At 66.5% G+C, this 53,884-nt stretch carries 59 protein-coding genes; 33 read left to right on the forward strand and 26 right to left on the reverse strand.

Annotation, left to right across the window (positions count from 1 at the left end):
* Positions 1-299 precede the first annotated feature (299 nt).
* The 3 genes from HMPREF1868_RS03925 to HMPREF1868_RS03935 all read right to left on the reverse strand — a co-directional run bounded on the left by HMPREF1868_RS03925 (position 300) and on the right by HMPREF1868_RS03935 (position 3,960).
* Positions 300-1,454: an NAD(P)-dependent malic enzyme gene (locus tag HMPREF1868_RS03925; RefSeq protein ID WP_062530628.1), complete on the reverse strand. Its 1,155-nt coding sequence runs from the start codon at positions 1,452-1,454 to the stop codon at positions 300-302.
* Positions 1,455-1,457: 3 nt separating this feature from the next.
* On the reverse strand, positions 1,458-2,843 hold the full coding sequence (gene fumC, locus HMPREF1868_RS03930) for a class II fumarate hydratase (protein ID WP_009278778.1): 1,386 nt from the start codon (positions 2,841-2,843) through the stop codon (positions 1,458-1,460).
* A 112-nt stretch (positions 2,844-2,955) separates the two neighbouring features.
* The gene (locus HMPREF1868_RS03935; protein WP_062530630.1) at positions 2,956-3,960 is read right to left on the reverse strand and encodes an alpha/beta hydrolase fold domain-containing protein; all 1,005 of its coding nucleotides are present in this window, start codon (positions 3,958-3,960) and stop codon (positions 2,956-2,958) included.
* Between the two features lie 423 nt (positions 3,961-4,383).
* Here HMPREF1868_RS03935 and HMPREF1868_RS03940 point away from each other — a divergent pair, with 423 nt between their 5' ends.
* Positions 4,384-5,109 carry a B3/B4 domain-containing protein gene (locus HMPREF1868_RS03940; protein ID WP_009278780.1) on the forward strand — a complete coding sequence of 242 codons (726 nt, stop codon included), beginning with the start codon at positions 4,384-4,386 and terminating at the stop codon, positions 5,107-5,109.
* Positions 5,110-5,267: 158 nt separating this feature from the next.
* On the opposite strand, the gene HMPREF1868_RS03945 is transcribed toward HMPREF1868_RS03940, so the two are convergent.
* From HMPREF1868_RS03945 to HMPREF1868_RS03960, 4 genes are all read right to left on the reverse strand, one after another.
* On the reverse strand, positions 5,268-5,846 hold the full coding sequence (locus tag HMPREF1868_RS03945) for a methylated-DNA--[protein]-cysteine S-methyltransferase (protein ID WP_231782253.1): 579 nt from the start codon (positions 5,844-5,846) through the stop codon (positions 5,268-5,270).
* Complete coding sequence (locus tag HMPREF1868_RS03950; RefSeq protein WP_062530632.1) at positions 5,837-6,649, reverse strand: alpha/beta fold hydrolase; 813 nt, start codon at positions 6,647-6,649, stop codon at positions 5,837-5,839. The genes HMPREF1868_RS03945 and HMPREF1868_RS03950 overlap by 10 nt, the downstream gene beginning before the upstream one ends.
* 78 nt (positions 6,650-6,727) lie before the next feature.
* Entirely contained in the window at positions 6,728-7,267 is a 540-nt protein-coding gene (locus HMPREF1868_RS03955) for a flavin reductase family protein (RefSeq protein WP_062530634.1), read from the reverse strand.
* Between the two features lie 150 nt (positions 7,268-7,417).
* On the reverse strand, positions 7,418-7,912 hold the full coding sequence (locus HMPREF1868_RS03960; protein WP_062530636.1) for a methyltransferase family protein: 495 nt from the start codon (positions 7,910-7,912) through the stop codon (positions 7,418-7,420).
* Between the two features lie 146 nt (positions 7,913-8,058).
* Between HMPREF1868_RS03960 and HMPREF1868_RS03965 the strand changes: the two genes are divergently transcribed.
* Positions 8,059-8,535: a pyridoxamine 5'-phosphate oxidase family protein gene (locus tag HMPREF1868_RS03965; RefSeq protein WP_009278785.1), complete on the forward strand. Its 477-nt coding sequence runs from the start codon at positions 8,059-8,061 to the stop codon at positions 8,533-8,535.
* On the opposite strand, the gene HMPREF1868_RS03970 is transcribed toward HMPREF1868_RS03965, so the two are convergent.
* Positions 8,532-9,011 carry a GAF domain-containing protein gene (locus tag HMPREF1868_RS03970; protein WP_062530637.1) on the reverse strand — a complete coding sequence of 160 codons (480 nt, stop codon included), beginning with the start codon at positions 9,009-9,011 and terminating at the stop codon, positions 8,532-8,534. The genes HMPREF1868_RS03965 and HMPREF1868_RS03970 overlap by 4 nt on opposite strands.
* A gap of 157 nt (positions 9,012-9,168) precedes the next feature.
* Between HMPREF1868_RS03970 and asnS the strand changes: the two genes are divergently transcribed.
* Entirely contained in the window at positions 9,169-10,575 is a 1,407-nt protein-coding gene (gene asnS, locus HMPREF1868_RS03975; protein WP_062530639.1) for an asparagine--tRNA ligase, read from the forward strand.
* A gap of 134 nt (positions 10,576-10,709) precedes the next feature.
* Here the strand turns inward: asnS and HMPREF1868_RS03980 are convergent, their stop codons facing one another.
* Together HMPREF1868_RS03980 and HMPREF1868_RS03985 are read right to left on the reverse strand one after the other, a co-directional pair.
* On the reverse strand, positions 10,710-10,988 hold the full coding sequence (locus HMPREF1868_RS03980; RefSeq protein WP_009278788.1) for a type II toxin-antitoxin system YafQ family toxin: 279 nt from the start codon (positions 10,986-10,988) through the stop codon (positions 10,710-10,712).
* 2 nt (positions 10,989-10,990) lie between these two features.
* Positions 10,991-11,278, reverse strand: coding sequence for a type II toxin-antitoxin system RelB/DinJ family antitoxin (locus tag HMPREF1868_RS03985; protein WP_009278789.1), 288 nt, complete (start codon positions 11,276-11,278; stop codon positions 10,991-10,993).
* A 373-nt stretch (positions 11,279-11,651) separates the two neighbouring features.
* Here HMPREF1868_RS03985 and HMPREF1868_RS03990 point away from each other — a divergent pair, with 373 nt between their 5' ends.
* From HMPREF1868_RS03990 to HMPREF1868_RS04015, 6 genes are all read left to right on the forward strand, one after another.
* Positions 11,652-13,259, forward strand: coding sequence for an ABC transporter substrate-binding protein (locus HMPREF1868_RS03990; protein WP_062530641.1), 1,608 nt, complete (start codon positions 11,652-11,654; stop codon positions 13,257-13,259).
* Between the two features lie 174 nt (positions 13,260-13,433).
* Positions 13,434-14,450, forward strand: a complete 1,017-nt coding sequence (locus tag HMPREF1868_RS03995) for an ABC transporter permease (protein WP_062530643.1) — start codon at positions 13,434-13,436, stop codon at positions 14,448-14,450.
* A 5-nt stretch (positions 14,451-14,455) separates the two neighbouring features.
* Complete coding sequence (gene nikC, locus HMPREF1868_RS04000) at positions 14,456-15,385, forward strand: nickel transporter permease (protein ID WP_231782261.1); 930 nt, start codon at positions 14,456-14,458, stop codon at positions 15,383-15,385.
* 1 nt (position 15,386) lies between these two features.
* Entirely contained in the window at positions 15,387-16,367 is a 981-nt protein-coding gene (locus HMPREF1868_RS04005) for an ABC transporter ATP-binding protein (protein ID WP_062530645.1), read from the forward strand.
* Positions 16,368-16,370: 3 nt separating this feature from the next.
* Positions 16,371-17,537, forward strand: a complete 1,167-nt coding sequence (locus tag HMPREF1868_RS04010; protein WP_062530647.1) for an ABC transporter ATP-binding protein — start codon at positions 16,371-16,373, stop codon at positions 17,535-17,537.
* A gap of 734 nt (positions 17,538-18,271) precedes the next feature.
* On the forward strand, positions 18,272-18,751 hold the full coding sequence (locus tag HMPREF1868_RS04015) for a YaiI/YqxD family protein (protein ID WP_062530649.1): 480 nt from the start codon (positions 18,272-18,274) through the stop codon (positions 18,749-18,751).
* Positions 18,752-18,766: 15 nt separating this feature from the next.
* Here the strand turns inward: HMPREF1868_RS04015 and HMPREF1868_RS04020 are convergent, their stop codons facing one another.
* Both HMPREF1868_RS04020 and HMPREF1868_RS04025 read right to left on the reverse strand, forming a co-directional pair.
* On the reverse strand, positions 18,767-19,489 hold the full coding sequence (locus tag HMPREF1868_RS04020) for a HipA domain-containing protein (protein WP_082719518.1): 723 nt from the start codon (positions 19,487-19,489) through the stop codon (positions 18,767-18,769).
* Positions 19,490-19,553: 64 nt separating this feature from the next.
* On the reverse strand, positions 19,554-19,775 hold the full coding sequence (locus HMPREF1868_RS04025) for a helix-turn-helix transcriptional regulator (RefSeq protein WP_009278797.1): 222 nt from the start codon (positions 19,773-19,775) through the stop codon (positions 19,554-19,556).
* 302 nt (positions 19,776-20,077) lie between these two features.
* On the opposite strand from HMPREF1868_RS04025, the gene HMPREF1868_RS04030 reads away from it, so the two are divergent.
* Positions 20,078-20,338 carry an autorepressor SdpR family transcription factor gene (locus HMPREF1868_RS04030; RefSeq protein WP_009278798.1) on the forward strand — a complete coding sequence of 87 codons (261 nt, stop codon included), beginning with the start codon at positions 20,078-20,080 and terminating at the stop codon, positions 20,336-20,338.
* Positions 20,339-20,344: 6 nt separating this feature from the next.
* Positions 20,345-21,022, forward strand: coding sequence for an SdpI family protein (locus HMPREF1868_RS04035; RefSeq protein ID WP_062530652.1), 678 nt, complete (start codon positions 20,345-20,347; stop codon positions 21,020-21,022).
* A gap of 205 nt (positions 21,023-21,227) precedes the next feature.
* Here HMPREF1868_RS04035 and HMPREF1868_RS04040 read toward each other — a convergent pair whose 3' ends face one another.
* Positions 21,228-21,593: a YbaN family protein gene (locus tag HMPREF1868_RS04040; protein ID WP_062530654.1), complete on the reverse strand. Its 366-nt coding sequence runs from the start codon at positions 21,591-21,593 to the stop codon at positions 21,228-21,230.
* Between the two features lie 415 nt (positions 21,594-22,008).
* Here HMPREF1868_RS04040 and HMPREF1868_RS04045 point away from each other — a divergent pair, with 415 nt between their 5' ends.
* From HMPREF1868_RS04045 to HMPREF1868_RS04060, 4 genes are all read left to right on the forward strand, one after another.
* On the forward strand, positions 22,009-22,407 hold the full coding sequence (locus HMPREF1868_RS04045; protein WP_062530656.1) for a hypothetical protein: 399 nt from the start codon (positions 22,009-22,011) through the stop codon (positions 22,405-22,407).
* Positions 22,407-22,901, forward strand: coding sequence for a type II toxin-antitoxin system VapC family toxin (locus tag HMPREF1868_RS04050; RefSeq protein ID WP_062530658.1), 495 nt, complete (start codon positions 22,407-22,409; stop codon positions 22,899-22,901). Before HMPREF1868_RS04045 ends, HMPREF1868_RS04050 begins: the two co-directional genes overlap by 1 nt.
* A 155-nt stretch (positions 22,902-23,056) precedes the next feature.
* Positions 23,057-23,284 (forward strand): hypothetical protein, encoded by a 228-nt coding sequence (locus HMPREF1868_RS04055; RefSeq protein ID WP_062530660.1) that lies wholly within the window; start codon positions 23,057-23,059, stop codon positions 23,282-23,284.
* A 169-nt stretch (positions 23,285-23,453) separates the two neighbouring features.
* The gene (locus HMPREF1868_RS04060; protein ID WP_062530662.1) at positions 23,454-24,548 is read left to right on the forward strand and encodes a glycerol dehydrogenase; all 1,095 of its coding nucleotides are present in this window, start codon (positions 23,454-23,456) and stop codon (positions 24,546-24,548) included.
* A 100-nt stretch (positions 24,549-24,648) separates the two neighbouring features.
* On the opposite strand, the gene HMPREF1868_RS04065 is transcribed toward HMPREF1868_RS04060, so the two are convergent.
* The 5 genes from HMPREF1868_RS04065 to HMPREF1868_RS04085 are packed head-to-tail and all read right to left on the reverse strand — an operon-like array spanning position 24,649 to position 31,120.
* Positions 24,649-26,403, reverse strand: coding sequence for an ABC transporter ATP-binding protein (locus HMPREF1868_RS04065; protein ID WP_062530663.1), 1,755 nt, complete (start codon positions 26,401-26,403; stop codon positions 24,649-24,651).
* Entirely contained in the window at positions 26,396-28,204 is a 1,809-nt protein-coding gene (locus HMPREF1868_RS04070) for an ABC transporter ATP-binding protein (RefSeq protein WP_062530665.1), read from the reverse strand. The genes HMPREF1868_RS04065 and HMPREF1868_RS04070 overlap by 8 nt, the downstream gene beginning before the upstream one ends.
* A gap of 2 nt (positions 28,205-28,206) precedes the next feature.
* The gene (locus HMPREF1868_RS04075; RefSeq protein ID WP_062530667.1) at positions 28,207-28,833 is read right to left on the reverse strand and encodes an MptD family putative ECF transporter S component; all 627 of its coding nucleotides are present in this window, start codon (positions 28,831-28,833) and stop codon (positions 28,207-28,209) included.
* Positions 28,834-28,859: 26 nt separating this feature from the next.
* Positions 28,860-30,401, reverse strand: coding sequence for an ABC transporter ATP-binding protein (locus tag HMPREF1868_RS04080; protein ID WP_062530669.1), 1,542 nt, complete (start codon positions 30,399-30,401; stop codon positions 28,860-28,862).
* On the reverse strand, positions 30,398-31,120 hold the full coding sequence (locus HMPREF1868_RS04085) for an energy-coupling factor transporter transmembrane component T family protein (RefSeq protein WP_062530672.1): 723 nt from the start codon (positions 31,118-31,120) through the stop codon (positions 30,398-30,400). The genes HMPREF1868_RS04080 and HMPREF1868_RS04085 overlap by 4 nt, the downstream gene beginning before the upstream one ends.
* 185 nt (positions 31,121-31,305) lie before the next feature.
* Between HMPREF1868_RS04085 and HMPREF1868_RS04090 the strand changes: the two genes are divergently transcribed.
* Both HMPREF1868_RS04090 and HMPREF1868_RS04095 read left to right on the forward strand, forming a co-directional pair.
* Positions 31,306-32,319 (forward strand): helix-turn-helix transcriptional regulator, encoded by a 1,014-nt coding sequence (locus HMPREF1868_RS04090; protein WP_062530676.1) that lies wholly within the window; start codon positions 31,306-31,308, stop codon positions 32,317-32,319.
* Between the two features lie 125 nt (positions 32,320-32,444).
* Positions 32,445-33,002: a GNAT family N-acetyltransferase gene (locus tag HMPREF1868_RS04095; protein ID WP_197414943.1), complete on the forward strand. Its 558-nt coding sequence runs from the start codon at positions 32,445-32,447 to the stop codon at positions 33,000-33,002.
* A gap of 92 nt (positions 33,003-33,094) precedes the next feature.
* Here the strand turns inward: HMPREF1868_RS04095 and HMPREF1868_RS04100 are convergent, their stop codons facing one another.
* The 4 genes from HMPREF1868_RS04100 to HMPREF1868_RS04115 all read right to left on the reverse strand — a co-directional run bounded on the left by HMPREF1868_RS04100 (position 33,095) and on the right by HMPREF1868_RS04115 (position 35,879).
* Entirely contained in the window at positions 33,095-33,436 is a 342-nt protein-coding gene (locus tag HMPREF1868_RS04100) for a YxeA family protein (RefSeq protein ID WP_062530677.1), read from the reverse strand.
* A gap of 61 nt (positions 33,437-33,497) precedes the next feature.
* Positions 33,498-34,232, reverse strand: coding sequence for an ABC transporter permease (locus tag HMPREF1868_RS04105; protein WP_062530679.1), 735 nt, complete (start codon positions 34,230-34,232; stop codon positions 33,498-33,500).
* Between the two features lies 1 nt (position 34,233).
* Positions 34,234-34,980, reverse strand: coding sequence for an ABC transporter permease (locus HMPREF1868_RS04110; protein WP_062530681.1), 747 nt, complete (start codon positions 34,978-34,980; stop codon positions 34,234-34,236).
* Complete coding sequence (locus HMPREF1868_RS04115; protein WP_062530683.1) at positions 34,980-35,879, reverse strand: ABC transporter ATP-binding protein; 900 nt, start codon at positions 35,877-35,879, stop codon at positions 34,980-34,982. Before HMPREF1868_RS04115 ends, HMPREF1868_RS04110 begins: the two co-directional genes overlap by 1 nt.
* Positions 35,880-36,114: 235 nt before the next feature.
* On the opposite strand from HMPREF1868_RS04115, the gene HMPREF1868_RS04120 reads away from it, so the two are divergent.
* From HMPREF1868_RS04120 to HMPREF1868_RS04140, 5 genes are all read left to right on the forward strand, one after another.
* Positions 36,115-36,822, forward strand: coding sequence for a response regulator transcription factor (locus tag HMPREF1868_RS04120; protein ID WP_009278816.1), 708 nt, complete (start codon positions 36,115-36,117; stop codon positions 36,820-36,822).
* The gene (locus HMPREF1868_RS04125; RefSeq protein ID WP_062530685.1) at positions 36,819-38,084 is read left to right on the forward strand and encodes a sensor histidine kinase; all 1,266 of its coding nucleotides are present in this window, start codon (positions 36,819-36,821) and stop codon (positions 38,082-38,084) included. Before HMPREF1868_RS04120 ends, HMPREF1868_RS04125 begins: the two co-directional genes overlap by 4 nt.
* Before the next feature lie 180 nt (positions 38,085-38,264).
* Positions 38,265-39,473: an MFS transporter gene (locus HMPREF1868_RS04130; RefSeq protein WP_062530687.1), complete on the forward strand. Its 1,209-nt coding sequence runs from the start codon at positions 38,265-38,267 to the stop codon at positions 39,471-39,473.
* A 26-nt stretch (positions 39,474-39,499) separates the two neighbouring features.
* Positions 39,500-40,171 (forward strand): transglutaminase-like domain-containing protein, encoded by a 672-nt coding sequence (locus HMPREF1868_RS04135; RefSeq protein ID WP_062530689.1) that lies wholly within the window; start codon positions 39,500-39,502, stop codon positions 40,169-40,171.
* Positions 40,172-40,377: 206 nt separating this feature from the next.
* Positions 40,378-41,193 carry a class I SAM-dependent methyltransferase gene (locus HMPREF1868_RS04140; RefSeq protein ID WP_062530691.1) on the forward strand — a complete coding sequence of 272 codons (816 nt, stop codon included), beginning with the start codon at positions 40,378-40,380 and terminating at the stop codon, positions 41,191-41,193.
* 159 nt (positions 41,194-41,352) lie between these two features.
* Here HMPREF1868_RS04140 and HMPREF1868_RS04145 read toward each other — a convergent pair whose 3' ends face one another.
* The 4 genes from HMPREF1868_RS04145 to HMPREF1868_RS04160 form a co-directional block, all read right to left on the reverse strand.
* Complete coding sequence (locus HMPREF1868_RS04145; RefSeq protein WP_062530693.1) at positions 41,353-41,865, reverse strand: GNAT family N-acetyltransferase; 513 nt, start codon at positions 41,863-41,865, stop codon at positions 41,353-41,355.
* A gap of 532 nt (positions 41,866-42,397) precedes the next feature.
* Entirely contained in the window at positions 42,398-43,876 is a 1,479-nt protein-coding gene (locus HMPREF1868_RS04150; protein WP_062530695.1) for an ABC transporter ATP-binding protein, read from the reverse strand.
* On the reverse strand, positions 43,873-44,577 hold the full coding sequence (locus HMPREF1868_RS04155) for an energy-coupling factor transporter transmembrane component T (RefSeq protein ID WP_062530697.1): 705 nt from the start codon (positions 44,575-44,577) through the stop codon (positions 43,873-43,875). Before HMPREF1868_RS04155 ends, HMPREF1868_RS04150 begins: the two co-directional genes overlap by 4 nt.
* Positions 44,578-45,192 carry an MptD family putative ECF transporter S component gene (locus HMPREF1868_RS04160; RefSeq protein ID WP_156439409.1) on the reverse strand — a complete coding sequence of 205 codons (615 nt, stop codon included), beginning with the start codon at positions 45,190-45,192 and terminating at the stop codon, positions 44,578-44,580. It lies immediately after the preceding gene.
* A gap of 148 nt (positions 45,193-45,340) precedes the next feature.
* Between HMPREF1868_RS04160 and HMPREF1868_RS04165 the strand changes: the two genes are divergently transcribed.
* The 11 genes from HMPREF1868_RS04165 to HMPREF1868_RS04215 all read left to right on the forward strand — a co-directional run bounded on the left by HMPREF1868_RS04165 (position 45,341) and on the right by HMPREF1868_RS04215 (position 53,696).
* Positions 45,341-46,330 carry an AraC family transcriptional regulator gene (locus tag HMPREF1868_RS04165; RefSeq protein WP_062530701.1) on the forward strand — a complete coding sequence of 330 codons (990 nt, stop codon included), beginning with the start codon at positions 45,341-45,343 and terminating at the stop codon, positions 46,328-46,330.
* A gap of 192 nt (positions 46,331-46,522) precedes the next feature.
* Positions 46,523-46,945 (forward strand): TOBE domain-containing protein, encoded by a 423-nt coding sequence (locus tag HMPREF1868_RS04170; protein ID WP_062530703.1) that lies wholly within the window; start codon positions 46,523-46,525, stop codon positions 46,943-46,945.
* A 192-nt stretch (positions 46,946-47,137) separates the two neighbouring features.
* Positions 47,138-47,743: a type IV toxin-antitoxin system AbiEi family antitoxin domain-containing protein gene (locus HMPREF1868_RS04175; protein ID WP_062530705.1), complete on the forward strand. Its 606-nt coding sequence runs from the start codon at positions 47,138-47,140 to the stop codon at positions 47,741-47,743.
* A gap of 3 nt (positions 47,744-47,746) precedes the next feature.
* On the forward strand, positions 47,747-47,980 hold the full coding sequence (locus HMPREF1868_RS04180) for a nucleotidyl transferase AbiEii/AbiGii toxin family protein (RefSeq protein WP_062530707.1): 234 nt from the start codon (positions 47,747-47,749) through the stop codon (positions 47,978-47,980).
* Positions 47,981-48,046: 66 nt separating this feature from the next.
* The gene (locus HMPREF1868_RS04185) at positions 48,047-48,760 is read left to right on the forward strand and encodes a lantibiotic protection ABC transporter ATP-binding protein (RefSeq protein ID WP_062530708.1); all 714 of its coding nucleotides are present in this window, start codon (positions 48,047-48,049) and stop codon (positions 48,758-48,760) included.
* Complete coding sequence (locus HMPREF1868_RS04190; protein ID WP_197414944.1) at positions 48,757-49,593, forward strand: lantibiotic immunity ABC transporter MutE/EpiE family permease subunit; 837 nt, start codon at positions 48,757-48,759, stop codon at positions 49,591-49,593. The genes HMPREF1868_RS04185 and HMPREF1868_RS04190 overlap by 4 nt, the downstream gene beginning before the upstream one ends.
* Positions 49,590-50,429, forward strand: a complete 840-nt coding sequence (locus HMPREF1868_RS04195; protein ID WP_062530710.1) for an ABC transporter permease — start codon at positions 49,590-49,592, stop codon at positions 50,427-50,429. Before HMPREF1868_RS04190 ends, HMPREF1868_RS04195 begins: the two co-directional genes overlap by 4 nt.
* A gap of 12 nt (positions 50,430-50,441) precedes the next feature.
* Positions 50,442-50,855, forward strand: a complete 414-nt coding sequence (locus HMPREF1868_RS04200) for a hypothetical protein (protein WP_156439410.1) — start codon at positions 50,442-50,444, stop codon at positions 50,853-50,855.
* A 99-nt stretch (positions 50,856-50,954) separates the two neighbouring features.
* Positions 50,955-51,617 (forward strand): response regulator transcription factor, encoded by a 663-nt coding sequence (locus HMPREF1868_RS04205; RefSeq protein WP_062530714.1) that lies wholly within the window; start codon positions 50,955-50,957, stop codon positions 51,615-51,617.
* Positions 51,605-53,107 carry a sensor histidine kinase gene (locus HMPREF1868_RS04210; protein WP_062530716.1) on the forward strand — a complete coding sequence of 501 codons (1,503 nt, stop codon included), beginning with the start codon at positions 51,605-51,607 and terminating at the stop codon, positions 53,105-53,107. The genes HMPREF1868_RS04205 and HMPREF1868_RS04210 overlap by 13 nt, the downstream gene beginning before the upstream one ends.
* Positions 53,108-53,225: 118 nt before the next feature.
* Positions 53,226-53,696 (forward strand): GNAT family N-acetyltransferase, encoded by a 471-nt coding sequence (locus HMPREF1868_RS04215; RefSeq protein WP_062530718.1) that lies wholly within the window; start codon positions 53,226-53,228, stop codon positions 53,694-53,696.
* Positions 53,697-53,884 lie beyond the last annotated feature (188 nt).

Below are 53,884 nucleotides of genomic sequence, written 5' to 3' on the forward strand. Positions count from 1 at the left end.
ACCCCAGCCGGCTAACCCCCGGCTCGTCCTAGCTGTTGTGCACCATGACGTTGTTTACGCCGACGACGAGTGGCATAGACGGGAGGCCTCGGCGACCCGCTGTCCCGACTCGACGTGCTCGACCAGAGTCCGTCGCACCCTCGGGGCCGGCCTTGCGCTGGGATGCCGCGACACGGGAGGCCCCTTCCTCGCCGCAGGCCTCGACAGCCCACTGCTTGGCGGGAGCCTCCCTATTTGTCGCTACCGGGGCGCAAACTTTGTCGGTACCGAGGCGTAAACAACCCCTTGGCACCAAACGGCTAGGACCTCGCGCGCTCGGCGACCGCGGCGGCGACCACGTCTGCCACGCGCCTGTCCAGCGCGCTGGGGATGATGAACTCCGCGCTGAGCTCCTCGTCCGTCACCAGGCCGGCGATGGCGTGCACCGCGGCGACCTCCATCTCCTCCGTGATCCTGGGCGCGCGGGCAGCGAGGGCGCCCTTGAAGATGCCGGGGAAGACCAGCACGTTGTTGATCTGGTTGGGGAAGTCGGACCTGCCGGTTGCCACGACCCTCGCACCTCCCGCAAGCGCCTCGGCGGGCATGATCTCGGGCGTGGGGTTGGCGCAGGCGAAGACGATGCCCTCGTTCATGGTCGCGACCATCTGGCTCGTGAGGAGCCCTGGCTGCGACACGCCGATGAAGGCGTCTGCCCCGCGCAGGACGTCCGCGAGCGATCCGGACTCGCGTGCGCGATTGGAGATGCGGGCGACCTCATCCTTGGCGGGGTTGAGCCCGTCGCGCCCCTCGTAGATGGCACCCTGGCGGTCGCAGAGTATGACGTCGCCGAAGCCCATGTGGATGAGAAGGGTGGCGATGGCGATGCCCGCCGCCCCCGCGCCGCTCATGACGATCCTGAGCTCGCCCATGCGCTTGCCCGTCAGGCGCACGGCGTTGAGTAAGCCTGCGGCCGTGACGATGGCGGTTCCGTGCTGGTCGTCGTGAAAAACGGGGATGTCGCAGAGCTCCTGGAGCCTGCGCTCGATCTGGAAGCAGCGCGGCGCGGCGATGTCCTCGAGGTTGATGCCACCGAAGCTCTTGCTGATGAGCTGCACCGTGCGGACGAACTCGTCCACGTCGTGCGTGTCTACGCAGAGGGGGATGGCGTCGACGTCGCCGAACTCCTTGAAGAGCAGGCATTTGCCCTCCATCACGGGCATGCCTGCGGCGGGACCGATGTCCCCCAGGCCCAGGACGGCCGTGCCGTCGGTGATGACGGCCACCAGGTTGCCGCGGCGCGTGAGCTCCCAGCTCCTCTGGTAGTCCCTCTGGATCTGGCGACAGGGCTCTGCCACGCCCGGCGTGTACAGGAGCGCGAGGTCCTCCGCCGTCCGCGCCTCGGCGCGCGCGATGACCTCGATCTTGCCGTGAAGCTCCTCATGCAGCCTCAGACTGCGCTCGCTCGTCTCGTTCATCTGCTAGACCATCTCCTCTGGCTTGAACACCCGGTCGAACTCCTCCGCGCTGAGGAAGCCCAGCGCCACGCAGGCCTCGCGCAGGCTCGTCCCCTCCTCGTACGCCTTGTGCGCCACCTGTGCGGCCCGCTCGTAGCCGATGTGCGGGTTGAGGCAGGTGACGAGCATCAGCGAGTCGTGGAGGTTGCGCTCCATGCGCTCGCGGTTGGCCTTGAGGCCGCTCAGGCAGTGCTCGTCGAAGGACGCCATCGCGTCCGAGAGCAGCCGCACGCTCTGCAGGAAGTCGTGGGCGATCACGGGCATGAAGACGTTGAGCTCGAAGTTGCCCTGGCTCGCGGCGAAGCCGATTGCGGCGTCGTTGCCCATGACCTGCACGGCGACCATGGTGAGCGCCTCGCACTGGGTGGGGTTGACCTTGCCCGGCATGATGGAGCTGCCGGGCTCGTTGGCCGGGATGCTTATCTCGCCCAGGCCCAGCCGCGGGCCCGAGGCCAGCCAGCGCACGTCGTTGGCCAGCTTCATGAGGTTCGCCGCCAGCGCCTTGACGGCGCCATGCGAGAAGACCACGGCGTCCTTGGCGGTGAGCGCGTGGAACTTGTTGGGGTCGGTCTGGAAGGGCTCGCCGGTGAGCTCGGCGAGCCTGGCCGCCACGAGCCTGTCGAAGCCCGCCGGTGCGTTGAGACCCGTGCCGACGGCGGTCCCGCCCAGGGCGAGGCGGCGCAGGCCCGGGAGGCTCGCGCGCAGCTCCTCGACGGCGGACTCCACGAGCCCGCGCCAGCCAAATATCTCCTGGCTGAAGGCTATGGGCACGGCGTCCTGAAGGTGGGTGCGGCCGCACTTGACGATGCCCTCGTTCTGGCGCTCGAGCCGCGCGAGGGTCGCCACCAGGCGCTCGGCGGCGGGGATGAGGCGCTGCGTCACGGCCAGGTCGGCCGCCACGTGCAGGGCGGTGGGGAAGGTGTCGTTGGAGCTCTGGCTGCGGTTGACGGAGTCGTTGGGGTGCAGCGGGACCGAGAGGGCGAGGCCCCTCTCGCCTGCGATCTGGTTGCCGCGTCGGGCGAGGACCTCGTTGAGGTTCATGTTGGTCTGGGTGCCGGACCCCGTCTGCCAGACCTTGAGTGGGAAGGCGTCCGCGTGACGGCCCTCGAGCAGCTCGTCGCAGGCGGCCTCGATCGCGGTGGCGGCGCTGGGCTCGAGGCAGCCAAGCTCGACGTTGGCCTGGGCCGCCGCCTTCTTGACCAGCGCGAAGGCATGGATGAGCTCGGGAGGCATGGTCTCGGTCCCGATGCGGAAGTTCTGGTACGAGCGCTGTGTCTGGGCGCCCCAGAGCGCGTCCGTGGGAACCCGCACCTCTCCCATGGAGTCGTGCTCGATGCGATATCCGTCCACGTTCCTCCCTCTGCCCGTCTTGCTTGTCCGTTGTCGCGTGCTGGCGGCCTGCCCCACGGAGCGGCGCCTCGCCGTGCGTCCGCCCCCCTCGCCGTGCCCGTTCGTGTCGGTGCTAGTCCATCGAAACGGCCGAGACGATCTCTTCCAACGCCCGGTTTGCCTCGGGGATGGGATACAGCGGGTAGTTCGCGTTGAGGCCCGAGCCCACATGGAGCTCGGAGTGGATGCCCGCCGCGTTGACGCGCTGGTGGAAGAGGACTGCGTCCGGGTGGAAGAGCTCCCTCGTGCCCGTGAAGACCATCACGTTGCGAAGCATGCGCACGCCGCCGTTGATGGGGCTCACGCGCGGGTCGTTGATGTCCAGTCCCTTGGCCCAGGTGTGGGCGATGCGCCGCAGGCCCTGGAGGGCGAACATGGGGTCTGCCGCCTCATAGGCGGCGACGTCGGGGTTGGCCAGGCTGGCGTCCACCCAGGGCGAGATGAGCACGAGCCGCTCCGGCTGGGGCAGCCCGAGCTCGGGGAGCAGCTGGCAGAAGGAGGCGGCGATGCCCGCGCCGGAGGCGTCCCCCATGAGGGTCACCGAGTCAGCGCCGTACTTCTCGACCATGGAGCGGTAGAGCCCCTCGATGGCGGCGAAGGCCTCGTTGTGGCCGTGGACGGGCGCAAGCGGGTAGATGGGCGCCACGACCTCGGCGCGCGTGCGGCGGGCCAGGCTGTCGAGGAAGCGCCAGTGATAGATGGTGGGCTGGTTCACGAAGCACGTGCCATGCAGGTAGACGACCGCGCGGTCGTTGAGGTTGCGGCGGTTGAGGACGAAGGTCTGCATGCCCTCGAAGTCGCTGTCCTCCACCGAGACGCGCAGCCCCACGAGGGGTGGCAGGGAGTAGCGCTGCTCGTTGCTCTCGGCGTGGGCGAGTATGTAGTTGTCCCAGGCTATGGGGTCTGCCATGCGGTTCTTGTCGGAGGTCACGCGGTTGTAGACCTCTGAGGCGGTGGCGATGTTGGACCTGCGATAGTAGAGGTGCGAGACCGCCGAGTAGGCGGCGAACAGCGCGACGGGCGTTGCTGCCGCGACGGCAAGGGCCTTGGTCGCCGTGCCGCTGAGTTGCTTGGACATGCTGCCTCCTGCCTTGCCCGGTAAGTGGGCCTCGGCCTTCGCCTGCGCGGGTGGGGCCGCGTCGCCCCGCCCGGGGCGCGGGCCTGCCCTGGGCACCATTCTAGTGCCGGCACCCGCCTTGGTGTCCGCGCCAGCCTGGGTCCTGCGACCAATATGCAGCTTTTGGGCCTGGGAGGACCCTTCCTTGCGTCACGTCCGTGAGGGGTGGCCGTCCTAGCAGGCGCTTACCCCTCTCAACTTGTTGCGCCTATTCATTCTCTATCGCTTAATTTTGCATATGTATGGCATATTATCTGTGAATAGATGGTTAGGCGAGAGAAAATATTCCTACTTAGGAGGGTGTCATGCAGCACTCGTGCTAGGATGCCCGCAGTGGCAAGACATCAGGTGCGCCACCGCCCGGCCGCGCAGAAGGAGGGACGCATGAAGAAGTTCGTCGCCGAGGACTCGTTCTGGGAGCTCTTCCCCGAAGCATCCATCGGTATCGTTGCCGTGGACGGCATCCTGCCCACCGACCAGGTGAGCGAGGAGGCGGCGAAGAAGGCAGCGCGCCTGCTCGACCGCGCCAACCTCAAGGCAAGCGACTGGCTCACCAGCAACACCATCAGCGAGAACGAGGTCGTGGCCGTGTGGCGCGACGCCTACCGCAGGTTCAAGACCAAGAAAGGCGCCCGTTGCTCGGTCGAGAACCTGCTCAAGCGCGTGCTGAAGGACAACCCCGTTGGCCACATCAATCCCTCCGTCGACCTCTCCAACGCCATCTCGCTCAAGTACGCGCTGCCCATCGGCGCCGAGAACATAGACGCCCTCGAGGGTACCTTCCGCCTGGCCGTGACCGAGGGCGGCGACGAGTACCTGCCCATCGGCGAGGACGAGTCGGACCCCACGCTGCCGGGCGAGCTTGCCTACATCGATGATGCGGGCGCCGTGTGCCGCTGCTGGAACTGGCGTGACGGCCAGCGCACCGAGGTGACGGACCAGACCCCGCACTGCGTCTTCATCATGGAGAACCTGCAGCCGGAGCGCGCGGGCGACCTGAGGGCCGCCATCGACGAGCTTGCCCAGCAGCTGGAGGAGCTCCTGGGCGCAACGGTCCAGAACAAGGGCATCGTCACCCGAGACAACCCGGAGTTCGTGCTCGAGGCATAGGGCCTGATCAGGGGGCTGGGCGAGAATGGCGGGGTGGACGCGCGAATGTCGTCCGCCCCGCCTGTCTGTGCGCGCGTGCTATGGTCGCGCCGCCTGGCATCGCCTTTCGAGCCCTCTCAGGAGCCCCCTCGGTGGCTGCTCTGGGCCGTCTGTCCGTCTCACGTCGCGGGGACCTTGAGCCGGCTCAGGTCGACGCCCTCGTGCTCGAGCAGCCACGTCTTGCGCCAGATGCCGCCCGCGTAGCCGGTGAGGCTGCCCGTCGAGCCGACCACCCTGTGGCAGGGTACGATGACGCTTATGGGGTTGTGGCCGACTGCCGCGCCCACTGCCCGGGCTGAGACCCTCGTCCCGTCGTCCCTCCCGGCAGCGATCGCTCGTGCGACGTCGCCGTAGGTGGTCAGCGTCCCGCATGGTATGACCTCGAGCTCGCGCCAGACCTCCTCCTGGAACGGGGTCCCTCTCAGGGCCAAGGGAGGCAGCGTGGGGGAAGGGGCGCCGTCGAAGTACGCATCGAGCCAGTCACAAGCGGCGGAGATGCCCGGTGCGCGCCGGGCCTGCGGGCCTCGTACGACGTCCCTCTCGCCCAGATGCTCCCCTGGATGTCCCAGCCGCACGTCGAGCTTGTCTTGGAAATATCTCTGTCCCTCGAACCAGAGGCCGCACAGGCGCTCGCCGTCGCTTGCGAGCACGACTGTCCCGATGGGCGACTCGTATTCGAGCAGGTATGTCAACGACATGGCCCTCTCCTTCCCTGTGCGATCTTCTCCGACAGCAAACGGGCGTACTCGTCGGGCTTGACGCACTGGAGGCCGCAGTGGTTGTAGCCCTCTGCGTCAATGAACTCCGCATCCGGGTACGTACTTTGGACCCTCTTGCGCGATGCGCGTGCCGACTCCTTGCTGCCCCAGACGAACACGCTACGGCGCACCACGTCGGGCGGCAGCTCAGGCAGCCTGCACTCGCAGAAGGTCCTGCACTCGTTGGTCAGCGTGGCGTCCGAGACGAACGTGCACACCTCCGCACAGTTGCCGAGAATCTCCCGGTACATCGGTGCGTCATCTCCCAGGAAGTGCCTGAGCACGCTGCCCCCCAGCACCTTGTCGACGTCGATCTTCCATGGCGTGCCGTCCGGCCTCCTCCTCCCGATTCCCAGCACGCGGCGGAACAGCCGTCGCATGAGGGTCTCGACCGGCCTTGGCAGGTCGAAGAAGGGTCCGCCGTCGTAGAACCAGACGTCGGCAGAGACCGAGCCCTCCCGAGCGACGTCAAGCACGTTGATCGCGCCCATCGAGGTCCCGTGCGCCATGGCAAGGTGGTCGATGCCTCGTCCGTGCAGCCACGAGACCATGCCTTCGGTCGATGCCTCCTTCGAGAGGTAGTCCCCTCCGCCCTTCACGTGCCCGTCGAGGGTCACGGTGACGACGTGGAAGCGGTCGCACAGCCGACGAGCGATGGGCAGCTCCGAATCGCCCGTGCAGAACGAACCGGGCACCATGAGTATCGTCGGTGCCTTGGGGTCTCCCAGTTCGTCGAACCTCACGTGACTCTCCCCTCGGGACCTGCCGGCAGCTGCGGACTGGGCGTGGTGCCCGTGGCGTGCCCCCTCGTCGTCCCAGTGCTACTCCAGGACATAGCTGTCGACTATCTCGCCGTAGTAGATCTCGTGGTAGTAGCAGCTCCCGCTCGCATCGACGTCGGTGACGTCTGCGGGGTAGAAGCGCTCGCGCGTAGCCTCGGACACGGCGTCCCTGTCCATCATCTGCCTATAGACGACCTCGCACTCCAGGGTGATAGGCGCCTCGGCGATCGCGGGGACGTCCACCTTGCCCCCATTCGCGAGCGTGAGCCCGAGCAGCGCTGCCTTGTCCACATGACGGCCGCTCTTGGTGCCGGCGACGGCGAAGATGCGCTTGCCCAGGCGGTCGAGGGGGACGTTGATGGTGAACTGGGGGTTCTTCTCGAGCAGGGCATGGGTGTGGCGGCTCGTGCGGACGAAGGCGGTGAAGGTGGGCTTGCCCCAGAGGGTTCCGATGAGCCCCCAGCCTATGACCATCGTGTCCACTTCGCCCTCGGCCTTGGTGGTGAGCAGGATGCCATGGGCGTTGGCCTTCGTGATGGCGCTCGCGTATTCGTAGGGGTCGATGTGGCGCTTCTCCATGATGGCTCCAATCGCCGGGCTGTGGCCCCGCGACCCTCGTGGGGCGGGGTGGTCGTTCCTTGGGAGGAGTGTACGCCTCGAACGTTGCGAGTCCGCATGCGTTTTGCGGCAGCTGGCGGGGCGGCGGAGTCGCCGCGCCGCGACCCTGGGCTACGCCCTGCGACGAGGGGGCCAGGGCACGACCCTGTTAACCCGCCTGCAGTAGTCCAGGTACGTGCTGCCGTGCAGCTCGGCAAGCCAGCGCTCCTCCGTGCGCCGCATGAGCAGGGTCAGCGCGAGCCAGTGGATGGGTGTCAGGACGAGGAGCCAGAGGTTCCCGGCGACGAGGATCGCGCCGAGGCAGGCGATGAGGAAGGCGGAGTAGATGGGATTTCTCACCCAGGCGTAGACGCCCGTGGTCACGAGCTCGTTTCTCTCCGCGTGGGCGTCGATCTTGGACACGACGGCTCCCATGACCCATACGGCCACGGCAAGCGCTGCGAGGATGGCACCCGCGACTACGAGCGGCAGCTCGAGTTCGAGGACGCTTGCGCGTGGCAGCATGCCGATCCTGGTCGCCGCGATTCCCGCAGCCGTCGTCAGGAGGATGCACGCCACGTATGCCGGCCCCACCCCGAACAGGGGCAGGTGGTCCCTCTCGCCCATGTGTCTCCCTTGCCCGCTTACCACTAATTAGCTTTGGCTAACTGTTTTCTGACGACATCGTAGCACGGGCCGTCGGGGTATACCTTTTGGCAGACTGACTATCATGCAAATGGGCACGACTGCGCACGGCAAGAGGGGAGAGCGCCATGGAGTTCAAGATGGTACGTGCGAAGAGGGAGCTGGGCCGCGAGGAGGCACTCGCGCTCTTCGCGTCCGCGTCGAACGCGGTGCTCTCGACCGTGGACCCCGACGGCGAGCCCTATGGCGTGCCCATCAGCTTCGCGCTCGAGGGCGGCCGCATCTACCTGCACGGCTCCATGAAGGGCGGCCATCGCCTGACCAACCTGGGCGCAGGCTGCAGGGCATGCATCACCGTGGTCGCCCAGGACGACGTCCAGCCTGCGGAGTTCACCACGAGGTACGCCTCCGCCATGGCGTTCGGGCGTCTGCGTCCCGCCGCGGACGACGACGAGAAGCGCGCGGGGCTCATGGCCCTGCTGCGCAAGTACGCGCCCGGCCACATGGAGGCGGGCATCCGCTACATCGCCGCGGCGCTGCCCAAGACCTCGGTGACCGTGCTCGAGATCGAGCGCGTGAGCGGCAAGAGCAACGTGCGCGGCTAGCGCGCGCAGCTTTCCAGCGCCTGCGCGAGCAGCTCGAGTCCGCGGGTGTCCTCGGGAAGGAAGCGGCCGCGCATCGGGCTGTCTATGTCGAGCACGCCGACGACCCGGCCGTCCGCGTGCAGCGGCACGACGACCTCGGACGCGCTCGCGCTGTCGCAGGCGATGTGACCCGGGAAGGCGTGGACGTCCTCCACGAGCTGGAGCTCGTCCGTCGCGGCGGCGGTCCCGCAGACTCCCCGGCCCAACTCGATGTGCACGCAGGCGACCTTCCCCTGGAAGGGCCCCAGGACGAGCCTGCCCTCACCTTCCGGGATGAGGTAGAAGCCCGCCCAGTTGACGTCGGGCAGCGCCTCGTAGATGAGCGCCGACGCGTTGGAGAGCAGCGGCATCCAGCGCGGGTCCTCCTCCGCGAGGGCCCTGACCTGCTCGGCGAGTAGCCCGTAGTCGGGTCGCTCCGCGTGGCTCACGTGTTCCATGGTGGTCCTCCGTCCTGATGGGCCTTTGTCGTGGCGGCCCGTGCCCCGCGTGCGTGCGGCTCCACTTGCGATACAGTCAATGGGTTGACGCGTCCGGCGCCTCTCCCACAGGCGTCCGTCACCAAGCTACTTATCGCACAACCCAAGGGGGAAGCTCGTGAGGCGCACAAAGATCGCAACGCTCTACGCAGACATGGACCGCCTGGGCGGCCAGGAGCTGACGGTCGCCGGGTGGGTCCGCTCCATCCGCGACATGAAGAACTTCGGCTTTGTGACCCTCAACGACGGCAGCTGCTTCAAGGACCTGCAGGTCGTCCTCAACCGCGAGTCCCTGGGCGAGCGCTACGACGAGCTCGTGGGCCAGAACGTCGGCTCCGCCCTCGTCGTGCGCGGCACGCTGAGCCTGACGCCCGACCGCCCCCAGCCCTTCGAGCTCCAGGCCTCCGAGGTCGTGGTGGAGGGCCCCTCCGCCCCCGACTATCCCATGCAGAAGAAGCGCCAGACCCGCGAGTACCTGCGCACCCAGCAGCATCTGCGCAGCCGCACCAACCTCTTCCGGGCAATCTTCCGCGTGCGCAGCGTGGCGGCCTACGCCATCCACAGCTTCTTTCAGGAGAACGGCTTCGTCTACGTCAACACGCCCATCATCACCGCGAGCGACGCCGAGGGTGCGGGGGAGATGTTCCGCGTCACCACCCTGGACCCCAAGAACCCGCCCTTGCTCGAGGATGGCAGCGTCGACTGGAGCCAGGACTTCTTCGGCAAGATGACCAGCCTCACCGTCTCGGGCCAGCTCCAGGCCGAGAGCTTCGCCCTGAGCTTCGGCGACGTCTACACCTTTGGTCCCACCTTCCGCGCCGAGAACTCCAACACCCGCCGCCACGCCGCCGAGTTCTGGATGGTCGAGCCCGAGATGGCCTTCTGCGACCTCGACCAGGACATGGACGTGGCCGAGCAGATGCTCAAGTACGTGATCAACTACGTGCGACAGACCTGCCCCGACGAGCTGGACATGTTCAACCGCTTCGTGGACAAGGGCCTGCTCGAGCGCCTCGAGCACGTGGCCACGAGCGACTTCGCGCGCGTGAGCTACACCGACGCGATCAAGATCCTGGAGGATGCCCAGGCCGCCGGCACGAAGTTCGAGTATCCCGTGAGCTGGGGCGCCGACCTCCAGACCGAGCACGAGCGCTACCTCACCGAGCAGCACTTCAAGAGGCCGACCTTCGTGACCGACTATCCCGCCGCGATCAAGGCCTTCTACATGCGCATCAACGACGATGGCAGGACCGTGGCCGCTGCGGACTGCCTGGTTCCCGGCATCGGCGAGATCATCGGCGGATCCCAGCGAGAGGAGCGCCTCGACGTGCTCGAGAGCCGCATCCGCGAGCTGGGCATGGACCCCGAGCAGTACCGCTACTACTGCGACCTGCGCCGCTATGGCGGCTGCCACCACTCCGGCTTCGGCTTGGGCTTCGAGCGCCTGGTCATGTACCTCACCGGCGTGGACAACATCCGCGACGTCCTGCCGCACCCCCGCACGGTGGGCAACGCGGAGTTCTAAGGCTCCCGTCCCCCACGCGCGAATAGACCGGCATTCGAGCGGCCCCGCCCTGCGGCAACGTGGACGGGGCCGCTCGACCATTTGGACGGGGGCCTTCGCCCCGCCCTTGCCATGCAAGGCAGGGGCCGGGCGTTTCAGAGGCCGAAGAGCTCGGCGTGCGATCCGGTGCGAACGGCGGTCAGTATGAGGCGCGTATCGTCGATGCGATAGACGAGCAGCCAGTCCGGGCCTATGTGGCACTCACGGTGCCCGCCAAGCCTGCCGGCGAGGGCGTGGTCACGAAAGCGCTCCCCAAGCACCTCTCCCTTGCGCAGGAGGGTGATCACCTCGCCGAGCCTCTCTAGGTCCGCGCCTTGCCTGCGTCTGCGACGAACGTCCTTCTTGAACTGGGAGGTATAGGCCAGGCTCAGCACGGCTACTCTCCGTCGTCGAAGATGGAGGCCCACATCTCCTCGTTTGACTCGAACGGGCCCGTGACGCGTCCCTGCTCGGCGTCTTCCATCGCCCTGAGCGTGGTGCGGGGAAGGCCGTAGGGGTTGGAGGGGTCGAAGGGGAATCCTCCCCTGCGGTTGAAGGCCGAGACGAACATCCTGAGCGCGTTGCTGGGGGAGGTCCCGATGGAGTCGCATATCTGGGTGAAGAGCGTCTTCTCGTCAGACGTGACCTTGGTGGAGAGTGCCGCATTGGCCAAAGTTCCTGCCATATTCCTCACTCCTTATAAGCCAATGTCATCTATTAGATTCGATTGTACTCCACACAAAGGCATTTATCGATATCTGAAGAAAATGGTTAGGATTGGAGTTCACAACGCCACGACCCATCGTCCCTCTCGCCGGAGGCCGCCCTGCACTGACGAGGGGCCGTGCGTCGGTGGCAGCCGCAAAAAGGACGCAAAGTGTCCAACTGGTTACGTATCAAGAAACTTTTCTTCTCAAAATCGCCATTTTAATCACTCCCTTGCATTTCTGATGCAAACATACGCACAGGCCGCTACGCCGCAGCCACAGCCGCGAGGGGCGGCGGCTCGGTGGGCCAAGACGCCATATCAGGCTTTGTGCATCAGAGAGGGAGTACACATGGCTAGCACCAAGGCACAGATCTCCAGAAGGAACTTCGTCAAGGCCATGGCGGCCGTCAGCGCGGGCAGCGCCTTCGCCCTCGCCGGCTGCGGCAGCCAGCGCGCCGGCGGCTCCTCCAAGTCCGCCGACGGCGACTTCACCATCACCTTCGCCCAGGCCTCCGACCCCCGCGGCCTCGACCCGGCCATGGTCGACGACGGCGAGTCCGCCATGGTCATGGTCCAGGTCTACGAGAACCTCCTGCAGTACGAGGACGACTCCTGCGCCGTCAAGCCAGGTCTCGCCGAGTCCTACGAGGTCTCTGACGACGGCCTCACCTACACCTTCAAGATCCGCACCGGCGTGAAGTACCACGACGGCACTGACTTCAACGCCGCTGCGGCCAAGGCCTCCATCGAGCGCCAGCTCGAGCCCCAGCGTACCGAGGACATGCCCTACGCCGCCTTCACCTTTGGCTCCGAGGCCGACGGCAACGGCATCGCCTCCATCGACGCCCCCGACGACACCACCCTCGTCATCAAGCTGCGCGCCGCCTCCACCGCCTTCCTGGCCAACCTCGCCATGTGCATGGCCTCGCCCATCGTGAGCCCCACCGCCGCCGAGGGCGGCAAGCTCAACGAGAGCCCCGTCGGCACCGGTCCCTACAAGTTCGTGAGCTGGACCAAGAACTCCGACATCAAGCTCGAGCGCAACGAGGACTACTGGGACAAGGACAACGCCGGCAAGGCCAAGAACATCGTCTTCCGCTTCATCGCCGAGAGCGCCTCGCGCGTCACCGCCCTGGCCAACGGCGAGGCCGACATCATCAGCGGCATCGACGAGGCCGTGGTGAGCCAGGTCGAGAACAACGGCGACAAGGTCTACAAGACCGACGGTATGAACATCAACTACCTCGCCTTCAACACCCAGAGCGAGACCTTCAAGACCGCCGACGCCCGCAAGGCCTTCGCCAAGGCAGTCAACGTCCAGGAGCTCGTGGACAGCCTCTACAACGGCTACGCCACCTACGCCAACTCCGTCATGCCCCTGTGGATGGCCCCCTACGACTCCGACATCCAGCAGACCCAATACGACCCAGACGCGGCCAAGTCCGAGCTCGCCGCCCTGGGCATCACCAAGGTCAAGTGCATCACCTACTCGGTGTCGCGTCCCTACAACGGCAAGGGAGGCACCGCGCTCGCAGAGTCCGTCCAGGGCTACCTGAGCAAGGTCGGCGTCGACATGACCATCGACCAGTTCGACTGGACCTCCTACAAGGACGCCGTCCAGGCGGGCAACTACGACGTCTGCTTCTATGGCTGGAACGGCGACAACGGCGACCCCGACAACTTCATGAACCTCCTCTCGGTCGACGACACCGCCATGAACGTCGCACGCTACTCCAACGACGAGTACAAGGCGCTCATCGCCAAGGGCCTCTCGACTCCGGCGGGCTCCGAGCGTGACGACGTCTACCACCAGTGCGAGCAGATCGTGGCCGAGGACCAGGTCTGGCTGCCCATCTCGCACTCTCAGAACCTCCTGGGCCACAAGGCCAACGTCGAGGGCTACGTCTACCACCCGACGGCGGTCGTGTTCCTGAGGAACTGCACCAAGTCTGCCTAGCCCTGGACGGGGGAGAGACGCCCCCATCCAAGGCCGAGGGACATCCCGAGGCAACGCTGCGACTCGGGCCGGACGCGAGCCCGGTCCGAGTCGCGCTTCTGGTGGCGCGCGGAGGGGCGCATGTCGCCGGACCCGACAAGAGCGAACAGATGAGAAGAGAGAGGAGGAAGACACGTGCTGAGATATGTGATCAAGCGCGTCCTGCAGGCGATTCCCGTCCTGTTGGGCCTCTCGATCGTGGTCTTCCTGATCATGCGCGTCTTCTCGGCCGACCCTGCCAGCGTCGTGCTCGGCGAGCATGCCACGCAGGAGCAGATGCAGGCCTGGCGAGAGGTGAACGGGCTTACGGCCCCCATCGTGGTGCAGTACCTCAACTTCCTGGGATCGGCCCTCCGCGGCGACCTGGGGACCTCGTACTACACCCACACCTCCGTCACGACCGAGATCATGAGCCGCTTCCCGGCCACCGTCGAGCTTGCCATCGTCGCCATCATCGTGGCGTCCGTGCTCGGCATCGTGCTCGGCGCGCTCGCGGCGGTCCACAAGGGCTCCTTCGTGGACGGCCTCAGCACCTTCGTGGCGCTGGTGGGCGTCTCGATGCCCATCTTCTGGTCCGGCGTGCTCATGATCATCCTCTTCGCCGGCACCCTGCACGTCCTGCCCTCGGGCGGGCGCATCGACCCGCTTCTGGCGCCGGTGGGCGGCACGGGCCTCTTCATCCTTGACACGCTGCTCTCCGGCGACTTCGAGGCCCTGGGCAACGCCCTGCAGCACATCGTGCTGCCGGCCCTCGCGCTCTCGCTCTACTCGATGGCCATCATCACGCGCATGACGCGCTCCAGCATGCTCGAGACCCTGGGCGAGGACTACGTCCGCACCGCCCGCGCCAAGGGCCTGCCCAAGGGCAGCGTCGACCGCCATCACGCCTTGCGCAACGCCATGCTGCCGGTCACCACCGTCATCGGCCTGCAGTTCGGCAGCCTCCTGGGCGGTGCCCTCCTCACCGAGACCGTCTTCGCCTGGCCCGGCATCGGCAAGTACGTGGTCGACTCCATCCTGAAGTCCGACTTCCCGGTGGTCCAGGGCACCGTGCTTCTCATCGGCGTGATCTTCGTCGTCATCAACCTGATCGTGGACATCGTGTACGCCTACCTTGACCCGCGCATCAAGTACTCGCAGGAAGAGGGGTGATCTTGGTGGAGAAGACACTCGACTCCGGGCAGGAGCCCATGGGGCCCACGAAGGGCGTCGACGCCGCCAGGCCGCAGAAGGCGGAGTCCATCTGGAAGGACGTCTGGTACTCGCTGAGCCACAACGGCCCGGCCATGGCCAGCCTGGTCTTCATCGGCCTCGTCGTGCTCATAGCCGTCGTCACGGCCATCGCCCCCGGCGTGCTCCCGTACGACCCCTACGAGCAGGACCTGACCCAGTCCTTCGCCGCGCCCAGCGCCGCGCACTGGTTTGGCTGCGACCAGCAGGGCCGCGACATCCTGGCCCGCATGATGGTGGGCGCGCAGGTCTCGCTCACCGTCGGCCTCATCTCGGTCGCGCTGTCGCTCGTGGTGGGCGTCACCCTGGGCGCCATCGCCGGCTACAAGGGTGGCAGGGCCGACACGGTGATCATGCGCCTCATGGACATCATGCTCGCCGTGCCCTCGATCCTCCTGGCCATCACCTTCATGGCGGCGCTCGGCAAGGGCATCGACAAGGCGGTCATCGCCATCGGCCTGGTGTCCATCCCCGAGTACGCGCGCATCGTGCGCAGCCAGGTCCTCGCGGTCAAGGCAAACGACTACGTCAGCGCCGCCCGCGTCATAGGCGACTCCGACGCCAAGATCATCTTCCGTCACATCCTGCCCAACGTGGCTCCCTCGATCATCGTCCGTGCCACCTTGGGCATCTCGGGCGCCATCCTCGACGCCGCCGCCCTGGGCTTCCTGGGGCTCGGCGTCCAGCCACCCCAGGCCGAGTGGGGCGACATGCTGGGCCGCGGCCGCGACTACATCTTCCAGGCTCCCCACGTCATGATCTTCCCGGGCCTCGCCATCACCCTCACCGTCCTCGCGTTCAACCTGCTGGGAGACGGCATCCGCGACGCCTTCGACCCCAAGAGCAGGAGGCGCTAGCATGGCACTTCTCGAAGTGAGGGACCTCGTCACCGAGTTCCCCACCCGCAAGGGCACCGTCCGTGCCGTGGACGGCGTGAGCTTCTCCATAGACCGCGGAGAGATACTGGCCGTGGTGGGCGAGTCCGGCTCCGGCAAGAGCGTGACCTCCCTCAGTATCATGGGGCTCCTGCAGAAGCCGGGACACGTGGCCTCCGGCAGCATCAGCTTCGACGGCACCGACCTCCTGTCACTCAGCGACAAGGAGATGGAGCAGGTCCGAGGCCAGAGGATCTCGATGATCTTCCAGGAGCCCATGACCTCGCTCAATCCCGTCTACCGCGTGGGCGACCAGATCGTCGAGGCCATCCAGACGCACACGCCCATGAAGAAGGACCAGGCCTGGGAGCGTGCGGTCGAGATGCTGCGCGTGGTGGGCATCCCCTCTCCCGCGGACCGCGCTCGCGACTACCCGCACCAGATGTCGGGCGGCATGCGCCAGCGCGTCATGATCGCCATGGCGCTGGCCTGCAACCCCCAGCTGCTCATCGCCGACGAGCCCACCACGGCCCTCGACGTGACCATCCAGGCGCAGATCCTTGACCTCATCTACCAGCTGCGCGACGAGTTCGACATGGCCGTGCTCTTCATCACCCACGACCTGGGAGTCGTCTCGGAGGTGGCCGACCGCGTGGTGGTCATGTACTGCGGCGAGGTGGTCGAGGAGGCGGAGAAGGTCGCGTTGTTTGAGAGGCCCCTGCACCCCTACACGCTGGGCCTCCTGAACTCGATTCCGCGCCTCGAGGACGACGACTCCAAGCGCCTCTACACCATCAAGGGCACCGTGCCCAACCCGCTGGACATGCCCTCGGGCTGCCCGTTCTCGGACCGCTGCGACCGCTGCATGGAGCGCTGCCGTCGCGAGCGCCCCGAGCTCAGGCCCTACCCCGGCGACCCCAGCCGCAGCGTCCGCTGCTTCCTGTACGAAGAGGGGGAGGAGTAGCCCATGGCAGACCCCAAGAGCGATTCCACGCGCGACGACGTGCTGGTCGAGGTGAAGAACCTCTCCAAGAGCTTCGTAGCCGAGACCAACTTCTTCGGGCGTCCCACCTCCTACGTGCGCGCGGTCGAGGACGTGTCGTTCAAGATCCACCGCGGCGAGGCCTTCGGCCTGGTGGGCGAGTCGGGCTGCGGCAAGACCACCATCGGCAAGATGCTGGTGGGCCTGCTCAAGCCCTCCGGCGGCAGAATCTACTTCGAGGGCGAGGACATCACCGACGCCAGCAAGCAGCGCCGTCGCGAGCTCTGCCGCGACATCCAGCTGATCTTCCAGGACCCCTACGCCTCGCTCAACCCGCGCATGACCGTCGAGCAGATCGTGAGCGAGCCCATCGTCACCAACGGCATCCTGCCCGCGGAGGCCATCGACGCCCGCGTGGACGAGCTGCTCGAGCGCGTGGGCATCCGGCCCGACCTGAAGCGTCGCTACCCCCACGAGTTCAGCGGCGGGCAGCGCCAGCGCGTGGGCATCGCGCGCGCCCTGGCCGTGAATCCCAAGCTCATCGTCTGCGACGAGCCCGTGAGCGCCCTCGACGTGTCCATCCAGGCGCAGGTGCTCAACCTCCTGGACGACCTCAAGGAGGACCTGGGACTCACCTACCTCTTCATCGCGCACGGCCTCAACGTGGTCAAGCACGTATCCGACCGTGTGGGCGTGATGTACCTGGGCAAGCTCATGGAGGTCGCCCAGAAGAACGACCTCTACCACGATCCGCTCTGCCCCTACACGCAGGCGCTTCTCTCGGCCATTCCGTCGCCCGACCCGCATCTCTCTCGCAAGCGCATCATCCTGCAGGGAGACGTGCCCAGCCCCATCGACCCGCCGGCGGGCTGCCGCTTCGCGAGCCGCTGCTTCGCAAAGGTGGGTGCCTGCGACGTGGCCGCGCCGGAGCTTCGCGAGGTCGTTGCGGGGCACCGCTGCGCCTGCCACCGCTACGACAACATGCCCGAGGCCGACGTGCGCAGGACCGCGCGCAAGATCCAGTACGAGGCGGCGCGCCCCACCTACGGCATGGGCGGCGCGGATGCCAACGCCGACCCGGTCTCGTTCGACCCGGACACTCCGGAGGAGGCGGCCGCCAAGGGAGAGAAGCTCCCGGAGAGGTGGCTGTAGGTCGCTGCCGGGACGCCCTTGGCCGGAGTGTGGCTGGGTGACGAGGTGATTAGTGCGGGCGGGCTGGCGATGTGCCGGCCCGCCCGTTTTGTGCGTGGGCGCGTGCGGCTGGTGGCGACGTCGGGCGCGTGCGTGCGGCTGCCGACAGCGCCCGGCGCGTCTCTCTCGCCCGCGACAACGTCCAATACGCGCGTTATTTCGCCGAAAGCGTCCAACGCGTCTAATGGTCTGACGTTTTCCCAGTTGGCGCGCCACGTCCAGACGCGTTTGGCGTTCTCACGTGTCACCCAGATGCGTGCGACGTACTGGCGTGTCGTTTAGACGTATTGGACGTTCTTGCTTGTCATTCAGACGCGTTGGACGCACTCGTGTCGACCAGTTACTCCGGCGTGTTCTTTACTCGGGCGAATCGAAGCGTCGTGGCTTTGATGCGGGCGATAAAGAACACGCCGCCGCAGCTCATGTGGGCAAATGCAGCGGTCGGCGTTCTTTTCTCGCCTTGGATGGCGAGATTTCGTCGCTGAGAGCCAGTAGGGAACACGACGCCCGCAAGCAAAGCCAGCAAAGAACGCGCCACCCGCAGGCCGCCGCACCATGCGATGTGCCGCGTTCTTTACTGCTAAGGTTTTCTCTCGTTGGGGAAACTCCCACCAGTAAAGAACGGCCCGACGGCACGCCACCCCGCAACGGCCCGACGGCACGCCCATCCCGCGCGCCCAGGCGAGAGGAGCCGCATGACCACGCTGTACATCGATGCGGACGCGTGTCCCGTGACGGCCGACGCTCTTGCCGTGGCGCGCAGGCGCGGCGTGCCCGTGGTAATCGCCGGCAACAGCACGCAGAACCTGGAGCGACATGTCAGGCGAGACGACCTCCGCGACGTCGCTCACGCCCGTCGCGGCTTCTGGGTGGACGTGCTCGCGGTCTCCGTCGGGGCGGACAGTGCGGACTTCGCCATTACGGAGCGCTTGGAGCCGGGGGACGTTGTGGTGACCCAGGACATCGGCCTGGCGGCGATGGTCCTGGGCAGGGGCGCCGCCGCCATCGGGGTGCGCGGTCGCGTGTTCGACAGGGCGACCATAGACATGGAGCTCTTCATCCGGTACGAGGAGAAGAAGGTCTGCCGTGCGGGTGGCCGCACCAAGGGACCGGCGGCCTTCGCTTCGGAGGACCGTGCGCGCTTCCGCCACAACCTGGAGGGTCTGCTGGAGTAGGAAACCACATCCACGTTATCGTTGCGCGAAGCTCTCTAATGTCGCCTTCCTGGGAAGCATGTCTGCGATCAGATTCTCGGCGTCGTAGGCGAGCGCTTCGAACCCTGTTCGGGCCTGCCTTTCTCCCTCTTCGTCAATGCTTCGAGGAAGTGCATCGCACAGTTCCCTGGCAGTGCGGCGTAGGAGCTCTTCGCTGATGCCAAGCTCGTTCGCCAGTTCCACGAAGTCCTCGGGTATGACCTCGTCGATTATGCCGTGGCGTCCGATTCGCATCCCCATCTGCCTGCTGAAGCGATCGAAGAGCGTGGTCGGAACGATGTCATAGGCCGGAGCGAGCCTTGTCCATGCCCCCTCGTGCATGAGCGAGAGGTTTTTGAGGTGGTTGTCGCAGTTTCCTACCAGATAGTTGAGCAGCATGATGCGGGCAAGGCCCTGTATGTCCCTAAGCGGCTGAGAGGAGTGATTCCGCAGCAGGTGCGCTATGGCGCTCGCACTGCTTGGGTCAAGCTCCGCATACTTTGACCCGGGATAGATTCCCAGCGACTGGGCGAGGTCTTCTTGGTGGAGCCTTCGCACCGCCAGCCTTCCGTCCTCGAGGACCGTTGTCTGTCGATCAAACCGCTCGACGCAGATGGCGAGTCGGCCTCTTCCCAAGGCGATGAGCTCGACCTTGGGTACGATCGGCGAGGTATGGGCGTGAGTATTCGAGTTGTCGCGTGCTGAGGTCGATTTCTCCAACTACCAGGGTGCTCGATCCGCCATGGCGCAGAATCCGGAGCTTATTTCCATGTGTTGGCATGACTTACCCCCTCGTCCGCGCGAACAGGTCGATGCCGAGCATGCGGGCGACTTGGGTCACCTTGTCGAACTCCGAGCTGCCCTTGCCGCGCTCGAGCTTCGAGACGAAGGTGATTCCCACGCCCGAGCCCTCGGCGAGCTCGGCCTGGGTGAAGCCCTGCTCCTTGCGCGTGGACCTTATGAGGGCGCCGAGGTCCCTTGCGTTGGTGACACGCGTCTCTGGCATCGTCGCTCCTCTCGAATGCGCTCGCATCAATTATAACGAAAGCTAATCGATTTTGTGCGTTCGCATCAATTCAAGTGAGAAGGGCTGAATTTAGTGCGTACACATTGATTCTCGTCTGACCAAGCGACGAGGCGCGCAGGAGTTTCAGGACGTCGCAACGCCTTTCGTGCCACTCACGTATCTGTGCCGCTTGCGCCCTCGTGCGACTTGCGTTCCCGCTTGACTTCGGGCCGCGTCGCGTGCATACTCTCGTCCAGTAATTAGTCATTTGGCTAAATATTAAAACGAGGAGGTAGGAGCGGATGGCGGGGGAGGCATTCAAGGCGCTCTCGGACCCGACGCGACGGCGCATCCTCGAGCTCCTGCGCGCGGGGGACCTCAGCGCGGGGCAGATCGCCGAGCAGTTCGACATCTCGAAGCCCTCGATCAGCAACCACCTGGGCATCCTGCGCTCGGCGGGCTTGGTGAGCTCGGAGCGCCAGGGACAGAGCATCGTCTATCACCTCAACATGACCGTGCTGCAAGAGGTCATGGAGTGGTTCTACTCGTTTGGAGAGAGGTAGGTCGCAATGGCGGTCAAGAGGCATTCGCGGCGCTTCATCTATGTGCTGGCTGCGGTCGCGCTCGTCAACTTCGTGGCGCACCTGCTGGTGTATCCCAGCCTTCCGGAGCAGGTCCCCACGCACTGGGGCGCATCCGGCGCGGCCGACGGCTATGGGCCCAGGTACATGGCGCTCGTACTGGCGGCGCTGCCGTTCCTGTTCCTGCTGCTGTTCCGCGTGATACCGTCCATCGACCCACGTCGGGAGGGCTACGAGCGCTCCTGGGGCGTGTGGCGTGGCTTCGTCTGCGGGTTCAGCCTGTACATGATGGCGTTCAGCTGGGTCACCGAGGCGACGGTCTTCGGGCTCATCCCCGAGGGGAGCGGCCTGGTCGGGAGCCTGACCTTCGCGGGGCTGGGCGTCCTGTTCGTGGCCCTGGGCAACTACATGCCGCGCGTGCGCCAGAACTACACCTTCGGTGTGAAGACCCCCTGGGCACTGGCGGACGAGCACAACTGGGACCGCACCCAGCGCATGGGCGGCATCGTCAGCGTGGTGTGGGGCGCGGCGATGCTCGCGTTGGCTCTGTTCGCGGGAGCGCTTGGCGGCGAGCTGCTCGTTGGCCTCTTCGTCGCGCTGATCCTGGGAGGCACGGCCTGGCTGTACCTGTACTCGTACCTGGTGTTCGTGGGGAGGCTGCGGTAGGGGAAGGCAGCGGGTTGAAGCGTTCAGAACTCGCCTGCGGTAGGGGAAGGCGGGCAGGGGAGAGGGTCCTGGTCGCGTTGACTGGCGGCCACGTCGGAACCGAATCGTTCAGAACTCGCCTGAGAGCGCACGATCCTGCAATCTCGGGCGAGTTCTGAACGACGCCCATGCTTGAGACCCTATCCGGAGGAGCTGTGGGGCCCTCCTATTCCTCGGGTAGGCTCTTGACCACTCCCATGAAGTAGACGACGTGCCCCATCCAGACGACGCCCAGGACCACGCGGGCCCAGAGCGAGTGCATCATGACGAAGCCGATGCCCATGAGCAGCGTGACCATCGCCATGACGCGCAGCTTGGCGGCCCGCTTCATGCCCCTCTCCTGCACGTAGCTCCGGAGGTTCTTCTGGTAGAAGCCCGTGCCCACGAACCAGTCGTGCAACCTCTGCGAGCTGCGCGAGAAGCAGTAGAGGGTCACGAGGAAGAACGGTACGCTCGGCAGGATGGGCAGGACGACCCCCAGCGTCCCCAGGGCGAGCGTGACGCATCCGACGGCGATGTAGACGTACCTCATGGGTTCCCCTCTGCGTGTATGCCTTGGCTAACAAAACAGAAGCCTAGTGCAAGCGCGGAAGATTTCCAAACTCGTTTATGCGGTCGACGATGCCGGGCGCTCTGGGTCTGTCCGGGCGTCGCGCGGGCACGGACCGGCGGTTCCCCGGCCTGTTGACATCGCGGGATGCGGTAACTTCGAGGGTAACCAGATAGAGATCACGGTGTAGTCGCGCCGCGATGGGTGAAGTTCGAGCCGCCTGCGCATGCACGTTCGCCGTGGTCACATCCGCGTGGGCATATCCGGCGTGCGACCTTGCGGGCCCTGTTCCTCAGTTGTTCCTGGCTCCTCGATCAGAGCGCCTGCGCTATACATATGCTATCTTTGCTATACGAGCATTTGTCACAGTGCGAGGTGAGGTGGGAAGGTGGATGTCATGGTGGTCCAGATGAACACTCGCATTGACGCCTTGCTGAAGGAGCGAGGGGACAAGGTCCTCATGAAGGCTGGTCTCACGCCAACCAAGGCGGTCCGAGGCCTGTGGGAGCTCGCCGTGAGACATGAGGAGGAACCGGAGCTGCTGGCAGAGGTTCTTTCTGGTGCGAGCCTCCTGCCTCCCAAGGCGGAGGGAAGTGCTTCTCCCGGTGTGACTGACCGGCTCGCGGCGCTCCACGAAGGATGGGACATCGTTCGCAATTCGGGCCTCTCTGCCAGGGCGGTTGAGCTCTGCCTCTCTGATGCGACCCCGCTTGAGGAGCTACGCGAACGAGCGGCGCGGGAGCGGCTAGGCCATGCTGCCGGCCCGGATGCGGATGCGCCAAAGGTGTCGGAATAATGCAGCGACCCAGCAGGCTCCTCCTTGACACCAACGTTTGGATTAACAACTACCTGGGCAGTCGTCCTGGTCATGACGCGGCGCGAGACCTCATTACCTTTGCCCTCGAGCGCGAGCTGGAGCTGTACTTCTCCATCTCGTCAGCAGCAGACATCTTCTACCTGCTGAAGACCGAGTTCAAGATTTGCTCTTGCAGGGCGGACGGCGAGCTCACGGAACCTGCGGCGCTCGCGGCAACGAATGCGGCATGGGCGTGCGTCAGGAACATGCGTCAGCTCGCGATGCCGGTAGGGCTCGACGCATCTGACTGCTGGTATGCAGACAAGCTGCAGGTGGTGCACCCTGATTTCGAGGATGACCTCATCATGGCCGCAGCTCGGCGCATTCACGCGAGCTACCTCGTCACAGAGGACAAGGCGCTGATCCAGAACGCGGTGGTGCCCTGCGCCAGCCCGGACCGACTGCTTTCCCTGCTTCAGGCGCTGGAGGCATAGCCTCGGCAAAGCCTGCATGACGGCAGAGCAGTCCAATCCGTCCAAGCGCTCGGGCTTTGACGTGAACTTGCCGGAGGGCATTTGTTGACGCGAGGCTTTGGGCGAGAATGGATGCCCACAGGCAAGCGAGAGGACTGGCCCCAGGGAGGACGCGCATGAACATGCCGCAGAAGATGTTCCACGACTTTGTGATGGGCATGGTCAAGGACGAGAGGCGCGACGATGCCGAGCGCCTGATGGAGGAGGGCTTCGCCCGCCAGGACGCGGGAACCTTCGACGCGACCTACCTCGCCTCCGTGACGCCGACCTACCTGGACGTCGTGAAGGACGACCAGGTGGAGAAGGTCAGGGCGGCAATCGCGAGCTACGCCGCACGCCTCTAGGGGACTTCGCCAGGCAGACGAGGTCCCCTTGTCCAAGCCAGTGAATAAATCCGGGGCATAAAGTTGCCGAACGCGGCAAGTTGCCCGCAATTGTTGCCCTAACATGTATTGCTGCCGGCTCCGGACGGCGTCGGCGACATCATCCGCCATGACTGAATCGAGGATTGTCATGAAGCGTCTGCGTGCGATGCGTGAGCCTCTGAAGTACGTCCAGGGCAAGGGTGCCCTCCTGAAGTTCCAGGAGGAGATGGGCTACATGGGCAAGCGCTGGCTGTTCGTGTGCTCCAACAGCGGCTACAAGGCCTGCCACGACAAGATCGAGCAGAGCTTCGGCGACGCCGACGACTACCGTCGCTACGAGGTCTTCGGCGGCATCTCCAGCAAGGGTGAGATCGCCAAGATGCAGGCGATCGTCGAGGCGGACAACATCGACGCCGTGGTCGCCGTCGGCGGCGGCTCCGCGGTCGACACCGCCAAGGCGACCGCCTACTACTCCGGCAAGAAGGTCGTCATCATCCCGACCGTCGCCGCGACCGACGCGCCCTGTACCGGCCTCTCCGTCATCTACAACGACGACGGCAGCTTCGACAAGTACCTCTTCTATCCCGAGAACCCCGCTGCGGTCATGGTCGACACCCAGGTCATCGCCGACGCTCCCGTGCGCTTCCTCGTGGCGGGCATGGGTGACGCCCTGGGCACCTACTTCGAGGGCCGCGCGTCCATCCGCACCGAGTCTCCGAGCCTCGAGGGCACCGGCATCACCCGTGCGGGCATGGCGCTGGCCAAGCTCTGCTACGAGACCCTGCGCGACTACAGCTCCCAGGCCATCGTCGCCTGCCAGAACCACGTGGTCACCCCTGCCTTCGAGAACGTGGTCGAGGCCTGTGTGTACCTCTCCGGCGTGGGCGCCGACAACGTCAACTGCGCCGCGGCCCACTCCTTCTACAACGGCCTGACCTCGCTGGGCGGCCACAGCGCGCCCCACGGCAACTGCGTCGCCTTCGGCACGCTGGTCCAGCTGGTGCTCGAGGGCGTTCCCGAGGAGGAGTTCGTGGACGTCCAGGACTACTGCCTCGAGGTCGGCCTGCCCACGACCCTGGCCGAGCTGGGCGTGACCACCGACGAGCAGATCTGGAAGATCGCCGAGGCGGCCTGCGTGCCGGGCGAGACCATCCACAACCTCGCCGGCGACGTCATCCCCGACGAGCTGCACGACGCCATTGTCGCGACCGACGCGATGGGCAAGGCCCTCAGGGGAGAGTAGCCCCCTGGTCTGGCGGACGCCAGCCTGACGCTCGTGATGCGGGCCCGGACACCCTTGGGTGCCCGGGCCCGTTGCAGGGCGGACGCATGTGCGCAGGCCGTCAGACCAGCTTCCATCGGGCGCTTAGGATGCGCTTGTTCCAGAAGTCCGCATAGGCACCGTCTCGTTCGAGAAGCTCGTCATGAGTCCCCGACTCCTCCACGGTTCCCCGGGCGTTCAGCACGACGATTCGGTCGGCCATCTTGATGGTCTCGAGCTTGTGGGCGACGGCGATCACCGTGGAGGACCTGCGAAGCACCTCGATCGACCGGACGATGTTCGCCTCGTTTTCGGCATCGAGCGCCGACGTCGCCTCGTCAAAGAGGACGATGGGAGCCTGCTTCAGCAGCGCGCGGGCAATCGACACGCGCTGGCGCTCGCCTCCCGAGAGCGCACGGCCGCCCTCGCCGCAGAGGGTGTCCCATCCCTCGGGCAGGCGCTTGACGATCTCGGTCACGCCCGCCAGGTCGGCGACCCTCTCGAGCTCGTCATCGCTCGCGTCCGGCCGCGCCAGAAGGACGTTGTTGCGCAGCGTGTCATTGAACAGGTACACGTCCTGGAAGACGAAGGAGACGTTCTTGAACAGCTCCTCCGTGGTGAGGTCTCGCACGTCGACGCCGCCGACGCGCATGGCGCCGGCTGCCGTGTCATAGAAGCGGGCGATGAGCTTTATGACCGTGGTCTTGCCGCAGCCCGAGGGTCCCACGATGGCGAGCATGCCCGATGGTGGAACCGAGAAGCATACGTCGCGGAGCACCGGCTTGCCCGGCACGTACGAGAACGTGACGTGATCGGCGCTGACGCTCGCGTCGTGGGGGAAGGTGCCGGGGACGGCAGGCGTCGGCATCTCGGGAGCGTCCATGACCTCGTCGATGCCGTCCAAGGTCTGGCGTCGCTCCTCCAAGCCGAAGAGCGCCGCCGAGACGTCCGACACCATGGTAGAGAAGCGCAGGGCAACCCCTATGATGACGACCGCCTCGAGTGGGGTGGCGATGCCGCTCACGCACAGGGAGCTTCCCAGCAGGATCATGGCGAACACCAGCGTCTGCTGTCCCATTCCCGAGACCAGGTTGCCCAGCACGCCCCACCAGAGCCCACGTACGGACTTGCGTTGCGCCTCGACAAAGCTGTCGGCGAGCTCCCTGTAGCCTGGCCCCGCATGGCAGGCGCGCAGCGCACCCTGGCACTGGGCGAACTCGACGATTCGGGAGGCGAGGGCCTCCTCTGCGGGAGTCTCGTCCGCGTAGCAGTTCTCTATGCACTTCTGTCCGAGCTTGAGCAGGATGAAGAGCACGGGAATCGCGATGCTCGCCATGAGGCCGAGCCGCCAGTTCCATGCCCAGGTGCCCAGGCCGAACACCACGCAGGCGCACAGGTTGCGGACGAGCTGGCCGATGAAGTAGGCGACCGCCTGTCCGCTCGACATCATCTCCTGCGTGACGATGCGGCTCAGCCTGCCGGCGCTCGACGCCGAGAACCAGCCCAGGGGCAGGGAGGCGACCTTTGTGCCGATGTGCCTCTGCAGCATGCGCATGTACCCCAGGCCGGCGGTGTATCCGAGCTTGCAGCCCTGGTAGTCGAGGACGCAGGAGAGGGCCGCCAGCGCCGCTAGGACGATCATCCATGCCGCGAAGCCGAGGCCCCACTGCGCCTTCGCCGTCTGGAGGGCCATCGCCGCCGGCATCATCGTGCACAATGCCAGTCCCGTGAAGACGCCTGCCGCAGCGTAGGCCACCGTGCCACGCCTGTTCATGGCGGCATCGGCGTCGGTCATGTACCGGCGGAATCGGCGCAGAAGGCTCCGGTTTCTACTCATGGCAATCCACCTGCCCCTCTTTCGCGCTGGAAGTCGGGGCGAACCCGCCCTGAGCCAGCAGCGCCCGGTAGTGGTCGTTGTCGAGCAGGGTCTCGTGCGTGCCCAAGGCCGCGATCCTGCCTTCTTTCATGACGGCTATCTGATGGGCTCCTACCACGGAGTTCAGGCGATGGGCGATCACCAGGACCGTGCGCCCCTCGACCAGGCCGCCGAGGGCCCGCTGTATCTCGACCTCCGAGTCGGGGTCGGCGAAGGCCGTGGCCTCGTCCATGACCAGGACCGGCGCATCTGCGAGGATCGCGCGTGCGATGGACAGGCGCTGCGCCTCTCCGCCCGAAAGCTCGCAGTCGGTGCCGATGACGCTGTCATAGCCCTTGGGAAGCGACATGACGAAGTCGTCTATCTGGGCGGCCCTGGCAGCGTCCCGTATCTGCTCCAGGCTCGCCTCTGGCCTTGGGAGGGAGACGTTGCGCGCGATGCTCGCATTGAGCAGCATCGCATCCTGCAGCACGAACGATACGTTGCGATACAGCACGTCTGGCGAAAGGGATCGCAGGTCAACGCCGCCGAGCTCTATGGAGCCCTGGGAGGGGTCGTCGAATCGGGCGATCAGCGTCGCCAGCGTCGACTTCCCCGACCCGGAGGGGCCGATGAGCGCGGTCACCGTTCCTGGCTCGAGCGTGAGGTCGACGCCTCTGAGCGCCTGGGTCTCGCCATAGGAGTACGAGACGTCCCTGATGACGACCCGGGGCCTTCCGTCGGGCTCATGGGGATGCTCCGGCTCCTCGAGCGGCGGCGTGTCCATCAGCTCGACCAGCCTGACGGCCGCAGAGCCGGCCAGCTGGTACGACCAGGTGATGTTCGCGACGCTCATCATGGCATTCGGAAGGACCAGGGCGATCAGGGTGCATGCGATGATCTGGGGCAGCGTCGCGAGCCCCATCGCATGGAGCAGCGCCCCTCCTCCCAGGTTCACCAGCAGCAGTACCGGGATGGAGACGAACTCGGCGGCGACGGCACAGCGACCGATCATCGGGGCGCACCATTCCCAGTACGAGTCCGCGAACGCCCGCGCGGCTTCGGCGTAGTTGCGGTAGGACTCACCGCTCTTGCCGAACGCCTTGATGACCTTGATTCCTGAGACGAGCTCCACCATGGTTGCCGAGACGTTTGCGAGGTTGTTGTTCATCTCGGCCGTCTTGGGCCCCATGTCCTTCATGGAGGAGCCGTACAGCACGAAGTAGAACGGGAGGGTTGCGATCCCGACAAGGGCCAGGCGCCAGTTCATGACGAACATGAACGCCAGGAGCACCAGGGGAGTCAGGATGCCGTTGAGCATGTCCACCGGCGCGTGGGCGATCACGGTATGGACGGTCTTGGTGTCGTCTTGGACGGCGTTGCGTATCCTGCCCGATCCCGTCCTGCCAAACCAGGCGAGAGGGACGCGGCTGAGGCGCTCGACGATCTTGCGGCGGATGACGAAGCGCAGCCTCATGTCCGCGAAGTGCGTGATGGTGAGGGACAGCAGGTAGAACGTCAGCCTGAGCACGAAGGCCGTCACCAGCAGCATGACGATGTCGCTCACCTGGTCGGCATCGAGCGGACGCACGCCCTGCTGGGCGGCGATGAACGTCTCGCCCAACCGCACCAGGGCGAGGTAGGGGACGAATGCCAGCAGGGCGGACAGGATCGTGAAGAGCTGGGCGAGGACGGTGCGACCCTTGATGTGCGCCGCCAGCAGCTTGATCGCCGCCCGCCCCGCCCTGTCCTGGTCCCGATGCTCCTGCGAGATGTCGGTCATGGCTACCTCACTCCCAGCTGCCTGAAGTGCTTGGCGAACACCTTGGTGCCGATGAAACCGCCGAGCGTCGCGCAGACGACCGTGGCGATGCACGTGACGACCATTCCGGGGCCGTACATGAAGTCGACCATGTTCCGGGAGAATTCCTCCGCCATGCCCGCCTGGACGCATTGGGCGACATACGCGTCGCCACCGATCATGTAGACCAGGGAGATGTGGCCCAGCCAGAACAGGAGGACGAACGCAGGGAAGGACGCCAGGATCCTGCCCCTGCCACGCGTCTTGGGATTGCCCAGGATGAGCTCCGCGGCAAGGCAGCCAACGAGGATCCCCGCCGGCCCCGTCCAGAACATCCCCATCACGAAGCCGAACGCGGCCATGATCGCGCCCATGGCAATCATGGCGCCGCGCTTGGGCACGCGCTGGACGATGTACATCCATGCCATGCCGGTGATCAGGGACGAGGCCGCATGGGCGCTCCAACAAGTGCGGTAGTCGAAGCTGCACACCATGGCGAAGCCCATCGTTATGAAGAACACCAGAATGCCGAACGCCGCGCAGAACACGAGGTCCTTCGCGGTGAGCCGACCCGTGTCCCTTGCCTGTGTACCAATCGTCCTTTCAGCCATGAGCCATTTCCTTTCTGATAGAAGCCTCAGTGGACCGATGAAAAACCGAGCAGCCTTCTTATGCGCCCGAGTGTTTCCGGATTGAGCGGAATCGGCGTCGACGGACGTCCGCCGTCCAGCGAGACGACGGCGTCGCAGACCGAGCAGAGGAACTCGTAGTCGTGAGTGATCACGCAGATCGGAAGGCCATGGCGCTTGAGCCGGCCGACCTGCCTGGCGATGACGGCCATGTTGCGATAGTCGAGCCCGCTGGTCGGCTCGTCCATGACCAGGGCCCGTGCGCCGTACAGCAGTCCTGCGGCGATCGACACGCGCTGTCCCTGCCCGCCGGACAGGGACAGGGGATGCCGCTGGGCGAGCTCGGCGAGGCCAAAATCCTCCATCAGCGATTCCATGGAGAACGCCTTGGGGGCATCTCGGTCGAAGCCGCGCCTCTGGGCCTCCTCGAGCTCGCGGGCAACCGTGTGCTCGAAGAGCTGGTAGCCCGGCTCCTGCATGACGAGGTAGATCGATCCAGCGCGCCGAGAGGGTCTGAGCGCCGTTCCTGCGAGCTCGACGGTGCCGGCCGCCTCCCTCTGGATGCCGCACAGGCATCGGGCGAGCATCGTCTTTCCCGTGCCGTTCGCCCCGACGAGGCCGATGGCCGTTCCGGCGGGGATGGTCAGGTCGCAGTCGCCTATCACCCTTCTGCGGTGGCGATACGACACGCACAGGCCCCTCGTCTCCAGCGCGACGCGACCTTCTCCCCGTCTGTCGCCGACCGATGTCGCGGAGACCTTCTCGCAAGAAGTGGGGCTCGATGCCCGTGCGTCCATCTCCTCGACTCGCCATGCCCTCAGGCCCCACCCCGACCGGGTCTCCCATGGGAGGGCGCCAAAGTCGGCGGCCGACCATGAGCCGGCAATGGCTCCGTCCCGCATGACCACGACGCGGTCGGCAAGGTCGGAGAGCCACCACAGACGGTGCTCGGACACGATGACGGTCTTGCCCATCGCTTTGAGCCTTGCGAGCGCCTGGCCCAGGAGCTCCATGGAAGGCACGTCGAGCGCCGCGGTCGGCTCGTCCAACACGAAGACGTCGGGATGTGTGGCGTACACGGATGCCAGGACCACCATCTGGCGCTGTCCGCCCGAAAGCTCCTCGACCCGGGAATGCAGCAGGTGCCCTATCCCAAACGTCCTCACGCTCTCGTGCACCCGCTCGGCGATCGTCGCGCGCGGAAGACCCTGGTTCTCGCAGCCAAACGCAAGCTCCGCCTCGACGTCGGAGTTCACGAACTGGCTGCGTGGGTTCTGGAACACCGAGCCCACCGTTGCCGCAAGATCGCTCGTGGTCCATTCGGCGACGGGCTTGTCGTCGATGGCGACGCGCCCCCTCATGGTTCCCTGGTAGACCAGCGGGATTAGTCCGTTCATGGCACGGGTCAACGTCGTCTTTCCACAACCGGATTCGCCCGTGAGCACCACGAGCTCGCCTTCGTGGACCTGCAGGTCGATGTCGCGGAGTGCGTCCGACTCGGCACCGTCGTAGCGGAAGGAGAACCGCTCGAACGAGACGGCGACGCTCATGGGGCAACCACCCCCAGCCTTGCGAGCACCATGGCCGCGAACAGGGCGTACTCGACCACCAGGAGCAGGACGTCGGCCGCCTGTACGCGCAGGACGTAATACGAGCTGCGCCTCCTCGTGGTGTCCGCACCTCGTGCCACCACCGCGTTTCCCAGCTCGTCGGCGATGATTCCCACCCGTCCGATGACGGGAACCATAAGGCGCTCGATGGATCTTGCGGGGTGTGCCGCCACGGCCAGTGGGGAAGAGGCCATCCCGCGGACTCTCATCGCCTCGCCCACCGCCCTGAACTCGCGCGCCAGCGTGGGAACGAAGCGCAGCGCAACGCAGAGCGAGACTATGAGCCTTGAGGGGAAGCCCAGCTTCTGGAGGGCGCAGGCGAGCTCGCCCGAATGCGTGGTCGCGAGGCAGAGCGCCGCGAACGCGGCGACGGGGAATACGCGCTGGAACATGAGAAACATGCTGGCGGGCGAACTGAGCCATCCCCATCCCGTCATACCGGGAAGGTGCGCGAGGACGAAGGCCGACGCGTAGGCGATCGCCCACTTCGATGCGAGGGCGAATTGCCGGCATGCCAGCATGAGGAGAAGGACGACGCCCATCGATGCCACCTGGTACCCAAGATGGGGATACAGGGTGACCTCCACGTTCAGTGGAAGCAGGACGAGCAATGCGACGCGTGGGTCAATGCGATGGTGGCGGACGTTCTCCTCCCGCACGTGCCTTCCCTTTCTCGTTCTGACATGTTAGCCTCATCTAACCGAATATAGACAAGGAAGACACGACGGAGAGACCCCTGGGAAGAGTGGATAACTGCACCGAAAACATCCTGCATCTCACCGAAACGAGATTCGCGACCAAGTGGTACCAGAACCTGTCTCCATCGGGAGATGGTGGCTTCGACATGGACCTCGGGGCCGGGCGGGACGACGAGGCAAACCTGGCCAGGATACATGCGGTGTTCGACCCCATGATCGAGACCATCCACGGCATCCACCAGACGCAGGCCATCCGACGGGGGCTAGTGTCTCCCGGACAGGTCCGTCCCTATGGGAACACCTGGATCATCGACCCCGGGCGTGGCTCGGGGGAGTACTGGTACCACGTCATAGACTCCGACATCATCGTGGTCTCGATGAGCGTCTCGCTCCGCGAGCGGGCGGTCATGGACGGGCACTCCACCGATATGGTCGGGCTCGGCTGCTACATGGAGGACATGCCGATGTTCTTCGTCGAGGGGCTCGAACGGCAGAGTCCGTCACTCGTCGGCTATGTCTGGAAGGGGCATCGCTTCCGGCAGGTCGTCGAGGATGGCGCTCGGTTCAGCTCCTGCTCCATCTCGCTTCTGCCGAGCGCGATTCCCCGGCTCGCCCGCATTCTTCGGGTCACGCCCGCGCAGCTCCTGCATTCCGTGACGCTGCTTGACGGCCGGCGTGACATACCCGCCCTCACCGTGGCGCTCGGCGAGCTGGGAAGCGCACGCCTGTGCAGGCTCATGGAGCCCGCGTACTATCGCGCCAAGGTGATCGAGTGCTTCGCACTGCTCGTGAGCGAGACCTCATGCTGCCCGCGTGGGCCTCAGGCCTCGTCGGCTCCGTCAGAGCAGCTTTGTGCGGCCATCCTGGCCTATGCCAAGTCGAACGTGGCGAAGGACCTGTCGACCCGGTCGCTGAGCCAGGCGTTCCACGTCAGCGAGCCCAGCTTGATCTCGACGCTCAAGAAGGTGACTGGCAGGACGCCACAGGAATGCGTGCGAGAGGTGCGCATGGAACATGCCCGAGGGCTGCTGGCCAACACCAGCCTCAGCGTGCGTCAGGTCGCCCGGTTCGTCGGCTACTCCAACCAGGGAGCCTTCTCGGAGGCGTTCAAGGCGGCCACCGGCTGCACGCCCACCTGCTACCGCAGGGACCGGCGATAGGCTCCGGACCTTGGACGGGCTCCAGGTTCTGGGGAAGTCGTAGCAATGGGGAGCTGGACGCCTGGGGCGCGTCATATGATGTAGTGGTCCATGGAATGCTGGCCGGGACGGACGAGGGGATTCCCATGGAGACGAACAGGCTCGTGCTGCGGCGCTGGGAAGACGGGGATGCCGCGGATCTCTACGAGTGCGCCAGGGACCCCGACGTCGGTCCCATCGCGGGCTGGCCCGCGCATGCGAGCGTCGAGGAGAGCCTGCGGGTGATACGTGGCGTTCTCAGGGTGCCGGAGACCTACGCGACCTGTCTCAAGGACACGGGCCGCGCGATAGGCTCCATCTCGCTGAAGCTCAAGGGCAGCACCGACTTAACGGAACGAGACGACGAGTGCGAGCTGGGCTACTGGATCGGCAAGCCGTACTGGGGACAGGGCCTCATGCCGGAGGCCGTCCGCGAGGTCCTGCGGCACGCCTTCGAGGACCTTGGCATGCGATGCGTGTGGGCTGGCTACTACGATGGGAATGACAGGTCGCGACGCGTGCAGGAGAAGTGCGGCTTCCGGCACCAGCGGACGACCGATGAGATCGACGTTCCGCTCATGCACGAGGTTCGCAAGGGCCACGTGAGCAGGCTCACGAGTGACGAGTGGGCGTCCGACCTCGAGGATGGCTCGGCGCCAGCTTAGGGCCGCCCTTCTCCCGCCGCGGCTTTATCATTCAAAAATCTGCGGATACGTCGAATTAGCTCGGTTCAAAATCTTCTGCGGAGATCGGGAAGTCAGCCCAAGAGGTCGCGTGCCGGCTGCGGCAGCTGCTCCGGCTGGACCTCCTCCCACGAGACCACCTCGCGTACGGGCAGGTAGCCGACCTTGAGGTACGCGCCGTCCCTGAGCCGCTTGCCTGCGGTGAAGCTGAGCAGGCGGTGCGAGCCCGTGGCATCATAGGCGTCGAGCGCGTACTCCCAGAGCTCTCCGCCCTCGTCGCTCTTGTCCTGCGCCACCGCGTCGTCCACCCGGACGTACCAGGTGGAGGCGTTGTCGGTGTTCGCCAGGTAGAAGCTTGCGGCCAAGGCTCCCACCACGAGCAGGCTCGCCACGATGGCCACGATTCTCTTTGTCATTGGTCCGGTCCTTTCTCTGCGTGATTCGTTTTTTTTGGATGCGCTCGCCAATCTCCTGTGCCTATTCCGACACAGCCGCGGCGCGCGAGACCACCCAGGCGCAGGCAGCGGTTGCCGCGGCGGAGAAGAGGACGCTCGCCGCCACGAAGCTCGCGAGCTCGGCGGGCGAGAGGGCGCCGCTCCCGTTGCTGTTCGACGCCAGCTGCATGAGCGCCCAGGGCCACCACAGGCCCCAGCCCTTGGCCGTGAGCAGGAGGCCCATGACGGCGCCGCCGAGCGCCACTCCCACGGGGGCCGCGAAGCTGCGCACGAGCGATGACACGAGCAGCTGCACCGCCACGACCGCCACGCCACCCATCCATGAGAGCAGCAGGTAAACGACGTAGTTGGCAGACGGGAGACCCGCGATTCCCACCGCCTTGCCGCAGGCCACGAACAACGCCCCCGTCACGGCGAGCGCGACGCCCAGCATGCCCGCGCCCACCACGAGCTTCGCGACGACGACGCGCCACGTGGCGACGGGGCTCGCGAGCACCTGATTCCAGTTGCTCCCCGCATGCTCGAGCCCCATGAGCCACGAGCAGCCCGCGCCCACGAGCGCAGGAAGGAAGAAGCAGAGCTCGAAGAGGGTGTGCTGCGCCCAGAGGTTCTCCCAGCCGGGTGTGAGCACCCCCAGGTTCTGCTGGTAGTTGAAGGTGCCTATCGTCGCCGCGATGAGGGGCAGCACCGCGTAGGCGATCCAGATGGGCGCGCGGCGCAGCTTGTCGACCTCCGCGCGCAGGGGTTGCGTCCTCATGCTAGAGCTCCTTTCTCGAGAACCAGGCGGCGGAGACGGCGATTACCGCGGCGCAGATGGCGGCAAGCAGGGCCGCGTCCCCCCAGGCGAAGGGCACGGTGTAGAAGGACGTCACATGCGTGACGCTGTCCCAGTCCATGCGCACGCACGAGAGCAGGCCAAAGTAGCCGCTGGGTACGAGGCGTTGGACGGCGGGTGGGAAGAAGAGGCTGAACAGGCCCGCGAGCGAGAGGGAGAGGCCCAGCGCAAGCGAGGCGAACTGGTTCTCCCAGCGCAGGGCGACTGCCTGCACGACGGCGGCCACCGTGAAGGTGGGGCCAATCTGGCAGGCGGCGAAGGCCGCGAGCCCTGCGATCCCCAGCTGGTCGGCGAAGCCCTTGTACGATGCCAACATGGCAAGTCCTGCGGTCTCCAGCACGACCGTTGCCGTGATGAGCACGAGGCTGCATGCGAGCTTCGCGGCGAAGAGCGAGCCGGGACGCTGCAGGCACAGGAGCTCCTTCAGGGCCTGCGCCTCGTGGTCGGTCTCGCACAGGCGCGACGAGACGACGGCGGCGAACAGGGTCAGGACGATGGCGTTCACGAGAGGAGTCATGTAGAGCAGGGACGCCGTCCCGTCCGGCGCTCCCTGGGCGGCGCGTGCGGCGTCGGTCGCCACCCACATGAGGCAGAGCGCGGCGACGCCCAGGCAGATGAGCCACACGTTCTTGCGCCTGAGCTTCGCGAACTCGAGCGAGAGAGCCCTCATCACAGCCTCCGTCCCTCGGTGAGCGCGAGGAAGAGGTCCTCGATGCTCTCGCTGCGCTCCTCGATCCGCATGACGCCGATGCCGGCGCGCGCGAGCGCGAGGGAGGAGTGTGCCACCGCCTCGTCCCCGGCGAAGGGCGCGAGCAGCCAGCCGTCCTGTGCGCTGGCCCCCAACAGTGCGGCAGCGCGTGCGTCGTCGGTCGTGCGGAAGGCAAGCTGTCGCCGGGCGCGTGCACGCAGCCTCTCGAGGGGGCCCTGCCACACCATCTGGCCCCGGCTGATGATGCCCAGATGGTCGGCCATCTGCTCGACCTCCGCGAGCAGATGGCTCGAGACCAGGACCGTGGTGCCGTGCGTCTGGGGCAGCGCTCGCACGAGCGCGCGCATCTCGTGGATGCCCTCGGGGTCGAGGCCGTTGGTGGGTTCGTCGAGCAGCACGAGCCGGGGGTTGCCGAGCAATGCGGCCGCGAGTCCCAGACGCTGCTTCATGCCCAGCGAGAACTGGCCCGCGAGCTTCTTCCCCGTGTTGGCCAGGCCCACCGTCTCGAGGGCCTCGTCGATCGCGGAGGCGGGGAGTCCCTTGAGCCTGCGGACGACGTCGAGGTTCTCGCGGGCCGTGAGGTGCCTGTAGCAGCTCGGGCTCTCGATGAGCGAGCCCACGTGCGCGAGGACCTCCAGGCGGCTCTTTCTCTCCATGTGCTCGCCCAGCACGTCCACCCTGCCGTCCGTGGGGCGCACGAGGCCCAGGATCATCTTCATGGTGGTGGACTTCCCGGCCCCGTTGGGCCCGAGGAACCCGTACACCGACCCCTCCGGCACCCTGAGCTTGACGTTGTCCACGACGCGCACGCCGCCATACGACTTGGTGAGCCCGCTCGTGGCTATTGCCAGTTCGGCCATCTTCTCTCCCTTCTTGGCTGTGCTCCGCGCGATGCGAGAGCCGCGTCTTTACGTGGGACGGACCCTCTCGTGGGCCCGATTTCCTCCCGCGTCGCAAGACAAAGGCTAGGCGGCGCCGCTTTCGCGCCGCTGTCCCCAAGCTTTCGCGGGCCTTTCGTTTTTGGGCGGGACGGCGGGCATGGCGCGGAGGGGCCCCTCCGCTGGGATAGAATGCGAGAAAACGGGAGGTAGAGACATGCGTGACATCCATGAGGCACGGGTGCTTGTGGTGGAGGACGACCCCACCCTGCGCGAGCAGCTGCTCGCGATGCTCGCGCACGAGGGCTATCGCGACGCGCGCGGCGCGGGAACGGTCGCCGAGGCCCTGCCGACCGCCAGCACCTGGGCGCCCCAGCTGTTCCTGCTCGACGTGATGCTGCCCGACGGCAACGGCTTCGACCTGCTGCGCCGGCTCCGCGAGACGAGCGACGCGCCGGCGCTGTTCCTCTCCGCGCGCGACGAGGACGCCAGCCGCCTGCGGGGCCTGGGGCTGGGGGCCGACGACTACGTGACCAAGCCCTTCCTGCCGGCCGAGCTGCTGCTGCGCCTGGCGGCCGTCCTGCGGCGCAGCTATCGTCTGCAGGACGTGCTGCCCTCGGTCGCGCTGGGGGAGGCGGAGGTGGACCTTGCCACGGGAGAGGTGCGACGCGCCGGCGTCGTGACGGCGACCCTCACGGCCAAGGAGCACGCGCTGGCCAAGCGCCTCTTCGAGAGTCGCGGCGCCATCGTGACGACCGACGAGCTGTGCCGCAGCGTCTACGGCGACGAGTTCGGCTATGCCAACGCCCTCGCGATCCTCGTGCGCCGCCTGCGAGAGAAGGTGGAGGACGACCCCTCCCATCCGCGTTGGGTCGTCACGGTGCGTGGCCTGGGCTATCGCCTCTTGGGTGGGGGCTCGAGGTGAGGGGGCTGGCACACGCACGCGTGCGGGGCGGCCTGGGCATCGTCGCGTCCTGCGTCGTCGGTGCCGCGGCCATCCTGGCGGTCAACGTCCTGATCATGGGCCTCTCCCTCGTCGCGTCCGACTTCGCGGACGCCAAGGGCGTAGGTCCGGAGGCGGAGGAGGTGTCCCGGGCGCTCACGGGGCAGGACGGGAGCTACGCGCTCTCGGCGGACGTCACGCAGGCGCTGCGCGACCACGGCTGCTGGGCCCTGCTCATCGACGCGGGCGGCCAGGTGGCCTGGGGCCTCGACGTCCCGGCGGACGTGCCCGCCTCGTACGCGCTGGCGGACGTCGCGTCCTTCTCGCGCTGGTACCTGAGCGACTACCCCGTGTCCTGCTGGCGGTACGGAGCTGGGCTCGTGGTGGTGGGCGCGCCGAGGTACTCAGTCTGGAAGTACTCCGTGAGCTCGAGCATCAAGTCGCTCGGCGCCACCGCCCTGCTCCTGCCGGTGGTCTTCCTTGCCGACCTCGTCGTGCTCGTCGTGCTCGCGCGCCTGTTTGCCCGCCGGTCGTGGAGGCAGCGCGACAACGCCCGCAACGAGTGGGTGGCGGCGGTCTCGCACGACGTGCGGACGCCCCTCGCGGTGGTCGTCGCGGACGCGAGCGAGCTGGCGGGGAGCCAGCGGCTCGACGGGCCCGACCGGGCACGGGCCGAGCGCATCGTGGCAAAGTCCCGCGAGACGGCGGAGCTGCTCTCTGACCTCAACACGGTGAACCGCCTGCGCTACGCCATGGAGCCGGTCGACGCCCGCGAGGTGCACCTTGCGGCGGTCCTGCGCCTGGTGGTGGCAGGCTTCCTGGACGGGGGAGCGGGTGGCTGCGAGCTGGAGCTGGACGTGTCCCCGGCGGCCGAGGACGCCTGCCTGCGGGGCAGCGAGGCTCTGCTGAGGCGTATGGTGACGAACCTCGTGGGCAACAGCATCCGCCACAACCCGCAGGGCTGCCACGTGAGGGTGTCGCTCGACGTGCGCGGCGGGCTGCTCGGGACGGCGCTCGGACGACGCTGCGTGCTCACCGTGAGCGACGACGGACGCGGCTTTGGCGCAGAGACGCTCTCCACGCTCAGGCACCGCCCGGGAGACGAGCTGCCCGAGCACGGGCTGGGGCTCGTCATCGTGCGGCGCATCGCCGCGGCCCATGGCGGGCGGGCGGGCTTCGCGAACGACGAGCGGGGCGGGTGCAGCTGCACCGTGGAGCTTCCGATCGTCGCACGGCGTGCATGACGGGTGCGGGTGGGAGGGACGGGGGGTGCCGCCGTCGGCCCTGTGAGGCTGCGCCCGGCTGCCGCCAGACGACAATCGGGTCTCACCTGTCAAATTTGGGAATTGCATTCCCAAATTTGACAGCAGTTGTGGACGATATAGGGGAGTGACGGCTGCACAGCTTCGGGGGGAGAGGGGCCCATGCCACCAAAGAAGGCGTACGGACGAACGCTCCTGGCATGCTACCTGGGCTTCGTAACCCAGGCCATCTGCGCCAACTTCGCACCCCTCCTCTACGTGACCTTCCATAGGACGTACGGGCTCGGGCTTTCGCAGCTCGCGCTGATCTCGACCGCCTTCTTCCTCCTGCAGCTGGTGACGGACCTCCTGTGCGCCAAGGTGGTGGACCGGGTGGGGTACCGTCCCTGCGTCATCGCTGCCGAGCTGCTGAGCGGATTGGGGCTCCTGGGACTTGCCGTCGTTCCGGACCTGATGCCGTCTCACCTTATCGGGATCCTGCTCTGCGTCGCGGTCTATGCCGTCGGGTCCGGCCTTACCGAGGTGCTGGCGAGCCCCATCATCGAGGCCTGCCCCTTCGACAACAAGGACATGGTGATGAGCACCCTCCACTCCTTCTACTGCTGGGGGTCCGCAGCGACCGCCCTGGGTTCCACGGCCTTCTTCTCCCTCTTTGGCGTCGAGGGCTGGAGAATCCTGGCGGCGGCCCTGGCGGTCGTCCCGCTGGCCAACGTCTACAACTTCGCGACCTGCCCCATAGAGACTCTGGTCGAGGACGGGGAGGGCATGGGAGTGCGGCAGCTCCTGGGCAACGGGGCCTTCTGGCTCTTCGTCGTGCTCATGGTCTGCGCCGGGGCGTCCGAGATATCGATGGCCCAGTGGGCGTCCGCGTTTGCCGAGTCCGCCCTGGGCGTGTCCAAGACGGTGGGCGACCTCGCGGGTCCCTGCGGCTTCGCCCTCCTGATGGGTCTCTCGCGGGCCCTCTACGGCAGGTTCGGCGAGAAGGTCGACCTGACCATGTTCATGGTTGGTTCCGGGGTCCTGTGCCTCGCCTGCTACCTGCTGGCGGGGCTATCCAGCGTTCCTCTCCTCGGCCTGGTCGGCTGTGCGCTGTGCGGCTTCTCGGTCGGCATCATGTGGCCGGGGTCCATCAGCATCTCGTCGAGGGCCATGCCCAGGGGAGGGACGGCCATGTTCGCCCTGCTCGCCCTGGCGGGAGACCTGGGCGGGTCCGTGGGGCCGTCGCTCGTCGGCAACGTGTCCCAGCACTTCGGCAACGACCTGCGGACGGGGGTGCTTGCGGGGGTCGTCTTCCCGGTCGTGCTGGTCGTCTGTGCGCTTGCCGTCAGGAAGGGGTCGTCCCCCTGCGAGCGGGGAGGTGGGCGCGCGTGACGAGTCGGTATCTGCAGGAGACGGCGATGCTGGACTACTCGAACCCGTCCATTCGGGAGCTGATAGAGGCCAGGGGCTGGAGGGAGCTCGGCGAGTTCGACCGCCTCAAGGCCATCTATGGCTTCGTGAGGGACGACGTCGCGTTTGGATACAACGTGGACGACGGCATCCCGGCGTCAAAGGTCCTTGAGGACGGATACGGCCAATGCAACACGAAGGGCACCCTCCTCATGGCCCTGCTGCGTGCCTGTGGGATTCCCTGCCGGGTCCATGGCTTTGCCATAGACAAGCAGCTGCAGAAGGGGGCGATGACCGGCTTCGTCTACAGGAGGGCGCCCCAGCACATACTGCACAGCTGGGTAGAGGTGCACTTCGAGGGCAGATGGTACGAGCTCGAGGGCTTCATCCTGGATCGGGGGTACCTGTCCGGGTTGCAGGGGCGATTCGCGGGCTGCACCGGCCCCTTCTGCGGCTACGGTGTTGCGGTGAGGGACTTCCGGCACCCGACCGTCGACTTCGACAGGAACGACACGTACATACAGAGCGAGGGCATCGTCCAGGACTTCGGGGTGTTTGACTCTCCGGACGAGCTGCTGCAGGACCATCGGCAGGAGATCTCGGGAATCAAGGCCCTCGCGTACAGGCACCTCGGGAGGCACCTGATGAACCGCAACATAAGGAAGATACGGGATTCCTGAGCTTCCTGGGCGCCCTTGGTGGCAAGCTCCTGGTAACGCCTGCCGATCAAGGGGACAAGTGGGCGGGAGGTGCGCATTCTAAAGCTGGAATGTACGCCTCTCTCCTCTGAGCTGCGATTTTGCCATAGAGTGCGCATTCCAGATCTAGAATGTGCATGTGGTCGCAGCGCACGGCCAAGACGGTGGGGAAGAGAGGTGCCGGGAACATGGCAGACAGGCAGCTCGGCGTGGTGGAGGACACCCTCTACGTTCCCATGCTCGGCAGAATCTACGCAAGCGAGAACCACAGGTCGATTCTCTACGACAGGAAGGCGCTGGAGCTGAAGGCGCATCTTCCTAGGGAGGTCGTGGAGAACGACTCCCAGACGCAGTACACATACCTGGCCTCTGCGGTGCGCTCGGCGAACATGGACCGCTTCATCGCCGACTTCCTTGCGGACAGGCCCGAGGGCGTAATCGTGCAGCTCGGTTGCGGTCTCGAGACGACCTACAATCGCGACGACGACGGTCATGCCCCGTGGTATGGGGTTGACCTGCCTCACGTCATCGACTACCGCAGGACGATTCTGCCCGAGTCCGGCCGCGAGCACTACATAGCCGGTAGTGCGTTCGAGGAGGACTGGCTCGAGCGGGTCAGGAGGGAGCATTCCGGCGCGCCGCTCTTGGTCACGGCGAGCGGGCTGTTCTACTACTTCGAGGAGGAGCAGGTCCTGGGCCTGATTCGCATGCTCCAGGGCAAAGGAGACATTCAGCTTCTTTTCGACGCCGTGAGCAAGTCCGGCATGTTCATGATGCGGAAGAAGCACATGAAGACGGTCGGGCACGAGGACGCTCGAATGTTCTTCTACGTCGGCTCGGCTCGCGAGCTGGCTTCCAAGGTGGGCGGCAACGTGACCGTCCTGGCGGAGGAGAACTTCTACTGCCACGTCAGCAAGGTGGGTCTCAGGCTCTCGACCAAGCTGAGCATGCGCGTCTCGGATCTGCTAGGCATGGTGAAGATGGTCCACCTGGGGCTTTCCTGATCCCTTTGGGCAGCGTGAGACACGGTCCTCTCAGTGGCTAACGTCCTTAAAAGTATTGCATCAATCGTTTTTACGTCCTTGATTTTGTGATTTACAACATTTTTCAGGACGTAACGTTGCGAGAAGGCCAGGCAACTTTCCTTGTCGCGTGCACCTTGCCTACTCCCAGCGTCCGTCGAGGCGCTTCACGAACGAGAACATGAGACTCCCCTTTCCGCTGGCATCCGCTGGCCCCGTCTCTGGGTCTTTGACCAGGTCGATGATGTGGAAGCCGCACTTGCTCAGGTAGAAGTGGATGTTTCGCACCTCGAAGTAGGGTGTGCACAGCGTCCAGGCAACTGCGTCCGGGTAGCGCTTCTCGATTGCCTTCCAGAGTGCGGCTCCGATTCCCCTTCCGTGCGCGTCCGCCCTGACGTAGAGGAGGGCGCACTCGTGCTCATGAGTCTCCTCGTCGAGGAACAGCACCGTGCCACCGATGCACCTTCCCTCGCAGGTGGCGACCAGGGCGACTGCGCCTGGGTTTGCGAGGGACTCGTCGATGTCCTGCCTGGGCAGCACGGGGAGCGGCTCGTCGTCGCTCACCGCATCCACGGCAAGCTGGAATGCCTCCTGCATCTCTGCGGCGAACGCATCGGTGTCTTGTGGTTGCAGCGGCTCGAGCGTGACGTCCATGGTCTTCTCCCTTATGTGAGAAGCCCGGGTGCCGCACACGTCAATGCGCGACACCCGGGCTCACCCGGCATCTTCTCTGACAGGCGGCCTGCGGGTCCGCTGGACCCACGACACCCTACGCTACGGCGTACTGTCCTTCGATGTGTTGTCTGCCAGATTGTAGCAAGGCGTCGTTCGTTGCGGCAGGCGCGTGTCTCTTCCGCGAAAGCGTCCATCGCGTTCGGGTATTGCTCGAAAGCGTCCATCGCGTCCGGATTTCGTTCGAAAGCGTCAAACGCGTCTGGGGACAGAATCTGACCAGGGATTTTGTCGATGGCCAGACGCGTTTGACGTCGTCGGCGATTTTACGGACGCGTTTGGCGTTGTCAGAGCTGCAGTAGACGCGTTTGACGTCGTCGTCAAGTTTTCGGACGCGTCGGACGTCGTCGGCGCTGCGGCAGACGCGTTTGACGTTGTCGGTGCCGCGGCAGGCGCGCTGGGCGTTGTCGGCCTTACGCCCGGGCTGCACGTCAGCGCCGCTTCGGCCGTTCCGTCACGTTTGACCGACGTGGACGAGCCGCCCAAGCTCACCTTGCTCTGCGGGCACGGGCAGCACGACGCCTCCTTCCAGGTACAGGCAGCGCGTGCAGGCGCAGGCGATGAGCTCCAGGTCGTGCGTCGCGACCAGTATCGCACGGCCCTGCTGCGCCAGTGCCTTGAGCAGCCGGGCGACGCGGCGCATGCCGTCCAGGTCGAGCCCGCTCGTGGGTTCGTCGAAGACGAGCACGCGCTTGTCGGCTGCAACGCAGGCCGCTACGGCAAGGCGCTGCTTCTGACCTTCCGAGAGCGTGGCGGGATGCCTGTCGTCAAGTCCCCCGAGGCCCAGGTTGAACAGGAGCCGCGAGACGTCGACGTCCCTGGCCCGACGCGTGGGCAGCCCGAACGTGACCTCGCTGGCGACGCTCTCGGCGAACAGCTGGTAGTTCACGTCCTGGAACACCATGGAGGAGATGCGCGTCCGCTCCCTGCGCGTGGCCTTTGCCCCGTCGACAGCCACCACGCCTTCCGCCTTGCGCTCGAACCCACAGAGCGACCTGCAGAGGGTGGTCTTGCCCGCGCCGTTCCTGCCCACGAGGGCCACGACCTCGCCCCCATCCAGCTCGATATCGGCATCTCTCAGAACGGGGACGGAACCGCGGGAGAGCGAGAGGCCATGTGCCGCGAGCAGGGGAGGGCCCGTGCGAGGCGCATCGTCACGCGCGTCCGGCGGAATGACCATGCCGCCCGCCTCCCGCGCGCGCAGGCCCATGAGCTCGACCTCCCGCGCGTCGAGCGACAGGAACTCGGCCGCCTCCATGCTGCGCTGGACCCTGCCGCCATCCAGGTAGACGTATCGGTCGGCGACGTCCGAGAGCCACGAGAGGCGATGCTCCGCCACGAGGACCGCGCAGCCCCTCTCCTTGGCGTGGCGCACGAGGCGTGCCATGTCGTCGATCGAGGGCAGGTCCAGGTTGCTCGTCGGCTCGTCGAGCAGAAGGTTCGTGGGGCGCAGCGCCCAGATGCTCGCAAAGGCGATCTTCTGGCGCTCTCCGCCCGAAAGCTCGAAGATGCTGCGGTCGGCAAGGGACACGATGCTCAGCTCGTCGAACGTCTCGCCCGCACGGGAGCGAATCCTGTCCTCGCGCCACCCTGCGCTCTCCAGCGCGAACGCCACCTCGCCCGTGGAGTCGACATTAAAGAACTGGGTGCGCGGGTTCTGGAAGAGCGAGCCTGCCCTCTGGGCGATCTCCCAGGTGGCGAGCTCGTCGACGCCGGTGCCATCCAGGGCGACGCTCCCGGACTTCCTCCCGGGGAAGAATCGGGGCGCCAGTCCGTTGGCGAGCCTGAGCAGGGTCGACTTGCCGCAGCCCGACCGACCGCAGAGCACGACCACCTCGCCGTCCCGCACGGAGAGCGTCACGTCCTCGACATCCGCCCGCCCTAGGCCGGGCGGCGCTCCATACGTGAAGGAGGCATGTTCGAAGGCGATCATGATGCCAGCCTCAGCGCAAGCATGCCTGCCGTCACGGCCGCGAAGCCCGCAACCAACACGAAGTCGAGCCTCCTCATCTCAAGGTGCAGGTAGCACGTGCGTCGCGCGGGGTTCTCGATGCCTCGTGCGACCGCCGCCATGGCAAGCTCGTCGGAGGTGCGGCTTGCGCTCATGAGCAGGGGGACGTAGACGCAGTCGATGGTGCGCATCGGCGCTCGCGCGAACCCCAGGGGGCTTGGCGACACGCCGCGCATGCGCATGGCGTCACGTATGAATCCCCAGTCCTCGCGTATGGTCGGCGCATAGCGCAGGGCGACGGCAAGGGGAATCGTCACGCTGCGCGGCGCGCCCATGCGTGCCAGCGCGCCCATGAGCTCGTTCACGTGCGTCGTGGACACCGTGGCGTAGGCCATCAGGCCGCACGCGAACACCTTGCGCAGGAGGAGAAGGAACGAGGCGAACAGGGTGCGCAGCGCCACGTTGCCCAGAAGCGGCGTGAGCTGCGCGCCAACGAGCAGGGCCGCATACAGGGCCAGCGCAAGCACGCTGGTCCCGCCCTTGCCGAGGGCCGCCCCAAAGGAGGCCGCGAGCGCCATGAGCAGGAGCTCGCATGCCATGTTCGGGGCGAGGGCCACGGAGGCGGCCATGCATGCCAGCGCCACGAGCTTCGTGCGCGGGTCAAGGTGGCGTGCCGCCCCCATCTAGGCCGTCATCCCGGCCTTCGCGAACTGGCGGCGCAGGAGGCGCATGCCGACCAGGCCGCTGACGACCGCGCACGCCACGGTCGCGACCAGCATCGCCGGCAGCATCCAGGACGTGGCGGCCGAGAACATCGTGTCCATGTACGCCTGCTCGGCCCCCTTGCCCACGAGGTACGAGGCGTATCCGCTCGGGTCGATCCAGAGCATGAGGTAGGACCCCATGGGCGAGAGGGAATACACGACGAAGGCCACGAGGTTGAGCGCCTTGTTCCTGAAGCTCCCGACGCCCGCGACGACGTCGGCGACGACCCCCAGGACGACGCAGGCCACCGACCAGCCCCAGTACATCCCCGTCGCAAACACGACGAGCCCCTCGACGACCCCCAGGACGACCAGCGGGCCATGCTTGGGAACCTTTGCGACGAGCAGCAGGTACACGGGGCCGGTGAGAAGCGCGGATGCGGCCGGCATCCAGAACGTGAGCACGGGGTTGGAGGCGAAGAACATGCCCCCCACCATCATGAACACGAGGTAGAGCGCCGAGAAGATGCCCGTAGTGACAAGGTCGCGCGCGGCGAGGCCGCCGCCTCCCGTCATCAGATTCTCCTGCTCCATCACGCATGCCCTTTCATATCATGTTATATGACGCTAACTTTCTCTTGCGAGTGTATGCAAGGGCGGGAGAAGCGGCAGCACGTTCGAGGGTTTCCCGTCCAATCCTCGCTCGTTTGCGTCCCATCGGCATAGGAGGAAAGGACGACCGGTGAAGGTCACGTTGCAGGAGCGGGCGCTGATCGCCGCGGGGTTTTCCAGGGAGTCTTCGCCGGAGGGCTTCGGCCCGCTCTGGCGCTCGTATCGGGTGCGGAACGAGCGCTGCCAGGGGTGGTTCCACTCCCTTTCCCTGGAGGACGAGCCATGGAGCGTCAGCATCCACGACTTCGTCATAAGGGACGACTTCGTGATGAACTTCGATTCGCCCAGGTACCTTACCGTGACCTGGTTCAGGTCGATCGCGGGCGAGGAGTTCAGCCCCTATCGCAAGCTCAGGCCCAACAGCATATGGGGCCAGAGCATAGGGGGAGGCCCGTGGAGGGGAGTCGCCCATGGGGGCATCCCCGTGCAGAGCGTCTCGATCGAGGTGACCCCGGAGTTCTCGGCGCGCTTCCTGGACCTGGAGTACGAGGGGGAGTTCCGCAACGTCGAGAAGGCCTTCGTCTCGCTGGGTCGCAACGACGAGTTCCCCGAGATGAAGGCCCTGCTATCGGGGCTCTGGCCCCAGCCGGGCGACGAGGGCCGCAGCAAGCTCTTCTACGGGGGCAAGGTGCTCGAGGCGATGAGCCTCATCGTCGAGAGGACGAGGCGGGAGGCGCCCGGAAGCCGTAGGGCGGCCAGTCCCGCCGACTGCGAGCGCATACACGACGTGGTGTGCTACATCGACGACCATTGCGCGGCGGACCTGCGCGTCCCCGACCTCGCGGCCATGGCATGCATGAGCCCGACCAAGTTCAAGTCGACCTTCAAGCTCGTCACCGGCATGACGGTCATCGGCTACGTCCAGAGCCGACGCGTGAGCCAGGCGGAGCAGCTGATGCGTCGGGACGACCTCACCATAGGGCAGATAGCGCATGCCGTCGGCTACGCATGCGCGGGACGCTTCTCGGCGGTATTCAAGCGCGAGGTGGGGATGCTCCCGAGCGAGTTCAGGAAGTCGGTCGTCGCCCGGCGCTGCCAGGGCGGCGAGCCCAATCGCTGAGCCCCGGCACCTGCCGGAGGTGGAGGACGGGTGGAGGGAGGCTCCACAGACGGGTGCCCTTCGATGCCGGGGCGATATGCTGGTGCCACGCCACGGGGCTGCCGGCGCTCGGTCGTCGGTCCGGCACCCGGGGCAGTGGCGGGTACCTTGCCGCCAAGTGGCATTCGGTTTTTCGAGAGAGAGCGAGGCATCATGAGGATCAGCGCGCGCAACCAGATCAAGGGCACCGTCAAGGCAGTGCAGGAGGGCGCCGTCAACGCCGTCGTGACCATCTCGTTCGGCGACCAGAGCGTGATCAAGTCCGACATCACCATGGAGGCCGTGAAGGAGCTCGGACTCGTCGAGGGCAAGGAGTGCCAGGCCGTCATCAAGGCCACGAACGTCATGTTCGCGACCGAGAAGCTCCCGCAGCTCTCGGCCCGCAACCAGATCGAGGGCACGATCGTCAAGGCCCAGCTCGGCGCTGTGAACGCCTCCGTGGCGCTCGAGGACGCCGACGGCAACCGACTCACCGGGTCGATCACCAACGAGGCCGTCAAGCAGCTCGGTCTCACCGAGGGCATGAAGGCGGTCGCCATCATCAAGGCGACCGACGTCCTCGTGGCAGTCGACTAGGGCGCGGTTCGCGTAAGCCGCGCCTGGGACGGACGTCCTCGGGACATGGCTCGGACAGCCTCCCCCTCCTCGATGCAGGAGGGGGAGGCTTTGCTTAAGCGTAGGAAGGTGCAGGAGACAGGCAAGGGCCTAAAAGTTGCTGCAATTGTAACTTTTTAATGTTATAATTGCAGCATGAAAGTGCTGGATGCCTTGAACATAATCAACGACATCAGCTCCTCGCAGAAGGGGCTGTTTACCTCTGCGCAGGCGACATCGCTCGGAATTGACAGGATGGCGCTTTCGCGCCTTGCCTCGCATGGCCAGATTGAACCTGTTGCGTGGGGTGTGTTCAGGGCCGCGGCTGCTCCCTCGATTCGCGAGGAGGACGTGTATGCCGCGTGGCTCGCGACGAATCCGGCGACTCCCGCACATCTCAGGCCTTTCGACGAGAGCGGCTGTGTAGCCTCTCTTGGGACTGCTGCATGGCTCCATGGCTTGGGTGAGTTGAAGCCCGAGCCTATTACGTTTTCCTGTCCGAAGAGGAAGCAGTCGAGAAATCCCTCCCTGAGGTTCCTCAGGCGACAGCTTCCCAAGGAAGATGTATGCATGGTGGCTGGGATGCCTACGACCACTCCCAGGCGTACGATTCTCGACCTGCTCGACCACGGAGAGGACTTGAGCTTGGTCGCCTCTGTCCTGCGCGACGCCGAACTTGCCGATTTCGCTATGGACCTTGGAGACGAGGTCAACTCTCGCGCAGCAAAATGCGGATTCGGCAAAGGCTTTGATCTCTACGCGTATCTGAAGAGGGGATGACGGATGGATTTCGTCTACAGCACGCCAGCTGCCTTCGATCGTGCGATCAAGAAGGCAGCGAGGGAGTCGGGCACGAATCCGGGAGAAGGCTATCGCCAGGCCTTACGCGACAGGTTCCTCTGTCGCGTGTTCGCTGACGCCAACGAGACATTCGTTCTCAAGGGTGGAAGCGGGCTTCTTGCGCGCATTCCCGACGCCCGCGCAACGAGGGATTTGGACTTCGCGACGAGCCTTTAGCGTTCCTTTAGGGATTGCCCCCAGACTGGTTCTCGAAGACGAGAAGCCAGAACGGAAGGAGATCCCATGGCTGCATGTGTCCTGGAGACGCGCGGGTTGGTCAAGCGCTTCGGGCGTGGAGCGAACGCCCAGACGGCGGTCGACCACGTCTCGCTGCACGTCGAGGAGGGGAGGGTATACGGGCTCCTCGGTCCCAACGGAGCGGGGAAGTCGACCACCCTCAAGATGATCACGGGCATGCTGCGCCCGACGGAGGGCGAGATACTCTTCGAGGGTCGCCCCTGGTGTCGCGACGACCTGTACCGCATAGGCTCGCTCGTAGAGCAGCCGCCCCTCTACCCCAACCTCACCGCCCGCGAGAACCTGCGCGTGCGCACCACGCTCCTTGGCCTGCCGGAGGGGCGCATCGGCGAGGTCCTGAATACGGTTGACCTCACCGACACGGGCTCCAAGCGTGCGGGCCGCTTCTCGCTGGGCATGCGGCAGCGCCTGGGAATCGCCCTCGCCCTGCTCGCGAGCCCCCGCCTGCTGATCCTGGACGAGCCCACCAACGGCCTCGACCCCCTGGGCATAGAGGACCTGCGCGGGCTGGTCAGGAGCTTCCCGAAGCGTGGCATCACGGTGCTGCTCTCCAGCCACATCCTGGGCGAGGTCCAGCACATGGCCGATTCCGTGGGCATCATCGTGGGCGGCAGGCTCGCCTACGAGGACGCGCTGCGCGAGGGAGAGGACCTGGAGAGGCTCTTCATGGACGTGTGCCGGAAGGAGGGGTCCAGATGACCGCCGCGTCGCGCCGCGGGGCGAGGAGGGACGAGGGTACCAAGAGTGCCAAGGGGGCCGGCGCCGTGGGCGCCACGCTCGTCTCGGTGCTGCGCGCGGAAGCGCTGAAGTCGAGGCACGCCGCGCCCCTGCGGCTGGCGGTCGCCCTCGCCCTGCCCTTCCCGCTGCTTGCTGCCCTGGCGGTCCTGATCGTGCCGGGCTCGGAAGTCTCGTACACGCCTTGGAACTACTGGTACGTGCTGCTGATGCCGGTCATGCTCTCGCTCGTTGCCGCCACGGTGGCCAACGCAGATGCCCGCATGGGAAACCGCGCCCTGCTCTCCGACGGCGTGCCGCTCGGACGCGCGTGGTGCGCCAAGGTCATCTGGTGCCTGGGCCTCTCGCTGCTCGCCAACCTGGTGGTCCTGGCCGTGTACGTGGCGCTGTCGCTCGTGGCTCCCGAGGGGGCGTCAAGCCTGCAGTCGATGCTGGCGGCGGCGCTCTCCCTCGTGGTCGCGAGCTCGTGGATGGTTCCGGCGACGCTCCTGCTTGCGATGCGCGTGGGGATGCTCGCGGGCATCTTCGTCCCCCTGGCGATTCAGCTGGTCCTGAGCTTCGGCTGGTCGGCCGTGCCGTTCTGGCCCGCCTGCCCGCCCACGGCCACCATCGTGCTGCCCACGGCGTTCCTCCCCGTGCTGCCCAGCGGCGAGCCGGCGTCGGCCGGCATGGCGACGGTGGAGGCGGTCTCCCAGGGAGGCCATGTCGCGCTCGCGCTCGCCGTGGCCTGCGCGCTCACCGCCGCCCTGACGGCGGCGGGGGCGGTCTGGGTCTCTCGCTCGGAGGAGCTCAGATGAGGGCGCGCAAGGGCGAGTCGCGGGCTTCCGGCAGGGGCGCCGCGCCCAGGACGACCCTTCCGCGCGCCCTGCATGCGGAGGCCCTGCGGCTGCGCCGGTCGCCCCTCGTGCCCCTCCACCTCTCCTGTGCGCTCGCGGCGGGCCTCGCCTGCGGCGCGTACTTCGCCTATGCGCCCTGGGACCCGGCCATGGGGTCGGATGCCTTCGTGCAGCTGCTGGGGGCCCTGATGCCTCTCATGGCGGGCATCGTCTGTGGTCTGGACGCGGACGGCGAGGGGGAGGCCACGGGACTCTCGGCCCTGCTGTCCGTCCCGTCGCGTCGGATCGCCCTGTCTGCGCGCCTCTGCGTTCTGTGGCTGATGGGGACGGCCGCCCTCGCCCTCTCGCTGGGCACCTTCGCCACCGTGCTGCACGTGGCGGGCAGGAGTCCGTTCGGGGCGGGCGTGTGGGTGCTTGCGCTTGCGGGCCTGTCCCTGGGCAGCATCCTGCTCTACCTGCTCCTCTACGCGGTTGCGCTGCGCTGGGGCCGCAACGTGGCCATCGCCGTGGGCGCGGCGGGGCTCATGCTCGCGTTCTTCTCGGTGGGCGGGCTCGCGCACGGCCTCATGACCGGGGAGCTCACCGCCGTCGGGACGAGCGCGTTCGGCCTGGTTCCCGCTTGCTGGTCCGCACGCCTGGGCTCCCTCGGCGTGGAGCTCTTCGTCTCTGGCGGGGCGGGTGCCGTCGCGGCCGTGCTGGCTCGCCTCGCGGGCGCGTGCGTCGTGGCGACTGCCCTGCTCGCGGTGGCCGTGCAGTGGTGGGTCTCGCGCTTCGAGCCCGCGCGTCGCGGGGAGTAGGGGGTGTTCGGCATGGTCGTAAGAACGTGGGGACGGGTCGTCGTGACCCTTGCGCTCGCAGCGGGAGCCATGCTCGTATGCGCCGCGATTCAGGGATGCTCTGGTGCCGGAACGGTGGCCAAGAGCACGGCCGACAGGCTGTTGCCCGTGCCGTCCCGCATGGTGTGGGCGCGCTGTCCGGCTCCGGGGGCCCACGTGGACTCATATCCGGACGCGTCCGGATCGAGCGTGAACTTCGTCTACGACGTGGAGGCGGCCGCAGAGGATGGCACGCATCTCATGGTGACCATCATCCTCTTCGGGCGCGAGGCGTCCGGACAGGGGTGGCTCAGGATCGAGGCGAAGGGGAGCTCGGGCGTCCGCTACGACGGCGTCGACGAGTCCGAGGTCCCGCAGACCGCGCGCGACGCCCTCGGTGCGGGGTGACGCGGGCCTGGGGGATGGCGTGCGGGCGCCCTCCTTGCCTATCATGGCGGTGACGGAACTGCGGTCCCCGGGGCCGGAGGGAGAGGACGGTGGGGTCCCATGGCGCGGATCCTGGCGATAGACGACGAGCGGGCGATCACGGACCTGCTCGCCCGTGTCCTCGCGCGCGACGGGCACGTGGTCGACGTGGAGAACGATCCCGCGTCCGTGCCCGGACGCGACCTCTCGCGCTACGACCTCGTCCTCTGCGACGTGATGATGCCTGGCATGGACGGCTTCGAGCTGGTCGGGCGCATCCGCGACCTCGTGGACGCGCCCATAGTCCTCCTCACCGCCAAGGTGGCCGAGGAGGACGCCGTGCACGGGCTCGCCCTGGGCGCGGACGACTACCTGCGTAAGCCGTTCGGGGTGGCCGAGCTGCGCGCCAAGGTGGCCGCCCACCTGAGGCGAGAGGGACGTACCCACACCCACGTCCTTGCCCTCGGCGACGTCCGCTTCGACCTCGGCGGCCGGGCGCTCTCCGTCGCTGGCAGGCCCGTGGCGCTCACGCCCACGGAGTATGCCATCTGCGAGTTCCTCGCGCGGCACGACGGGCAGGTGCTCTCGCGCGACCAGATTCGTGACGGGGCGTTTGGGTGGGCGTCGGACGCGGGGGACGACGCCGTGTCGATGCACGTGAGCAACGCGCGCGCCAAGCTCCATGCCGCGGGCGTGGACCCCATCGAGACGGTGCGGGGGATGGGGTACCGATGGTCCTCGTAGGCCCGATGCGGCGCACGCGGATCCCCCTCGCCCTGGTGATCTCGCGCTACTTCCTCTATGTGCTCGTGGTTGCGGTCCTCTCCACGGCCATTCCGACGGGTGTCTTTGCCTGGCAGCTGCAATCCGGTAACGTCCTGGCGGCCAACTATGGGGAGACGCACCTGGACGAGGTCAGGGCCGTCCTCGCCAGCAAGTCCCCCTTCGATTCCTCCGACATCCCGTCGGCGTACCGCTACGCCCGCTTCGGTCCAGCTGACGAGCTGCTCGAGTCCGACATGGGCGGCCGCCGGCTCGACGTGGCCCGGGTCTTGGCCGCCGGACGGGAAGGCGGGGACTCCCGACCCATGGAGTCCGGGTCGTCCTTCTATGCCACCGTCGAACTGCCGGACGGGGGACGATGCGTGCTCTGCTACGACATCGTCCCCCAGTGGTCCGACAAGGGCGTGCGGGACGCGCTGCCCGACCCCCAGGGCCTGCTGCTGTGGGCCGTCCTGCTTCCGTTCGCCGCGACCGTCTCCCTCATCGCCCTGCGCGCCGGCCGCGTGTTGACGCGCAAGATGGCTCCCCTGGTGCAGGCGGCGGAAGCCGTCGGGAGGCAGGACCTCGACGTGCCCGTGGGGAAGAGCGACGTCGTCGAGGTGGACGACGTCCTGCGCGCCATGGAGGGGATGCGCCTCTCCCTGAGGCGCTCCCTGGAGGCGCAGAGGGCGGCGGAGCAGCGGGGCCGCGACCAGGTCGCGGCGCTCGCGCACGACCTCAAGACGCCGCTCACGGTGGCGCTCGGCAATGCCGAGCTGCTGGACGAGGACGCCGCGAGGGGGAGGCTCGGCGGCGAGCAGGCTGCGTGCGTCCGGGCCATCCGTGACGCGACGCTGTCCATGGACGCCTTCGTGGGGAGGATCGTCGAGGCGTCTCGCGGGCATGCGGAGGTGCTGGACCTTGCGCCCGTGGACCCAGCTGCCCTGGCCGACGGTCTGGAGGGTGAGGTGGGAAGGCTCGTCTCTGCCCATGGCCTCCTGTTCGGGGTGTCACGGGAGCCGTCGTTCCGGGGTCTGTGCGACGCGATCGCGAGGGGAGAGGTGCCGACGCCGCGGTGGGACGAGGACGCCCTGGCCCGCGCTGTGCTCAACCTGGCCGACAACGCCTGCGAGCACGCGAGGGGCGGACGCGTGACGCTTGTGCTCTCCGGCGACTCGAGAGGCATCTCCATCGCCGTCGAGGATGACGGGGAAGGCTTCTCGCCCGACGTCCTGGCGCACGGGGCCGAGCGCTTCTGGCGCGAGGACAAGTCGCGCACCTCCGGTGCGGGCTCCCACTTCGGGCTCGGGCTCTCGATCGCGTCAGACGTCGCCTCCGCGCACGGAGGCAGGCTCGAGCTCTCCAACCGCCAGGATGGCGGGGGAGCCGTCCTGGGGGCGCGTGCCGCCATCGTGCTTCCGCTCGCCCAGGCCGGAGGGGTCGCCCCCATGGCTTCGGTGAACGTCGGGTAACCTGTATGGCCTCGGTGAACGTCGGGTAACCTGACCGTCCGCCCTGCCTCGTCCCGCCGTGCCGCCGAGTAGAATCAGGCGGCCACGGCAAATGACGTCTGCGAGGGGAGCCAAGCGGATGCATGTGAGAAGGGCGCAGGAGCGAGACGTAGACGACATTCTCCGCCTCCTGGTCGAGGTGAACATGGTCCACCATGCGATTCGCCCGGACCTGTTCAAGGGACCTGCCACCAAGTACGACGCTCGGGAGCTCTTGGCGAAGCTGGATGACGACAAGGAGCCGATCTTCGTCTGCGTGGACGAGGACGACGCGCTCCTCGGGTACATCTTCTGCCAGGTCGAGGTCACGGAGGAGTCCGAGCTCCGCCATGGCACCCGCACGCTGTACATCGACGACCTGTGCGTCGACGAGCGCGTGCGCGGGATGCACGTGGGGAGGACGCTCTACGAGCATGTGCTCGACTACGCCAGGAGGAACCGGTTCCACAACGTCACGCTCCACGTGTGGGGAGGGAACGACGCCGCGCTGCGCTTCTATCGCAAGATGGGCATGACGGACCAGTTCATCTGCCTGGAGCAGGTCCTGTAGCAGGTCCTACAGCAGGCGACGCCAAGGAAGAGGCGCGGTCCCGGTAGCCGGCCCAGGGGTGGCCCCTCCGCGCTGCGAGGACTGCGAGTCGTGCGTGCTAGACTGGGCTGCATGGCTCGAGGGAGCACCCCGGCGGGCCATCTGCTCTTTTGGCATGCGGCAGCCTTTGGCGCGCCGCCCGACGGGAG

It is taken from the genome of Olsenella sp. DNF00959 (assembly GCF_001553055.1).
GTDB classification, from domain to species: Bacteria; Actinomycetota; Coriobacteriia; order Coriobacteriales; family Atopobiaceae; genus Olsenella_I; species Olsenella_I phocaeensis.

Bases quoted from the DNA above. Each gene is read 5' to 3' on its own strand.
- HMPREF1868_RS03925 (WP_062530628.1), bottom strand. From the start codon at position 1,454: ATGAACGAGACGAGCGAGCGCAGTCTGAGGCTGCATGAGGAGCTTCAC.
- HMPREF1868_RS04030 (WP_009278798.1), top strand. From the start codon at position 20,078: ATGGCGGGGGAGGCATTCAAGGCGCTCTCGGACCCGACGCGACGGCGC.
- HMPREF1868_RS04095 (WP_197414943.1), top strand. From the start codon at position 32,445: ATGGAGACGAACAGGCTCGTGCTGCGGCGCTGGGAAGACGGGGATGCC.
- HMPREF1868_RS03970 (WP_062530637.1), bottom strand. From the start codon at position 9,011: ATGGAACACGTGAGCCACGCGGAGCGACCCGACTACGGGCTACTCGCC.
- HMPREF1868_RS04120 (WP_009278816.1), top strand. From the start codon at position 36,115: ATGCGTGACATCCATGAGGCACGGGTGCTTGTGGTGGAGGACGACCCC.
- HMPREF1868_RS04170 (WP_062530703.1), top strand. From the start codon at position 46,523: ATGAGGATCAGCGCGCGCAACCAGATCAAGGGCACCGTCAAGGCAGTG.
- HMPREF1868_RS03985 (WP_009278789.1), bottom strand. From the start codon at position 11,278: ATGGCAGGAACTTTGGCCAATGCGGCACTCTCCACCAAGGTCACGTCT.
- HMPREF1868_RS04050 (WP_062530658.1), top strand. From the start codon at position 22,407: ATGCAGCGACCCAGCAGGCTCCTCCTTGACACCAACGTTTGGATTAAC.
- HMPREF1868_RS04045 (WP_062530656.1), top strand. From the start codon at position 22,009: ATGGTGGTCCAGATGAACACTCGCATTGACGCCTTGCTGAAGGAGCGA.
- HMPREF1868_RS04010 (WP_062530647.1), top strand. From the start codon at position 16,371: ATGGCAGACCCCAAGAGCGATTCCACGCGCGACGACGTGCTGGTCGAG.
- HMPREF1868_RS04210 (WP_062530716.1), top strand. From the start codon at position 51,605: ATGGTCCTCGTAGGCCCGATGCGGCGCACGCGGATCCCCCTCGCCCTG.
- HMPREF1868_RS04155 (WP_062530697.1), bottom strand. From the start codon at position 44,577: ATGGGGGCGGCACGCCACCTTGACCCGCGCACGAAGCTCGTGGCGCTG.
- HMPREF1868_RS04130 (WP_062530687.1), top strand. From the start codon at position 38,265: ATGCCACCAAAGAAGGCGTACGGACGAACGCTCCTGGCATGCTACCTG.
- HMPREF1868_RS03955 (WP_062530634.1), bottom strand. From the start codon at position 7,267: ATGGAGAAGCGCCACATCGACCCCTACGAATACGCGAGCGCCATCACG.
- HMPREF1868_RS04075 (WP_062530667.1), bottom strand. From the start codon at position 28,833: ATGGCTGAAAGGACGATTGGTACACAGGCAAGGGACACGGGTCGGCTC.
- HMPREF1868_RS03940 (WP_009278780.1), top strand. From the start codon at position 4,384: ATGAAGAAGTTCGTCGCCGAGGACTCGTTCTGGGAGCTCTTCCCCGAA.
- HMPREF1868_RS03960 (WP_062530636.1), bottom strand. From the start codon at position 7,912: ATGGGCGAGAGGGACCACCTGCCCCTGTTCGGGGTGGGGCCGGCATAC.
- HMPREF1868_RS04110 (WP_062530681.1), bottom strand. From the start codon at position 34,980: ATGAGGGCTCTCTCGCTCGAGTTCGCGAAGCTCAGGCGCAAGAACGTG.
- HMPREF1868_RS03935 (WP_062530630.1), bottom strand. From the start codon at position 3,960: ATGTCCAAGCAACTCAGCGGCACGGCGACCAAGGCCCTTGCCGTCGCG.
- HMPREF1868_RS04180 (WP_062530707.1), top strand. From the start codon at position 47,747: ATGGATTTCGTCTACAGCACGCCAGCTGCCTTCGATCGTGCGATCAAG.
- HMPREF1868_RS04100 (WP_062530677.1), bottom strand. From the start codon at position 33,436: ATGACAAAGAGAATCGTGGCCATCGTGGCGAGCCTGCTCGTGGTGGGA.
- HMPREF1868_RS04200 (WP_156439410.1), top strand. From the start codon at position 50,442: ATGGTCGTAAGAACGTGGGGACGGGTCGTCGTGACCCTTGCGCTCGCA.
- HMPREF1868_RS04160 (WP_156439409.1), bottom strand. From the start codon at position 45,192: ATGGAGCAGGAGAATCTGATGACGGGAGGCGGCGGCCTCGCCGCGCGC.
- HMPREF1868_RS04195 (WP_062530710.1), top strand. From the start codon at position 49,590: ATGAGGGCGCGCAAGGGCGAGTCGCGGGCTTCCGGCAGGGGCGCCGCG.
- HMPREF1868_RS04150 (WP_062530695.1), bottom strand. From the start codon at position 43,876: ATGATCGCCTTCGAACATGCCTCCTTCACGTATGGAGCGCCGCCCGGC.
- HMPREF1868_RS04065 (WP_062530663.1), bottom strand. From the start codon at position 26,403: ATGAGTAGAAACCGGAGCCTTCTGCGCCGATTCCGCCGGTACATGACC.
- HMPREF1868_RS04105 (WP_062530679.1), bottom strand. From the start codon at position 34,232: ATGAGGACGCAACCCCTGCGCGCGGAGGTCGACAAGCTGCGCCGCGCG.
- HMPREF1868_RS04190 (WP_197414944.1), top strand. From the start codon at position 48,757: ATGACCGCCGCGTCGCGCCGCGGGGCGAGGAGGGACGAGGGTACCAAG.
- HMPREF1868_RS04060 (WP_062530662.1), top strand. From the start codon at position 23,454: ATGAAGCGTCTGCGTGCGATGCGTGAGCCTCTGAAGTACGTCCAGGGC.
- HMPREF1868_RS04040 (WP_062530654.1), bottom strand. From the start codon at position 21,593: ATGAGGTACGTCTACATCGCCGTCGGATGCGTCACGCTCGCCCTGGGG.
- HMPREF1868_RS04135 (WP_062530689.1), top strand. From the start codon at position 39,500: ATGCTGGACTACTCGAACCCGTCCATTCGGGAGCTGATAGAGGCCAGG.
- HMPREF1868_RS04115 (WP_062530683.1), bottom strand. From the start codon at position 35,879: ATGGCCGAACTGGCAATAGCCACGAGCGGGCTCACCAAGTCGTATGGC.
- HMPREF1868_RS04215 (WP_062530718.1), top strand. From the start codon at position 53,226: ATGCATGTGAGAAGGGCGCAGGAGCGAGACGTAGACGACATTCTCCGC.
- HMPREF1868_RS04015 (WP_062530649.1), top strand. From the start codon at position 18,272: ATGACCACGCTGTACATCGATGCGGACGCGTGTCCCGTGACGGCCGAC.
- HMPREF1868_RS04080 (WP_062530669.1), bottom strand. From the start codon at position 30,401: ATGAGCGTCGCCGTCTCGTTCGAGCGGTTCTCCTTCCGCTACGACGGT.
- HMPREF1868_RS04090 (WP_062530676.1), top strand. From the start codon at position 31,306: ATGGACCTCGGGGCCGGGCGGGACGACGAGGCAAACCTGGCCAGGATA.
- HMPREF1868_RS04205 (WP_062530714.1), top strand. From the start codon at position 50,955: ATGGCGCGGATCCTGGCGATAGACGACGAGCGGGCGATCACGGACCTG.
- HMPREF1868_RS04005 (WP_062530645.1), top strand. From the start codon at position 15,387: ATGGCACTTCTCGAAGTGAGGGACCTCGTCACCGAGTTCCCCACCCGC.
- HMPREF1868_RS03945 (WP_231782253.1), bottom strand. From the start codon at position 5,846: ATGTCGTTGACATACCTGCTCGAATACGAGTCGCCCATCGGGACAGTC.
- HMPREF1868_RS04070 (WP_062530665.1), bottom strand. From the start codon at position 28,204: ATGACCGACATCTCGCAGGAGCATCGGGACCAGGACAGGGCGGGGCGG.
- HMPREF1868_RS03990 (WP_062530641.1), top strand. From the start codon at position 11,652: ATGGCTAGCACCAAGGCACAGATCTCCAGAAGGAACTTCGTCAAGGCC.
- HMPREF1868_RS04185 (WP_062530708.1), top strand. From the start codon at position 48,047: ATGGCTGCATGTGTCCTGGAGACGCGCGGGTTGGTCAAGCGCTTCGGG.
- HMPREF1868_RS04025 (WP_009278797.1), bottom strand. From the start codon at position 19,775: ATGCCAGAGACGCGTGTCACCAACGCAAGGGACCTCGGCGCCCTCATA.
- HMPREF1868_RS04145 (WP_062530693.1), bottom strand. From the start codon at position 41,865: ATGGACGTCACGCTCGAGCCGCTGCAACCACAAGACACCGATGCGTTC.
- HMPREF1868_RS04035 (WP_062530652.1), top strand. From the start codon at position 20,345: ATGGCGGTCAAGAGGCATTCGCGGCGCTTCATCTATGTGCTGGCTGCG.
- HMPREF1868_RS04140 (WP_062530691.1), top strand. From the start codon at position 40,378: ATGGCAGACAGGCAGCTCGGCGTGGTGGAGGACACCCTCTACGTTCCC.
- HMPREF1868_RS04055 (WP_062530660.1), top strand. From the start codon at position 23,057: ATGAACATGCCGCAGAAGATGTTCCACGACTTTGTGATGGGCATGGTC.
- HMPREF1868_RS03965 (WP_009278785.1), top strand. From the start codon at position 8,059: ATGGAGTTCAAGATGGTACGTGCGAAGAGGGAGCTGGGCCGCGAGGAG.